The 57671-nt window shown below is 70.5% G+C and carries 47 protein-coding genes (1 of these 47 running past the window's edge); 25 read left to right on the forward strand and 22 right to left on the reverse strand.

Annotated features, from left to right (window positions below):
- Both ACIF83_RS02375 and ACIF83_RS02380 read right to left on the reverse strand, forming a co-directional pair.
- Positions 1 to 144, reverse strand: a 144-nt coding sequence (locus ACIF83_RS02375; protein ID WP_399723149.1) for a tectonin domain-containing protein, incomplete at its 3' end; no start/stop codon positions are given.
- Positions 145 to 941: 797 nt separating this feature from the next.
- Positions 942 to 1703 carry an SDR family NAD(P)-dependent oxidoreductase gene (locus tag ACIF83_RS02380; protein ID WP_398137470.1) on the reverse strand — a complete coding sequence of 254 codons (762 nt, stop codon included), beginning with the start codon at positions 1701 to 1703 and terminating at the stop codon, positions 942 to 944.
- 136 nt (positions 1704 to 1839) lie between these two features.
- Here ACIF83_RS02380 and ACIF83_RS02385 point away from each other — a divergent pair, with 136 nt between their 5' ends.
- Together ACIF83_RS02385 and ACIF83_RS02390 are read left to right on the forward strand one after the other, a co-directional pair.
- Complete coding sequence (locus ACIF83_RS02385) at positions 1840 to 2448, forward strand: TetR/AcrR family transcriptional regulator (protein ID WP_399722881.1); 609 nt, start codon at positions 1840 to 1842, stop codon at positions 2446 to 2448.
- A gap of 699 nt (positions 2449 to 3147) precedes the next feature.
- Entirely contained in the window at positions 3148 to 4683 is a 1536-nt protein-coding gene (locus tag ACIF83_RS02390; RefSeq protein WP_399722883.1) for an MFS transporter, read from the forward strand.
- 54 nt (positions 4684 to 4737) lie between these two features.
- Here ACIF83_RS02390 and ACIF83_RS02395 read toward each other — a convergent pair whose 3' ends face one another.
- The 4 genes from ACIF83_RS02395 to ACIF83_RS02410 form a co-directional block, all read right to left on the reverse strand.
- Positions 4738 to 6276, reverse strand: a complete 1539-nt coding sequence (locus tag ACIF83_RS02395) for a DUF1254 domain-containing protein (protein ID WP_398137467.1) — start codon at positions 6274 to 6276, stop codon at positions 4738 to 4740.
- Positions 6277 to 7042: 766 nt separating this feature from the next.
- Complete coding sequence (locus ACIF83_RS02400) at positions 7043 to 7267, reverse strand: hypothetical protein (RefSeq protein ID WP_393466921.1); 225 nt, start codon at positions 7265 to 7267, stop codon at positions 7043 to 7045.
- Between the two features lie 265 nt (positions 7268 to 7532).
- On the reverse strand, positions 7533 to 7988 hold the full coding sequence (locus ACIF83_RS02405; protein WP_399722885.1) for an ArsI/CadI family heavy metal resistance metalloenzyme: 456 nt from the start codon (positions 7986 to 7988) through the stop codon (positions 7533 to 7535).
- A gap of 26 nt (positions 7989 to 8014) precedes the next feature.
- Positions 8015 to 9382, reverse strand: coding sequence for an FAD-dependent oxidoreductase (locus tag ACIF83_RS02410; RefSeq protein WP_399722887.1), 1368 nt, complete (start codon positions 9380 to 9382; stop codon positions 8015 to 8017).
- A gap of 179 nt (positions 9383 to 9561) precedes the next feature.
- On the opposite strand from ACIF83_RS02410, the gene ACIF83_RS02415 reads away from it, so the two are divergent.
- Complete coding sequence (locus ACIF83_RS02415) at positions 9562 to 9930, forward strand: ArsR/SmtB family transcription factor (RefSeq protein ID WP_393464970.1); 369 nt, start codon at positions 9562 to 9564, stop codon at positions 9928 to 9930.
- A 38-nt stretch (positions 9931 to 9968) separates the two neighbouring features.
- Positions 9969 to 10505 carry a DinB family protein gene (locus ACIF83_RS02420; RefSeq protein WP_399722890.1) on the forward strand — a complete coding sequence of 179 codons (537 nt, stop codon included), beginning with the start codon at positions 9969 to 9971 and terminating at the stop codon, positions 10503 to 10505.
- 37 nt (positions 10506 to 10542) lie between these two features.
- Here the strand turns inward: ACIF83_RS02420 and ACIF83_RS02425 are convergent, their stop codons facing one another.
- From ACIF83_RS02425 to ACIF83_RS02435, 3 genes are all read right to left on the reverse strand, one after another.
- A complete protein-coding gene (locus tag ACIF83_RS02425) occupies positions 10543 to 11046 on the reverse strand; it encodes an MFS transporter (protein ID WP_399723151.1) in 504 nt (167 codons plus the stop codon).
- A gap of 85 nt (positions 11047 to 11131) precedes the next feature.
- On the reverse strand, positions 11132 to 11932 hold the full coding sequence (locus tag ACIF83_RS02430) for an aquaporin (protein ID WP_399722892.1): 801 nt from the start codon (positions 11930 to 11932) through the stop codon (positions 11132 to 11134).
- Positions 11933 to 11991: 59 nt separating this feature from the next.
- Positions 11992 to 12306 carry an ArsR/SmtB family transcription factor gene (locus tag ACIF83_RS02435; protein ID WP_393464979.1) on the reverse strand — a complete coding sequence of 105 codons (315 nt, stop codon included), beginning with the start codon at positions 12304 to 12306 and terminating at the stop codon, positions 11992 to 11994.
- Between the two features lie 366 nt (positions 12307 to 12672).
- On the opposite strand from ACIF83_RS02435, the gene ACIF83_RS02440 reads away from it, so the two are divergent.
- The 4 genes from ACIF83_RS02440 (at position 12673) to ACIF83_RS02455 (ending at position 17289) form a co-directional block, all read left to right on the forward strand.
- Positions 12673 to 13092 carry an arsenate reductase ArsC gene (locus ACIF83_RS02440; RefSeq protein ID WP_393464982.1) on the forward strand — a complete coding sequence of 140 codons (420 nt, stop codon included), beginning with the start codon at positions 12673 to 12675 and terminating at the stop codon, positions 13090 to 13092.
- 218 nt (positions 13093 to 13310) lie between these two features.
- A complete protein-coding gene (locus ACIF83_RS02445) occupies positions 13311 to 15734 on the forward strand; it encodes a SpoIIE family protein phosphatase (protein WP_399722895.1) in 2424 nt (807 codons plus the stop codon).
- 340 nt (positions 15735 to 16074) lie between these two features.
- Positions 16075 to 17016, forward strand: a complete 942-nt coding sequence (locus tag ACIF83_RS02450; RefSeq protein WP_399722897.1) for a hypothetical protein — start codon at positions 16075 to 16077, stop codon at positions 17014 to 17016.
- 69 nt (positions 17017 to 17085) lie between these two features.
- Positions 17086 to 17289, forward strand: coding sequence for a hypothetical protein (locus tag ACIF83_RS02455; RefSeq protein ID WP_399722898.1), 204 nt, complete (start codon positions 17086 to 17088; stop codon positions 17287 to 17289).
- A gap of 64 nt (positions 17290 to 17353) precedes the next feature.
- Here the strand turns inward: ACIF83_RS02455 and ACIF83_RS02460 are convergent, their stop codons facing one another.
- On the reverse strand, positions 17354 to 18559 hold the full coding sequence (locus tag ACIF83_RS02460) for a cytochrome P450 (protein ID WP_393464993.1): 1206 nt from the start codon (positions 18557 to 18559) through the stop codon (positions 17354 to 17356).
- On the reverse strand, positions 18559 to 19557 hold the full coding sequence (locus ACIF83_RS02465; RefSeq protein ID WP_393464996.1) for a DUF1259 domain-containing protein: 999 nt from the start codon (positions 19555 to 19557) through the stop codon (positions 18559 to 18561). Before ACIF83_RS02465 ends, ACIF83_RS02460 begins: the two co-directional genes overlap by 1 nt.
- A 195-nt stretch (positions 19558 to 19752) precedes the next feature.
- On the opposite strand from ACIF83_RS02465, the gene ACIF83_RS02470 reads away from it, so the two are divergent.
- Both ACIF83_RS02470 and ACIF83_RS02475 read left to right on the forward strand, forming a co-directional pair.
- Positions 19753 to 20085 (forward strand): hypothetical protein, encoded by a 333-nt coding sequence (locus ACIF83_RS02470; RefSeq protein WP_399722901.1) that lies wholly within the window; start codon positions 19753 to 19755, stop codon positions 20083 to 20085.
- Positions 20086 to 20425: 340 nt separating this feature from the next.
- Positions 20426 to 23338: a SpoIIE family protein phosphatase gene (locus tag ACIF83_RS02475; RefSeq protein ID WP_399722903.1), complete on the forward strand. Its 2913-nt coding sequence runs from the start codon at positions 20426 to 20428 to the stop codon at positions 23336 to 23338.
- A gap of 30 nt (positions 23339 to 23368) precedes the next feature.
- On the opposite strand, the gene ACIF83_RS02480 is transcribed toward ACIF83_RS02475, so the two are convergent.
- Entirely contained in the window at positions 23369 to 23968 is a 600-nt protein-coding gene (locus ACIF83_RS02480) for a TetR/AcrR family transcriptional regulator (protein ID WP_393465006.1), read from the reverse strand.
- Positions 23969 to 24157: 189 nt separating this feature from the next.
- On the opposite strand from ACIF83_RS02480, the gene ACIF83_RS02485 reads away from it, so the two are divergent.
- Complete coding sequence (locus tag ACIF83_RS02485) at positions 24158 to 24712, forward strand: ATP-binding protein (protein WP_399722905.1); 555 nt, start codon at positions 24158 to 24160, stop codon at positions 24710 to 24712.
- Between the two features lie 107 nt (positions 24713 to 24819).
- Here ACIF83_RS02485 and ACIF83_RS02490 read toward each other — a convergent pair whose 3' ends face one another.
- From ACIF83_RS02490 to ACIF83_RS02505, 4 genes are all read right to left on the reverse strand, one after another.
- Positions 24820 to 26055 carry a PP2C family protein-serine/threonine phosphatase gene (locus ACIF83_RS02490; protein ID WP_399722907.1) on the reverse strand — a complete coding sequence of 412 codons (1236 nt, stop codon included), beginning with the start codon at positions 26053 to 26055 and terminating at the stop codon, positions 24820 to 24822.
- A 128-nt stretch (positions 26056 to 26183) separates the two neighbouring features.
- Positions 26184 to 27404: a cytochrome P450 gene (locus ACIF83_RS02495; RefSeq protein WP_399722909.1), complete on the reverse strand. Its 1221-nt coding sequence runs from the start codon at positions 27402 to 27404 to the stop codon at positions 26184 to 26186.
- A 13-nt stretch (positions 27405 to 27417) separates the two neighbouring features.
- On the reverse strand, positions 27418 to 28809 hold the full coding sequence (locus tag ACIF83_RS02500; protein ID WP_393465018.1) for an NAD(P)/FAD-dependent oxidoreductase: 1392 nt from the start codon (positions 28807 to 28809) through the stop codon (positions 27418 to 27420).
- Positions 28806 to 29033 (reverse strand): ferredoxin, encoded by a 228-nt coding sequence (locus ACIF83_RS02505; RefSeq protein WP_393465021.1) that lies wholly within the window; start codon positions 29031 to 29033, stop codon positions 28806 to 28808. The genes ACIF83_RS02500 and ACIF83_RS02505 overlap by 4 nt, the downstream gene beginning before the upstream one ends.
- Before the next feature lie 339 nt (positions 29034 to 29372).
- Here ACIF83_RS02505 and ACIF83_RS02510 point away from each other — a divergent pair, with 339 nt between their 5' ends.
- On the forward strand, positions 29373 to 30050 hold the full coding sequence (locus ACIF83_RS02510; RefSeq protein WP_393465024.1) for a GAP family protein: 678 nt from the start codon (positions 29373 to 29375) through the stop codon (positions 30048 to 30050).
- 16 nt (positions 30051 to 30066) lie between these two features.
- Here the strand turns inward: ACIF83_RS02510 and ACIF83_RS02515 are convergent, their stop codons facing one another.
- From ACIF83_RS02515 to ACIF83_RS02525, 3 genes are all read right to left on the reverse strand, one after another.
- Positions 30067 to 30762: a DUF899 domain-containing protein gene (locus ACIF83_RS02515; protein WP_398137455.1), complete on the reverse strand. Its 696-nt coding sequence runs from the start codon at positions 30760 to 30762 to the stop codon at positions 30067 to 30069.
- 143 nt (positions 30763 to 30905) lie between these two features.
- On the reverse strand, positions 30906 to 31340 hold the full coding sequence (locus tag ACIF83_RS02520; RefSeq protein ID WP_393465030.1) for a hypothetical protein: 435 nt from the start codon (positions 31338 to 31340) through the stop codon (positions 30906 to 30908).
- 181 nt (positions 31341 to 31521) lie between these two features.
- Positions 31522 to 32064, reverse strand: coding sequence for a hypothetical protein (locus tag ACIF83_RS02525; protein ID WP_399722913.1), 543 nt, complete (start codon positions 32062 to 32064; stop codon positions 31522 to 31524).
- A 413-nt stretch (positions 32065 to 32477) separates the two neighbouring features.
- Between ACIF83_RS02525 and ACIF83_RS02530 the strand changes: the two genes are divergently transcribed.
- The 4 genes from ACIF83_RS02530 to ACIF83_RS02545 all read left to right on the forward strand — a co-directional run bounded on the left by ACIF83_RS02530 (position 32478) and on the right by ACIF83_RS02545 (position 40698).
- Positions 32478 to 35027: a SpoIIE family protein phosphatase gene (locus tag ACIF83_RS02530; protein ID WP_399722915.1), complete on the forward strand. Its 2550-nt coding sequence runs from the start codon at positions 32478 to 32480 to the stop codon at positions 35025 to 35027.
- Positions 35028 to 35187: 160 nt separating this feature from the next.
- Positions 35188 to 36189: a polyphosphate kinase 2 family protein gene (locus tag ACIF83_RS02535; RefSeq protein WP_393465039.1), complete on the forward strand. Its 1002-nt coding sequence runs from the start codon at positions 35188 to 35190 to the stop codon at positions 36187 to 36189.
- A gap of 41 nt (positions 36190 to 36230) precedes the next feature.
- Positions 36231 to 38948 carry a cation-translocating P-type ATPase gene (locus tag ACIF83_RS02540; protein ID WP_393465041.1) on the forward strand — a complete coding sequence of 906 codons (2718 nt, stop codon included), beginning with the start codon at positions 36231 to 36233 and terminating at the stop codon, positions 38946 to 38948.
- A gap of 10 nt (positions 38949 to 38958) precedes the next feature.
- Entirely contained in the window at positions 38959 to 40698 is a 1740-nt protein-coding gene (locus tag ACIF83_RS02545; RefSeq protein WP_399722918.1) for a SulP family inorganic anion transporter, read from the forward strand.
- Between the two features lie 2 nt (positions 40699 to 40700).
- On the opposite strand, the gene ACIF83_RS02550 is transcribed toward ACIF83_RS02545, so the two are convergent.
- Positions 40701 to 42008: a diacylglycerol/lipid kinase family protein gene (locus tag ACIF83_RS02550; RefSeq protein WP_399722920.1), complete on the reverse strand. Its 1308-nt coding sequence runs from the start codon at positions 42006 to 42008 to the stop codon at positions 40701 to 40703.
- Between the two features lie 639 nt (positions 42009 to 42647).
- Here ACIF83_RS02550 and ACIF83_RS02555 point away from each other — a divergent pair.
- Complete coding sequence (locus ACIF83_RS02555) at positions 42648 to 43367, forward strand: hypothetical protein (protein WP_393465050.1); 720 nt, start codon at positions 42648 to 42650, stop codon at positions 43365 to 43367.
- Positions 43368 to 43666: 299 nt separating this feature from the next.
- On the forward strand, positions 43667 to 45709 hold the full coding sequence (locus ACIF83_RS02560) for a restriction endonuclease (protein WP_399722922.1): 2043 nt from the start codon (positions 43667 to 43669) through the stop codon (positions 45707 to 45709).
- An 80-nt stretch (positions 45710 to 45789) separates the two neighbouring features.
- Here ACIF83_RS02560 and ACIF83_RS02565 read toward each other — a convergent pair whose 3' ends face one another.
- The gene (locus ACIF83_RS02565) at positions 45790 to 46143 is read right to left on the reverse strand and encodes a DUF805 domain-containing protein (RefSeq protein ID WP_399722924.1); all 354 of its coding nucleotides are present in this window, start codon (positions 46141 to 46143) and stop codon (positions 45790 to 45792) included.
- A 119-nt stretch (positions 46144 to 46262) separates the two neighbouring features.
- Complete coding sequence (locus tag ACIF83_RS02570; RefSeq protein ID WP_399722926.1) at positions 46263 to 47477, reverse strand: alpha/beta hydrolase family protein; 1215 nt, start codon at positions 47475 to 47477, stop codon at positions 46263 to 46265.
- A 171-nt stretch (positions 47478 to 47648) separates the two neighbouring features.
- Between ACIF83_RS02570 and ACIF83_RS02575 the strand changes: the two genes are divergently transcribed.
- The 7 genes from ACIF83_RS02575 to ACIF83_RS02605 all read left to right on the forward strand — a co-directional run.
- A complete protein-coding gene (locus ACIF83_RS02575; protein ID WP_399722928.1) occupies positions 47649 to 48740 on the forward strand; it encodes a hypothetical protein in 1092 nt (363 codons plus the stop codon).
- A 46-nt stretch (positions 48741 to 48786) separates the two neighbouring features.
- Positions 48787 to 49608, forward strand: a complete 822-nt coding sequence (locus ACIF83_RS02580; RefSeq protein ID WP_393465065.1) for a TIGR03936 family radical SAM-associated protein — start codon at positions 48787 to 48789, stop codon at positions 49606 to 49608.
- A 262-nt stretch (positions 49609 to 49870) separates the two neighbouring features.
- Positions 49871 to 54094 (forward strand): Rne/Rng family ribonuclease, encoded by a 4224-nt coding sequence (locus tag ACIF83_RS02585; RefSeq protein WP_399722930.1) that lies wholly within the window; start codon positions 49871 to 49873, stop codon positions 54092 to 54094.
- Positions 54095 to 54334: 240 nt separating this feature from the next.
- Complete coding sequence (rplU, locus tag ACIF83_RS02590) at positions 54335 to 54655, forward strand: 50S ribosomal protein L21 (RefSeq protein WP_009188585.1); 321 nt, start codon at positions 54335 to 54337, stop codon at positions 54653 to 54655.
- Positions 54656 to 54669: 14 nt separating this feature from the next.
- Positions 54670 to 54924, forward strand: a complete 255-nt coding sequence (rpmA, locus tag ACIF83_RS02595; RefSeq protein WP_094221167.1) for a 50S ribosomal protein L27 — start codon at positions 54670 to 54672, stop codon at positions 54922 to 54924.
- A 110-nt stretch (positions 54925 to 55034) separates the two neighbouring features.
- Positions 55035 to 56483 (forward strand): GTPase ObgE, encoded by a 1449-nt coding sequence (gene obgE, locus ACIF83_RS02600; RefSeq protein ID WP_393465072.1) that lies wholly within the window; start codon positions 55035 to 55037, stop codon positions 56481 to 56483.
- Positions 56484 to 56806: 323 nt separating this feature from the next.
- Positions 56807 to 57671, forward strand: partial view of an alkaline phosphatase D family protein gene (locus ACIF83_RS02605; protein ID WP_399722933.1) — the 5' portion only. 689 nt of this gene lie beyond the right edge of the window; the window shows 865 of its 1554 coding nt (coding positions 1-865); its start codon is at positions 56807 to 56809; its stop codon lies beyond the right edge, outside the window.

Genomic DNA, 57671 nt, shown 5'->3' on the forward strand with positions numbered 1-57671 from the left:
TGCTCCGGGGATCTGTACCCAGGGGCTGGCGTCGTTGTTCGTGTAGCGGTAGATGTTCCCGGCGGCGTTGACCCCCCAGACGTTGGTCCTGGACCCCGCCGTGATGCGCACCAGTGCGCCGCTGATCTGCTTCCAGTCGGCCATGCTTCCGACTCCTTTCCGCTGGGAAGGCGTGCACGGGAACGCTCCCCAAGCAGGACGACTCGTTCGCTTACGAGCGAGGAGGGCGACCGGACTATTTGTCCGAAAAGAGTCAAGTTTGTGTAAGGGGTTGCCTATTCAAGCCGGACTGGTGGCGCCCGGTAGATCGTCAATGCGACGCAAACCGCAGTCACTCACGCGAGCTATTCATGAATGGTGTGTTGACGCGAGTGCGGCCCGGTTGCGGGGTGGCAGGCTTCAGGCGGGGCCTCCACCCAACGTGCGCGAGAACAGCGAGCACGGCAACGACCTCTCCACTCGGTGCCGCTGTGAGTGGCTGCATGTCCGCAGATGGACACCCACATCCAGATCGGCCCGACCGGCAAGAAGCTGCTGCCTCTGACGGTCAAGAACGCTGGGCCGGCGCCTGCTGCCAGTGGTCACGCGCACTGAGGTGGGCGAGGCGCTCGATCGGGTGGTTGAGGCGTTGGCGGGGTGAGCGAGGAGGAAGTGACAGCTGCCCTGGCTACGGTCGCCGCTTCCCGTCCTCGCCCGTCGGCGTCGCCGGTGTCTTCCCGGACAGCGTTGCCTGGCCCTGAAGGCGCAGGTTCGAATCCTGCCGAGTGCGCAGCACGTCAGAGGCCCTGTGGATCACTCCGCAGGGCCTCTGGTCTTTGTCTTGACGGCGCAGTTTGACGGCAGCGGCCCACGAGCCGGGGAGCGTACAGCCGTCGCTCGCACTGCGGCTGCCCTGACCGATCAAAGGTGGTGCAGCGTTGAGTCGGCCACGGGCTTGGTGTTCAGGCCTGCTCGGTGGGGCGTACGAGCAGCTCGGCGACGGCCACGTGCCGGGGGCGGGTGACGATGTAGCCGACGGTGTCGGCGATGTCCTGGCTCTGCAGCCGCTCGATGTCGCCCAGGGCAGCGACGATGTGCTGCTGGATGACGGCCGGGTTGTGCGTGCGCAGTTCGGTGTCGACGCTGCCCGGCTCGATGACGGACACGCGGACGTGCTGGCGCGCCAGTTCCTGGCGCAGTGCCTCGCTGAAGGCGCCGACGCCGAACTTGGTGGCGCTGTACACGGCGGACATGGCGTAGGCGTTGCGGCCGGCGAGCGACCCGATGTTGACGATGTCGGCGACCTGACGCGGCTCCTCGGCGGCGGCCTTGACCAGGTGGGGGACGGCCGCGTGGGCGGTGTACATCAGGCCCATGAGGTTGATGTCGATCATGCGCCGCCAGTCGTCCAGGTCCGCGGCGGGGGCGGGCCCGAGCAGCATGAGGCCGGCGTTGTTGACCAGGGTGTCCAAGCGGCCCAGGCCCTCGACGGTCCGCTCGACCGCTTCCGCGGCGGCTTGTGCGGTGGTGATGTCGGCAGGCACGACCAGGGCCTTTCCACCGACGCTGGAGATTTCCGCGGCGAGGTCGGTGAGCCGGTCCTCGCGCCGGCCGACCAGGGACACGGAGGCGCCCTCGCGGGCAAGCTCCAGCGCGGTGGCGTGGCCGATACCGCTGGAGGCTCCGGTGACCAGGGCGACGGTTCCTTCAAGACGACGATTCATGGGTTCAAGCCTTTCGATGAACGGCAACGCTGGTGCGAGCCGTGCGAGCCGTGCGGGACAGAGGGACGACCCCTATGGGTGGGGGCCGTACGGGGGTAGAGGCCGCTCAAGGCAGAGCCGAGGGCACAATGGGGAAGTGAGCAGCACTGGGCAGAAGACCACCGACAGCACGCGCCGAGAGATCAAGACCGAGAGAGAACTACCGCCTCGCGAACGTCTGGTCCGGGCCGCGTCGCGGCTGTTCTATTACGAGGGCGTCCGCGCGATCGGCGTGGAACGGCTGATTGCCGAGGCCGGGGTGACGAAGGCGACCTTCTACCGGCACTTCGCCTCCAAGGACGACTTGGTCGTGGCCTACCTGCTGACCAAGGACGCCTACTACAAGGGGGTCGCCGAACCGCTGGCCGCCGGGCACCCGCCCGCGGAAGCGATCGACCTGATCTTCGAGGCCATCGCCGAGCACGCCCGCGAGCGCGGCTTTCGCGGATCGCCGTTCATGAACGCGGCCGCCGAGTACCCGGATGCCGACCATCCTGTCCGTGACCTGGTGACGTCCCATAGGGACTGGATCCGCACCCTCTTCCAGGATCTGCTCACCCGGCTCGGCCACGCCGATGCGGAGTCGGCTGCCGGTGCGCTGCTGATGCTGTACGACGGTGCGATGGCTGCCGGCTACCTGGACGACTCGACGGCCGCCCACAAGACCCTGCTGAACGCGGTCCGGCTCATCCGATCGGACGGCTGATCCCAGCAGGGCCGCGCGAGACAGTGGCCCTCTGCGGGGCCCCGGCCAGGCCGGGGCGCGGGTTGCTTTCATAGAACTTTTTGATCTCTCTTCGACGTGCACCGGGGCCCACCAGCAGTTCTCTGCATGGAGGCAGTCCCGTCCGGATGGCCGAGAGTCCATTCCACGAGAGGTAGGAAGACCGGTCGTTCTCCCTTCGACGGTAGACCTCTCGGGGTTCGCGCGCCACTGGTCGGCCTCATTTGTGGCATCCCTCACCGGTCCGCAGCCGGCTCGCGCTGGTGCGCAGAGGGCCATGGCCCTCTCCATGACGGCGCGGCTCACAGGCATGCCGCGACGCTCATGGACACCCACATCCAGATCGGCCCGACCGGCAAGAAACTGCTGCCTCTGACGGTCAGGAACGCTGGGCCGGCGCCTGCTGCCAGTGGTCACGCGCGCTGAGGTGAGCGGGGCGCCTCGGCCGTGGGTCGAGGCGCCGGCGGGGGAGTTCGCCGCCACGTTCTGACCGAGGACGGCGCTCGACGTGCGCGAATTCCCCGGTCTTGCCGGTGCCTCGGCGCGGCGCGCCCAGCGCGCGACTGACGCGTAGTCCGAACGCCGGGCTTCGGTGCGCGTCGGCCCGGCGAAGCCCGACGGTGCGCACTGGCAGGACTAGCGTTGACCGGCATGCGACGTGGGAGCACGGGAGGCGCTGGGGTGTCATCCGCTGAGTCACGTACCAGAGCGACGACCCTGCCGATCATCCTCGCCCTCGCCCTCGCCTTCACCGTCACCGTCGTCGACCCGCTGGTGCTCAGCCTGAATCTGCCGCAGGTGAGCCGGGCCCTCCGTGTACCGCCGCAGGCCGTCGGGCTGCTGGGCGGAGCAGCGACGTTGGTGATGGCCTCCTCCGTGCTCGCCGCGGGCAGGCTCGGGGACTCCGTCGGGCTCAAGCGGCTGCTGATGCAGGGACTGGCCGTCGTCACGGTCGCCGACCTGCTCTCCGTGTTCTCGCCCGGCTATGGCTTCCTGCTTGCGATGCGCTTTCTGGCCGGGCTGGGGATGACCGCGCTGCTGGCAGTTCCGCTGGCCCTGCTGAAGGTGTCCGTGGCGCCGGAGAGGCGGCCGGTCGCCATCGGCGGCCTGATGGCCGTCGACGTGATCCTGTGCGGGGTGATCCCCGCGTTCACGGGCTGGGCGGTGGCGGTCGTCGGCTGGCGGTTCCTGTTTCTGATCGCCCCACTGCTGTGCCTGGTGTCGCTGTGCTTGACGGCCCGGTACGTCCCGGAGTCACCCGTCCAGCAGGGCCGTCGCCTCGACGTGGTCGGTGTCACCCTGATCGGGGCGACTCTGCTGGCCCTCGTCGTCGGCCTCGCCGCGGCGCAGAACGGCATCCTCCGGCCCGAGACCTGGGTGCCGCTGGTGATCAGCACGGCCGTCGCCGTGCTGTACGTGCTTCATGCACGCCGCACCCAGGAACCGGCCTTGGACCTGGCACTGTTCCGCAGCGCACCGTTCAGCGTGGCCTTGGCGGCGACCCTCACACTGAACTTCCTGATCGCGGGGCTCGGCATCGTCCTGGGGCAGTTCGGCAGCGTTGTACTGTCGCTCTCACCCGAGTCCATCGGCCTGCTGTACCTGCCCGGCACCCTGCTGATCGCCGGTGCCGTGATCCTGGCCGGGAGCCTGATCGGGAAGTACACCCCGCGGCCGGTGATGGTCACCGGCCTGCTGGTGATGGCGGCAAGCGGACTGCTGATGGCGGGCACCGCCGGCCCCACGATGGCGGTGTGGCTGCTCGTGCCGACCACATGGATGTGCAACCTCGGGTCGGTGGTCACTTCTGCGTCGGTGTCCGAGACGGTCCTCTCGCAGGCACCGCCCGGGCGTTCCGGCACGATGGCCTCCGTCCAGATGGCCTTCGCGATGACCGGCTCCGCTTTCGGGCCCACCGTCTACGTTCTGCTTCTCAACTTCTTCTTCCGGCGGCAGTGGCTGGTGGACGCGAAGTCACGCGGGCTGTCGGTGGCCCGTGCCGGGCAGGCCGTGGATGCCGTGCGCAGCGGACTGGCGCAGAGTCCGGGCAGCACCGTGTACGACTCCAACCTGCTCCGTCAGGCTTCAGGACTGGACCTCGGGCTGGACTTCGCCGACGGACTACGGCTCACCATGCTGATCGTCAGCATCCTGCCGCTCATCGTGGCGGTGCTGGCCATTCTGCTGATGCCCCGGCGTAAAGAGCCCAGGGCCTAGGGTGTGGGCCGAGCCCGTTGCCGACCGCGCGGTGACGGCTCGGCGGTGCCGCCGTCAGCCGACGCGGTTGATCGGCGGGCACTCCCATCGGGCGTCGATGACTTCGGGGCGTGGCAGGTACATGCGCAAGCCGATGAACCAGATGCCCTGTCCTGGTGTGGGAAGCCAGTTGGGCTCACGGGCGGGGCCTGGGGACTCCGGCTGTAGGTGGATGGTCAAGCTTCCGTCTCCGTCGGTGAGCAGTCCTGGGGTGCGGTCACCGATGGAGTAGCGGCCGATCGGGTTGGGGACCAAGTTCCTGTCCTCGCCGTAGGTCGTCAGCGACCAGAAAGCGTCGACAGGGGGCAGATTCCCTGATTCGAAGCGCAGTTCGTAGCGGCCCGTGGACAGCTTGCTGCCGTCCGCGTCGTGGAAGGCGGCCAGGTAGACCGCTTCCTCGGGATCGTTGACGGCGACGCCGACGAAGGACTGCTCCGCGGCTCGCCTCAGGAAGTCGTCCCCGAACCGTCCCATCTGCGGAGGCGGGTAGCGCCAGCCGTTGATGACTTGAGCCCATTCACCACTGAGCAGTTGCTGTTCGAGCATCCGAACGCCGGTAGTGGCGGCCCGGATCAGGCTCTGCTTGACGGGTTCGGGCTGGGCTTCGACGTCGAGCCCGGGCCCGATACCGAACTCGGCGAACTGCTTGAGCAGAACCTCGTGGTGCCGGGGTGGCGGATTCTCGGCGAGCATCGCGTTCAGCGTCTTCCACGGCCCGAGAGGATCAGCTGCCGCGTCGATCGGTTCCAGCACGTCGCGGCGTTCCGGGACGTGCGCTCCTTCTTTGCCGAACAGATGGAGCGGGGTCAACCGGTACCCGCGTTGAAGTGCATGAACGTTCGCAAGGTCGTGCTCGCCTTCGACGAGGGTCCGGCCAACGACCACGACCCAGGGACCGGGGGCAGTCGCCGTGCGGCGCACCCCTTCGGGGAGGTCTCCTGTCCATCCCGGCCCGACGAGGGCGAAATCACCGGCGTGCGATCCGGTCGCGCGCTGTCCCACATAGTCGTAGTTGTCGGAGGTGACGCCGACCAGTTCGAAGGTGAAGTAGCGGTCGCCCATGTCCGGGTGCGAGAGGATGATGGGTTCCTCGCTCAGGTCGACCCAGGCGAACGAGTACAGGGTGTCGTTGTTGGGGGCCAGGCCTTCCCGGTCGGAGGCGTCGAATAGCTTGCGGGCGTGCCAGAAGTGGTTCACGGCGGCATACGGCGTCGCGTCGGTGTCGGGTTTCTGGGTCACCCACCGGTGGCGGAGCCCGGCGTTGTAGATGTACGGGAATCCGTAGACGAAGGCCTGTTCCCCGAGCGTGTAGGCGTATTCCCGGCGCCAGTCGCTGACGTGGCCCGTCAGTACCGGCTTTACCGACTCCCACATCAGCGGCAGCGCCTGCGATGCCTCGCGGGCGCGTCCGAGCGTTGTTCGCGGGTGGCGCACGGCGTCCGCAGTAGCCCTGCTCGTTGCCGTCGCCGCCTGGCCGATACTCGACGCCACTCCTGTGAGTTGGTCGCGCAGTCGCTGAATGGGTGGGCGGTTGATCGTGGCTTCGGAGGTCATTTCCGCGCTCATCTCCCGTCGTTGAGCACCACGGCATCTCACCATCTCCGGCCGCACAGTCGGCTTGGTCGGTGACGTGGTCCAGGCCCATGCCTGCGGGTCGGCGTCGGCATCGTTCGCCGTGCTTCGTCGGGTATCGGGCAGGGTGCTTCGCAACTCCGGCCCCACAACCGAGTAGATCACCGCAGCCAGGGCCCGGCAACCGCGTTCTCACCGCGGGCAGGATCAGGGGCACTGCGCGGAGCCGGTCGGCGCGCGGCGAGCATGCGTAGATCAAGCTTCTACCGGACCGGTGACGCCGAGTCGTCCGTGAGTACGGACAACCGCACGGACAACAACGTCTGCGCGGCGTGTCGGGTGAGCGTGTGAGCGGGGTGCTCGGCCGGGTGGTCAAGGCGCCGGCGGGGGTGAGCGAGGAGACGGTGAGGAATTACGGAGAGCGGCGTGGCCGAGTGGGCCGGCCGAGAGCCGGTCTCAGCCTCGTCGCCGGGGCAGGACGCAGAGCGCATGGCCCTCGTCGGGGTCGCCGACAGGGCTTACCTCAGGGACCGGTGCGAAGGCTGGCCGGCCACAGCCTACGAGGGCGAACGCCACGGGAACGATGGCCAGGGCCGGCCGGTAGGAACGCAACGCACGCCACCCCACACTTTCCGCAGCACACGCGCGCGGCCCATTGGCCGGTGCAAGCGGGATCGTAGGCGAGAGTGGGGTACCTCGATCATCAAAAGCGTGTTGTCCCTGGGCTCTGCCTCGACTGCGGAGGGCGTCAGTCGCTCGTCTCCGGGCCCCAGCACTCAGGTCCTGCTCCGATCCAGTCGATCCACGGCGACTCCGCCACCTCTGCCGGGTCGATCTCCAGCCCGGCTCGGCGGAGGAACTCGGCAACGTCGGCCACGTTGTGGGCCAGGCCAAGGATCTCGCCCTCTACGCGCACGCGTCGGCCGCCTGTAGCTGACGGTGGATGGACGATTACGCGGGTCGGGCCGGGCATGTCTTCAGGCTGCGCCTTGGCAAGGTCGGCGGGGAACGACTGCATGCCCAAATTCAAGCATGTGTTCGATTTTCTGGACCAGGCGAGCGAGGGCGAGGCAGTTGCTGCGTCGGCGCCGGCTGGCGTTTCCCCTCGGACGCAGCCTCGCCCCCGCGGTGCACGCGGAGGACGTTCTGCGCCCCTTCCCTGATGGGGGGAGGGGCGCAGTGGAGTCGGATGGCTACTGAGTGCCCGTGACCCTCCCTGGTGTGGGGGCATCGGCCGATCAGCAGCCGCCCGCGACGGCTGGTTCCCCCGGGTCGGCCTCGGCCGGGCCGATGCAGCAGGCGCTTCCCTGCTGCTTGGCCAGGGAGTCGGCGTCTGCCCTGACGACGTACACCTCCCAGGGTTCCTGGCCGGGGCCGTGGACCCAGACCTTGTCCTGGAGGGCGTAACAGCAGGTGGTGTCGTTTTCGACGTCGGTGGCCAGGCCGGCCTCGCCGAGGCGGGTGGTGGCGGCGTGGACGGCCTCGGTCGTCTCGACCTCGACGCCGAGGTGGTCCATGCGGGTTGCCTCGCCTGCGGTGCCCTCGATCAGGACGAGCTTGAGCGGAGGTTCGGCGATGGCGAAGTTGGCGTAGCCGTCGCGGACTTTGGCGGGCTCGGTGCCGAACAGCTTGGTGTAGAAGGCGATGGACGCGTCGAGGTCGGGGACGCGGAGGGCGAGTTGTACGCGGGACATGGCGAACCTCCTTGTGGGTGTGGGAATCAGCAGCCACCGGACGATGCGAGGGCGCCGACCCCGATCTGCAGGGTGGACGGCGCTGCGCAGCACCCGCCTCCCTCGCCGTCCTGGTCGGCTTCGGAGTCGTCGAACAGGCCGGCGCCGCCGCATACGCCGGTCTCGGGGAGGGTCAGTTCGACGCGCTCGGCGGCTTCGCGGTCTCCCGCAATGGCGGCGGTGATGGAGCGGACCTGCTCGTAGCCGGTCATCGCCAGGAACGTGGGGGCGCGGCCGTAGGACTTCATGCCGACCAGGTAGACGTCCTGCTCGGGGTGGGAGAGCTCGTTCACGCCGTGCGGGTAGACGGTGCCGCAGGAGTGGACGTTCGGGTCGATGAGCGGGGCGAGGGCTGTTGGAGCCTGAAGGCGTTCGTCGAGGTCGAGGCGGACCTCGGAGAGGAAGGAGAGGTCGGGGCGGAAGCCGGTGAGGACGATGATTTCGTCGACCGGGTCGAGGCGACGGCCGTCCTCGGCGACCAGGATCAGGCGGCCGCCGGTGTCGCGCTCGACAGCCTCGGTGCGGAAGCCGGTGGCCGCGCCGGCGTGGCCCGACTCGACTGCGGCCTTGGCGCGCAGGCCCAGTGCGCCGCGGGCGGGAAGCTGGTCGGCCTCGCCGCCGCCGTAGGTGTTCGTGCTGATGCCGCGGCGCAGGATCCATATGGTGTGCGTGGCTTCCTCCTCCTTGGCCAGATCGGCAAGGTGGGCGAGGGCGGTGAAGGCGGAGGCGCCCGAGCCGACGACGGCGGTGCGCTTGCCTGCGTACCGGGCGCGGACGGCCGGGTCGCTGAGGTCGGGGACGCGGTAGGAGATGCGGTCGGCGGCCGCCTTCTCGCCGAGGGCGGGCAGGCCGTCGGCGCCCATCGGGCTGGGGACGGACCAGGTGCCGGAGGCGTCGATGACGGCGCGGGCGGTGATGCGCTCCTCGTGGCCGTCGGCGAGCTGGATGTGGACGGTGAAGGGCTGTTCGTCGCGGCCGGAGTCGACGATGCGGTCACGGCCGGCGCGAGCGACGCCGGTGACCGTGGCGCCGTAGCGGACCTTGTCGCCGAGGGTGTCGGCGAGCGGCTGCAGGTACTTCTCGGCCCAGTCGCCGCCCGTGGGGCAGGTGGCGCCGTCGGGGCGCGCCCAGCCGGTCGGTGCGAGCAGCTTCTCGGCGGCGGGGTCGGTGACCTCGGCCCAGGGGGAGAACAGCCGCACGTGCGCCCAGTCGCGGACCGCGGAGCCGGCGGAGGGCCCTGCTTCCAGGACCAGCGGTTCGAGGCCGCGCTCGACGAGGTGGGCGGCTGCGGCGAGGCCGATGGGGCCGGCTCCGATGACCACGACGGGCAGCTGGTCGGTGGTGGGCGCGTTCACGAGGCTCCCCTTTGATTCGACGTTTGTCGATGGCTTGTTGGGGTCAGCATTGCACTTGAATAGGTAAGCGTCAATATAGACATTCGTCGAATCTGACATCTGGCGATGGGTGCGATGCGACGCCTGGGGGGCGAGCTCAACCCTCGCCAGCCTGGTTCGACATATGTCAACATAGACGTATGTCGAATACGAAGGTGCTGACGCTGCTGGAGCCGGAGGGCTCCGATGCCGTGGCGCCGTGCTGTCCGCCCCTCACCGAGCGCCCGCTGACTGCTGACGAAGCGGAGAAGACCGCTCGGATGTTCAAGGCGCTGGGCGATCCGGTGCGGTTGCGGCTGTTCTCGCTGGTCGCCTCGCACGAGGATGGCGAGGCGTGCGTGTGCGACATTTCCGACGTCGGCGTCTCGCAGCCGACCGTGTCCCACCACCTGAAGAAGCTGAAGGAGGCCGGGCTGCTGACTTCCGAACGACGTGGCACCTGGGTGTACTACCGGGTGGAGCCGTCGGTGGTCGCCGCGATGGGCCAGATGCTCGGCACCCTGGGCTGAGTCGACCACACAAACCGAACGGCGAGTAGGTGGGTTCGATGGATGGGGCGTCGGTGGACCGTCAGGTGATCCACGAGGAGATGGAGCGCGCCCGTACGACGTTCCACCGGCTCCTCGACGGTGCCGCCGAGGCCGACCTGCGCAAGCCGACCGACGGCACCCGGTGGACCAACGAGCAGCTGTTGTTCCACATGTTCTTCGGCTACATCCTGATCCGGCCGCTGCTGCTCTTGCTGCGGGTCTTCGGACGTCTGCCGCGCGGTGCCAGCCGGGCCTTCGCCCGGCTCCTCAATGCCGGGACCCGGCCCTTCGACGTCGTCAACTACCTGGGCCCGCTCGGCGGCGCGAAGGTCTTCGGACGCCGCCGCATGGCGACGGGGTTCGACCGCGTGATCGCCGACCTGCACCGACGCCTGGACGGCGAGCGGGACGCCGATCTCTCGCTGAGCATGCACTACCCGACCCGCTGGGACCCGTTCTTCGACGACGTCATGACCGTCGCGGATCTGTACCGGTACCCGACCCGGCACTTCGATTTCCACCGTCGACAGCTCACGTTGACCGAGGGTCGCTGAGCTGCGCGCAGTGTGCCCCGCTCAGGTCGGTCCGTCTTCACCGGCGGGCAGTGAGCGCCAAGCCGGACAGGGCCAGCAGCATCCACACCCTGAGGTAGGCGAAGGCGGCCGAAGGCGAGAAGGCAGTCCACAGGATGCCGGCGACGGCGGAGGCGGCGAGGTTGCCCAGGGACTGCACCGTGGCCAGCAAGCCGAAGGCCGAGCCGCACAAGTCTTTCGGGGCGAGTACGGCGACGGCGGAGTGCTGAGCTGTCTCGACGGCGCCGATGCCGACGCCGGCCAGGACGAACGGGATTGCCAGGACGGCGACGGCCGTGCTGCTGACGGCGAACAGCCCGTAGGAGGCGGCAAAGGCGGCGACCCCGGCCGTCAGGACGAGCAGCGGGCCGCGTGCGCCCAACCGGTCGGCCGGACGCCCCGCCGGAATGGAGGCAACCGTCGCCGCAATGTTGTAGGCGGTGTAGAGGCCGAGTGCGAGCGTGGTCGCCGTCTTCGTGCCGTGGCCGGGTGTGAGCGGTTCGGTCGCCCGCAGGATCAGCAGGGTCGCGGCGACATTGCCGACCTCGCACCCCCGACCAGGCCACCAGGGCGAGGGCGAGCAGAGGACCGAAGCTGCGAGGCCCGTCTCATCCGGTCGGCTGCTCTTCGGCCGTTCGGCCGGGCATGAAGATGAGGGCCACCAGGGCCAGCCCGACCACGGCGCCGACGAACTGCATGCCGATGAAGGCCGCGACCGATCCGGGCGCGATGCCGGCGAAGGTGTCGGTGAAGGCCCGGCCGATCGTCACCGCCGGGTTGGCGAAGGACGTGGACGAGGTGAACCAGTAGGCGGCGCCGATGTAGGAGGCGACCGCGACGGGGGCGAAGCGGAGCCGGTCGGTGCGGGCCAGGCCGAAGATCAGCAGGATCAGGCCTGCGGTGGCGACGACCTCGCCGAGGAGCAGGTGTCCGGCGGAGCGGTCGTGGGTGGACCACTTCACCAGGGGTTCGCCGAACATCGCATCGGCCAGGACAGCGCCCGCGATCGCCCCGGCGATCTGTGCAGGGACGTAGACAGCCGCCTCGCGCAGGGTGACGCCGACGCCGGCGCGGCGGGCTGTCCACCACTCGGCCAGGGTGACAGCGGGGTTGAAGTGCGCGCCGGAGACCGGGCCGAGCAGCGCGATCAGCACGCCGAGACCGAAGACGGTGGCTGTCGAGTTGGCCAGCAGCTGCAGGCCGACGTCCTTGGTCAGCTCGGTGGCCTGGACGCCGGAGCCGACCACGATGGCGACGAGCGTTGCCGTGCCGACCAGTTCGGCGGCGGCCTTGGCCACCAGTGGAGGGGCCTGCGGTGGCGTGGCGCCCGGGGCGGATCGCGGCTCGGTGTCCGCCGCTATGGCGGATTCCTCGGCTCTGTCGTGTTCGGTGGCCTCGGCGGCGCTCAACAGGACTCCTTGGTGCATGCGAAAGCGACGGGACCCGGCGATGGACGGCCGCCGGAAGATCAGGGACAGGACCGCTTGACGTTGTTCTCGGCGGTGGCGCGCGCGGTCGCCGCGAGGTCGGCGAACTGACCGGCAAGCGAGGCGATGACGTCGGGCTTGAGCCGGTAGTAGGTGAACCGGCCGCAGGGCTCCGTCTCCACGACCCCGGCCTCGCGCAGCACCTTCAGGTGGTTGGAGAGGTTGGTCTGTCTGGCCCCCGTCTCCTCGATCAGGTGCGTGGTGCAGAGCGTCTCCCCGGCCAGCAAGGTGACGATCTGGAGGCGGAGCGGGTCGGCCAGAACCCGCAACAGATCAGTGTCGACTGACGTCAGCATGGACTGATACTCTCATATCATTCCCGGCTGATACCAGCCTGGGCTGATCCTTGGGACCCGCATCCCGGCACGAGTTGGGCCCCGAGCCCCGAAGGGGGTTCCCATGACCGCATCCCCGCCCCCTGTCCTGCCCGATGAGCGCCTCGCGACCGGTACCGCCCGGCTCTCGGTAACGGCTGGCGCCATCGCGTTCGCCAAGCTGACGACGAGGTCGTACAGGCCGTCGACATCGTCATCACGACGGGCTGTGGGGATGCCTGTCCCGTGCTGCCGGGCCGCCGGTTCCTGGACCGGCCCGTCAACGACCCCGAGGGCGTGAACCCGACCCCCGTACCAACTGTTGGTCCATTTACGAAGGAAGTGCCGATGTCCTCCAGCCCGCTCGCCTCCGTGCTGTTCGTCTGTGTCCACAACGCCGGGCGTTCGCAGATGGCCGCCGGCTTCCTCTCCCACCTCGCGGGCGACCGCATCGAGGTCCGCTCCGCCGGCTCCATCCCGGGTGACCAGGTCAACCCCGCCGCGGTCGAGGCCATGAAGGAAGTCGGCGTCGACATCTCCGAGGCCAAGCCGAAGATCCTGACCACCGAGGCCGTCCAGGCGTCCGACTACGTCATCACCATGGGCTGCGGCGACGCCTGCCCGATCTTCCCCGGCAAGAAGTACCTCGACTGGGCGCTGGAAGACCCGGCGGGCAAGGGTGTCGAGGCTGTTCGGCCCATCCGCGACGAGATCAGGACCCGTATCGAGGCCCTGATCGCCGAGATCGACGCCCAGCAGGACGCGTGACCTGCACGAGGGATCACGGGATACGGGAAGGCATCGGCTCCGGCCCCCGTCCCTGACCGGGAGGGGCTCGTTGCTGCTGCCTCTGGTGCAGAGTGCCCGAGCTGTACCGACCTGCGGGCGAGAGCTGGGAACGGTAGAAGTGGGGGTAGAGGAAACTCGCGGTGCCCCACAGCCGGGGTGGCGTCTTTGCAGCTCCGGCTTTCCGTGCTGGATGGGCGATGATCGAAATGCACCGTGCCACAACCGGTGATGGCCCCGGCGTGCTCTGCGACCCGGCGACCTCAGCCACGGCCGTCGTGGACGGACGGGGGATCGTCACGGGGTGGAGTACAGGTGCCGAGCGGCTGCTCGGCTACTCCTACCGCGACGTCGTGGGGCGCCCTGCGGCCCGTCTGCTCGGCTCGGATCCGAATGCCGAAGACGGTCTCTCTGCGGTTCTCGACGGCCGGAGCAACACCGCCCTGCTCCACCATCGAGACGGCCGACGCGTCGAGGTGCGCCTGCGTGTCTTTCCATCGGTCGACGGCGAAGGCAATGCGCAACAGCTGGTGGTCGCAACTGCGACGGACCGCACAGAACTGCGTGGGACGACGACAACGGAGGAAGCCTTCGCGCAGTGTCATCTGCCTCTGATGGTTTTCGACTCCGAGCTGCGAGCCCTGAGAGCGAGTGCCGGCGCCATGCGCGAGCTGGCTCTCTCGGAAGATCAGCTGCGTGGTCGGCGGGTCACCGAGATCATGCCGCCGCATATCTGCCACACGGTCGAGGAAGGCATGCGCAGTGCGTTCGAGTCGGGTAAGCCCGAGCAGTTCCACGTACGTGGTCGAGCGCGGCCCACGGCACGGGAGAGGGTCTGGTCCATCACCGTGTCCCCGCTCAAGTCTCCGGCCGGACAGGTACGACGCGTGCAACTGACCGCGCTCGACGTCACCGAGCAACACTTGGCCCGCGAGCGGCTCGCCCTGCTCAACGATGTCAGCACGCAGGTGGGCAGCACCCTCGACGTGATGCGAACAGCGCAGGAGATGGCCGATGTCGCTGTGGACCGGCTTGCCGACTTCGTCACTGTCGACCTGCTCGACTCGCTGTTCCGGGGTGTCGAGCCGGGCCCTTGCGGCACCGACGCCGTTGCCCTCCGTCGCGCCGCGCAACAGTCCGTGCTCCCTGGCGTGCCCGAGGCGTTGATCCGGCCGGGAGATGTGGATTACTACCCTCAGTCCACGCCGCCCGTGCGTTGTCTGGTCACCGGCCGACCCTCGCTTCATCACACCTTGGACGAAGCGATCAAGGACTGGCAGGAGGCTGATCCCCAGCGGTCATGGGTGGTCCGGACGTTCGGAGTCCACTCGATCATGGTGATCCCTCTGCGTGCCCGTGGCATCACGCTTGGTGTGGCCATTTTCGTGCGCCACCGGCGTCAGGAGCCCTTTCAGGATGACGACCTGCTCCTCGCAGAGGAAATCGGTGCACGCGCCGCCGTGGCCGTGGACAACGCACGCCGTTACACCCTCGAACGCACCACCGCCCTGGCCTTGCAGCGCAGCCTGCTTCCACGCCGGTTCGCCGCGCAGGACGCGGTCGAGGCGGCCTATCGCTATCTTCCGGCTCGGACCCGGGCGGGGCTGGGGGGCGACTGGTTCGACGTGATCCCCCTGTCGGGCGCACGGGTCGCACTGGTGGTGGGGGATGTCGTGGGCCACGGTCTGCGTGCCTCCGCCACCATGGGCCGGCTGCGGACTGCGGTGCGCACCCTGGCAGATGTCGACCTTCCCACCGACGAACTCCTGACCCACCTCGACGACCTCGTCACGCACCTGGCGGCAGAGGAGGACCCCGCCGCGGACGCCGGGGGCGAGACCGACCTCGACATCTCCACCGCTCTCATCGCCACGTGCCTGTACGTTGTTTACGACCCGATCGAACGGCGCTGCACAGCTGCCAGCGCGGGGCACCCGCCTCCGGCCATCGTCACGCCCGACGGCACGGCGAACTTCATCGACGTGCCCCCAGGGCCTCCACTGGGCGTGGGAGGGCTGCCCTTCGAAACGGCCGAGTGGCAAGTTCCCGAAGGCAGCCTTCTTGTGCTCTACACCGATGGTCTCGTCGAGGGGACCCACCGTGACCTCGACGGAGGCCTCTCGCTACTGCGCCGGCGTCTGGAGCAGCCCGCGCACTCGCCGGAGGCCGTCTGCGAGGACCTGATCCAATCCTTGCTCCCCGCGCAGCCGCGGGACGATGTCGCGCTCCTGGTCGCCCGTACTCACGTCCTGGACGCCAGTCAGGTCGCCACGTGGGATGTGCCGTCCGACCCTGCTGCGGTGGCCGGAGCTCGTGCGGAGGTTCAGGCTCGGCTCACGGCGTGGCGGCTTTCCGATGTTGCGTTCACCGCGGAACTGGTGATCAGCGAATTGGTCACCAACGCCATCCGCTACGGGCAGCCGCCCGTCCAGTTGCGTCTGATTCGCGACGCCGCGCTCATCTGTGAGGTCTCCGACAGCAACAGCACCGCCCCGCACCTGCGGCGTGCCCGCACATTTGACGAAGGCGGCCGCGGCCTACTGCTTGTCGCACAGTTCGCCGACCGCTGGGGGACACGCCACCATGCTCAGGGAAAGACGATCTGGGCCGAGATCGCATGCTGAAACGTCGGGCTGGGCGGGGCCGGTTAGCCGGTTCGGGATCCGGCCCGACGGCCCAGGAGGTGGTGCAGGCGCTGGCGGCCTGTGCCCCGCTCCGAGTGTTCAGCACGCCTGATGTCGGAGAAGGGGTACGTCGTGGCCGGGGCGGTCGCCCAGCGGTCGTCTCTGGGCCATGCCGGTCATTGTCTCCGGCTGTTCGGGGGGCTTGTCGGCTCACCTCCGGTCCTCGGTCCGCCCCGAGGGGGAGGTTTCTGCGAGCGTAAGCGCTTGGGCCGCCCGGCAGGAGAACGACAGCGAGCTTGGGCCGCCGGGTGTTTCCCTGCACATGGACGGGAGATGACAGATGCTCGCGCGAGCAACTCGGGCGGTGTGGCACCGGGGGATGCCTGCGATGGTGGCGGCGATGGCGGGGGCGGCCGGCCTGACCGGGGCGGCACCGGCCACGGCTGCCCAGAACACCACGGTGAACTGCAGCGGCGACCCCAGCGCCCTGCAGCCCGCAATCAACGCCGCTTCGCCGGGGAGCACACTGCAGGTGAGGGGGACCTGCGTCGGCAACTTCACCATCGACAAGAACCTGACCCTGACGGGCATCCAGCGCGCGGTCCTCGACGGCAACCAGACCGGTTCCGTGGTGACGGTCACCAGCGGCGCCAAGGCGCGACTGGTGGCCTTCACCATCACCAACGGCCGCAACTTCAACGGCAGCGGCGTCCTCGACATCAACGGCAGCACCTCGACGCTGGACCGCTCCACGGTGACCGACAACACCTCCGTCTTCACCGGTGGCGGCATCTTCAACGACAGCACCAGCACGCTGACGCTGACCAACTCCACCGTGCAGCGCAACGCCGCGACAAGCACAGGCGGCATCGACAACCGCGGCACGGTGAGGCTGACCCGTAGCACAGTGCGTGACAACACCTCCAACACAGACAGCGGCGGCATCTACAACGGCGGCTCGCTGACGCTGGACCACTCCACGGTGAGCGGCAACACCGCCACCTCTCCCGGCGGTGGGGGCATCTTCAACGACGGCACGCTGACGGTGACCCGCACCACGGTGAGAGGCAACACCGCAGAGTTCGGTGGCGGCATCTACAACCGCAACGCGGCGACGCTGACCCTGTCCTCGGTGGTGGGCAACACCGCGAACGGCGGCGCCGGCAGCGGCGGCGGCATCTTCAACAGCGGTAGCACAGTGACGCTGGACCGCACCGCGGTGCGCAACAACACCCCGGACAACTGTTCCCCCGAGAACACCATCCCCGGCTGCACCAACTGACGAGCGGTCACTTGTGCACGGTGGTGGTCACGTGCACCGACGTGAGCGAGGACGAGGTGACTACCGCGCTTGCCGCGGTCGGCGCTCCTCGCCCTCGCCCACGGCGCCGGCAGCAGCGGGGCCGGCACCTGCGGCCCGATCCTGGAAGGCCTCGCAGCGCGCCGCACCATCGTCGGCATCGACCACCCCGGCAGCGGCGACACCCCCGCTCCACGCCCCCCGCTGCAACTGGTGGCTCTGAGACCCGCTCCAGACCTGTGCGCGACCGTGTGACCCGCGAGCCCCCTTTCCCGGCTGGGAAGGGGGGGCTCGTCGGTGTTCCGCGACGCAGGCCTTCCTACCAGGCCACCGGCAGCTCCAGCGGAAACCGCCTGATCGTCTCGGTGTCCCACCGCAGCTCCTCCGGCGGCACTGCGAGCCGCAGGCCGGGGAACCTCTCCACAAGTCGGCCAATGGCCACTTCGAGCTCCGCCATGGCCAACGGCATGGCGATGCACCGGTGTCCGCCCCAGCCGAAGGTCATGTGCGGAGCGATGGGGCGGTCGAGGTCGATGGCGTGGGGGGCCGGGTAGCGCTCCGGGTCTCGGTTGGCCGTCAGGTACGACACGTGCACGAAGTCGCCTGCCTTGATCCGCGCACCGTCCAGTTCCACGTCCTCGAGAGCCACGCGTGGGATTCCGACCCCCTTGCGGAACGGGATGCAGCGGAGCATCTCGTGCAGGACGTCGGTCACGGTCTCGGGTCGGCGCCTGAGGTGCTGCATCAGCTCGGGACGTGTCAGGAGCAGGTAGGTGATGTCGCTGATCTGGCAGGTCGCCGTGTCCTGGCCGCTGAGCGCCAGCGTCAGTGCCATGACCGCCAGTTCCTTGTCGTCGAGCTGTTCCTCGCCCTCCCGCGCCGCGGCCATCGCGCTGATGATGTCGGGGCCGGGTGAGTTCCGGCGCTGTTCGACGAGTTTGGAGAAGTAGGCCGTCAGATCGGCCTTGGCTGTCGCTGCGGCCTCCTTGGTGCCCGCGCCGACGACGAGCAGTTGGTGCACGGACTCCTCGATCCGGGGCCATTCCTCCCGTTCGATACCGAGGAGGTCCAGGATGGCGTGCTGGGGGAGCGGGTTGGACAGGTGCTGGACCACGTCCGCCGGCGGTCCCTGTTTCTCCATGTCGTCCAGCAGGCGGTCGGTGAGCCGGATGATCCGCTGCCGCATGCCGTCGACCTGCTGCTGCGTGAAGGCCTGAGAGGCCAGGTGACGGACGCGGCTGCTCTGCGGCGGGTCCATCACGTTGATCGATTCCGGCGAGACGATGGGCTCCGGCGTCATCCGGGGGTAGTCGTGACCGATGATGCCTGCCCTGCTGAACCGTGGGTCGGTGGTCACCTGCTTGACGGAGTCGAAGCCGGTGATCAGCCAGGCATCCGCATCGCCGTAGGGAAGCCGGATGCGCGCGGGGGAGCGGCGCTGCATCAGGTCCGCGAGCGCGGGGTCGAAGTCGAGTGCTTCGCTGAAGTCGAACGGGCAGGTGATTGTCTCGTGGTCCGCGGCCATCAGCCGGCTCCTCCAGACATGGGTACGACGTTGGTGACGTCCACGGCCCGGCGAATGGCCTGGGCGAGCCTGACGGCATCGCCGACAGCCCAGTAGTGGACGAAGAACAGGCGTGGTTCGTCGGTGAGGTTGTGGTGGTGCAGTTCGACGAGTTCGACCCCACCGCGTCGCAGGGCCGTGAGGGCGGGCTGGACCTCGCCGGCGATCATGACCAGGTCACCGCTGAGGGCGGCCCTACCGCCGCCGAGCGGCTGGAAGTTGACGGAGGTGGTCGAGCCCAGTCCCGGCGGCAGGGCCAGATGGCCGTCGGCTACGGTCTCGCGGCGGACATAGGTGGACTTGTAGATCTTGCCGTCGGTGGAGCCCTTGACGCCCATCGCGGCGTCGATGGCCTTGGTGTCCAGGTCGACGGGCGGCGAGGGGGTGGCGGGTGCGGCGGGTGGAGTACCGGTGCAGTCGAATGCGGCGCGCAGACCTCGAGCGACGGCGACCGGATCGTGACCGTGGGCGTGCAGATGGACCCACCAGACATCCGGTTCGTGGGCGAGCAGGTGCTTGTGGATGGCGGTCTGCATGATCCCGTGCTGCTGCAGGACGTCACAGAAGTGCTGCAGTTCGCGTTCGGTGACCACGGCGTCACCCATCAAGAGCGTGCTCCGGTCTGCGTATCGGACGAAGGACACGTGTGTACCGAGGGCGAGCGCAGGGTCGATCAGAACGCCGTGCGAGTGGACCTTGAGGTCCCGACGCGGCAAGCCCGTGTGGTACATGAATCGCTTCATGTCACCGGGTCGGCCGAGAGACTCGCCCACGGCCGCCCAGTCCGTCAGCTTGGTCATCACTGGTTCGACCAGGGCGCGGCCCGCCGGTCCGGCGGACAGGGCGTGGGCCCGGGCCGGCACACCGGCAGCTATGGGCGCCAGGGCGGCCGCCGCCAGCACACGACGCCGGGACGCGGAGAGTCGGGAGCGGGTGTCTTGCTGTCTCTCGTCAGTCATGTCATGGGCCTCCACGCAGGATGCAAGCACGGGAGACCGCGTCGACCGCTGACCGGCACAGCTACCCCGGCCAGGTGGGCTAATCACGAACTGCGACCACGTACGTCGTCAGCCGCCGGGTGGAGCACCTCGACTTGCCGCTCTCTGTGCGAGCAGGACGCTTGGGGTAGGTACACGCTTGCTGAAGGGACCCCGATGAGCGCCAATGGTGGAACTGGGGCGGATGCATCCGGTGACAGACGATGGGCGTACGGGTTCCGGGTGGTCCTTGTGGGCCTGGTGGTGGTCCTCGTCGGGTTCCTCGTGGCGCTCTCGAAGGTCGACAGGACGAGCATTTCAGCGGTGTACGCCGGGCTGACAGGAGTCACCGGCACACTCGTCGGCGCGTACTTCGGTCTCCAGGCCGGTCAGTCGGGGCGGGACAGGTCGGACGACGAACGTCAGAAGGCGAACACCCTCGCCGTCCAGCTCGCAGCAGCTGCCCACCCTGACGTGGCAACGCCCATCGTTGGGAAGCCGCCCCAGTAAGGCTCGGGCGCCGTCCTCGACGGACGGCGCCTCATGAACGTGCCGCCGAGCAGCACCACGACCATGCCGAGGACGCGAAGACGGTTCCCCAGAGCATATGAAATCGCCTAGGTTGTTCCAATTAGGATGCAATGGACGGATGTAGATCGCTCCAGGTCCACATCCGATCGCTTGCAGCCCAGCGGGTGAGCGGAGGCGACAGTCGACAGTGGTGAACACCAGAGGTGGCGAAGCGCACAGCACCGACCCGTCCATGCCGCACGTCCCCCATTCGCAGCACCGACCGCAGGGCCTGCGGACCATACCGACCGCACGGCCCTCGGAAACACACCGCATACGGATGCGGCTGCTCGACGCCGTGGACGAGGACCGGCGCGATGTCGAGGTGCTGCTGACCGCGCTCCAGCAGGCGGTGGCCGAGGTGCACGGCCTGGGCGGCATGGTGCACCTCCCGGGCGGCGGCATGAGCGGCATCCTCTACCTGGTCGCCGACAGTGGCCTGCCGGAGTCGATGACCCGGCCCTGGCTGATCATCCCGGTACGCGGCACGGCCCCGCCCAGCAGGGCCGCCCGCAACGACACCATCACCTTTCAGCCCGATCTGGCCCCGCCCGACCCGGTGCCCGGCCGGGACCCCGCCGCCCTGTGGCCCTCGCGGCTCCCGGTCGGCATCGGTCACCTGGCCGTCCCCGTTCCGGGCGGCGGCGGGCGACGCGGCGCGCTCTCCGTCCTCTTCGCCCCGGGCGACGAGCCCGGTGCGGCGGAGTGCGCGTTCCTGGACGAGGTGGCGGCCTGGATGTCCGGGAGGCTCGCGTCGTCCGGGATCCTCAATCCGTCCCCCACCCTGCTGCGCGCCCTGGAGAACGAGCCAGGACCGCGGGAGGCCGCCCCTCCGTGGGACGTGGAAGGGATGCCCTCCGTCACGTACACCTGGGACCTGCGCACCGGCGAGCTGACCTCCGACCGGCCCGTCGAGGAGGTGCTGGCCGGCATCGATCCCGCGGTGATGAGCGGTGGCATCGAGGCGTGGGCGGCGCTGATCCACCCGGACGACCTGCCGGCGGCGGTAGCCGGTTTCGATACGGGCATCCAGCTCCGCGGCGGCTTCCAGAACGAGTACCGGGTCCGGCGGCAGGACGGCACGTACGTCTGGATCGAGGCCCGTGCCCGGACGGTCACGGACGACGACGGGGCGCCGGTGAAGGTGATCGGCACCCTCCGGGACAGCAGCGAAACGCATGCCGCCGCCGAGTCGGTGGGGCGGGCGCTGCAACACATGAGCGACGGCTTCGTCGCCCTGGACGCGGACTGGCGCATCGGATTTCTCAATCAGGCCGCCGAGCGGTTCCTCGGCGCCGCGGGAGACGTGGCCGGAGCCCTGCTCTGGAACATCCCCGCGGTGCGTGCCGTGCCGGGGCTGGAGCAACAGTGCCGGGTGACGGCGGCCGAGGGCCGGCCGACCGGATTCGACGTACCGGGGCCGGACGGGACATCCTGGTACCACCTGCGGCTGGTGCCGGTACCGGAAGGTCTCACGCTCTACATCACCGACACCACCGAGCGGCATCTGCGCGAGGCCGAGCGGGCCGCCGCGGAGCGGGCGTCCGCGGAGCGGGCGGCCCTGGTGCAGCGGATCACGCGGGAGCTGGCCGAGGCTGTCACGGCCCAGGACGTGATGGCGGCGGTGGCCGACGGCGTGATGACACCCCTAGGGGCCACCGGACTCATCATGCTCGGCGCGGTCGACGACCGGCTCACCGTGGTCGGCTCCCGGGGGTATGCGGAGCGCTTCACCCGACTGCTGGACGGGCACTGGACGGTCCGGGACGCCATGAACACCGTGAACCCGGTGGGAGACGCCCTGCACAGCCGCACCCCCCTCTGCATCTCCTCCCCGGAGGAGTTCCTGAGGCGTTACCCGGGGACCGGGACCCTGATCCGGGAGGACGACAAGCAGGCGTGGGCCTTTCTGCCGCTGGCGGTGTCCGGGCGCGAGATCGGCGCGGCGGTGATCTCCTTCGGCCGACCGCGGGTGCTGGACGACGACGAACGAACGCTGCTGACCGCGCTCAGCGGACTGATCGCGCAGGCCCTGGAGCGAGCCGGGCTCTACGACGAGGCGACGACCCGGGCCCGCACCCTCCAGCGCAGCCTGCTGCCGCAGGCACTGCCCGAGCTGCCCGCGGTGACGACGGCGGCGCGCTACCAGCCGGCCAAGCAGGGAGCCGACGTCGGCGGCGACTGGTACGACGTCATCCCGCTCTCCGCGGCCCGCGTGGCGCTCGTGATCGGCGACGTCATGGGCCACGGCATGGCCGAGGCCGCCACCATGGGCGCGCTCCGCACCGCCGTCCGCACCCTCTCGGAGCTGGAGCTGCCGCCCGACGAAATCCTCGGCCACCTCAACGACATCGTCGGCGAGCTGGGCACCGATGCCTTCGCGACCTGTCTGTACGGCATCTACGACCCGGTGACCCGGCATCTGTCGTACGCCAGCGCCGGTCAGCCGCCCCCGGCGGTGGCCCACCCCGACGGCACCGTCACCTTCCTGTCCATGACCCCGGACCCGCCACTGGGGGTGGCCGCGCCGCCCTTCGAAATCCTCGAAACCGTGCTGCCCGCCGACAGCCTGCTCGCCCTCTACAGCGACGGCCTGGTCGAGAGCAAGGACAGGGATGTCACCACCGGCATGAACCACCTGGCCGAGCTCCTCTTCCGGTCCGTGAACGCCATGCCGGCCTCACCGGCGGACGCGTCCGACCTGGATGCCCTCTGCGCGAGCCTCACCTCCGCTCTCCTCCCCGCCCACGGCGCGCTGACCGACGACGCCGCCCTGCTGCTGGCCCGCACCCACCCGTTGGACGCGGAGAACGTCGCCGAGTGGCCGTTGCCGGAGGACCCGGTGGCGGCGGGCCGGGCCCGTGAGCTGGTCCGCGCCCAGCTCACCGACTGGGACCTGACCGACGAGGACCTGATCATGACCACCGAACTCCTGGTCAGCGAGCTGGTCGGGAACGTCGTCCGGCACGCCTGCGGCCCCATCCGACTGCGCATGCTCCGCAGCCGCGCACTGATCTGCGAGGTCTCCGACGCCAGCCTGACCACGCCGCACATCCGCCACACCTCCGCCACCGACGAGGGCGGCCGGGGCCTGCAGCTCATCTCCGCGCTCTGCCAGCGCTGGGGCACCCGCCACACCCGCACCGGCAAGTCCATCTGGACCGAACAGCCCCTCCCTGCCGCCCCGGTCTGATCCACCCGCCGGCCCGCTTTCCCGGTTCCCTCACGTCGTGGTGTGCCATCCGGGTTCCAGAGCGTCGAGGAGGGCGTGGAAGGCCTGGCCGGCCCGGTCCCAGTGGTCGTCCGCCAGCGGGGCGACCAGGAGGCCGAAGGCGGCGTCGGTCAGGAGGGTGGCCTGTGTCCGGGCCCGGTCCTGGGCCATGCCGAAGTCCCGCAGGACGGAGGTGAGCAGGTCCGTCCATTCGGTGACGATGTCGCGCATGACGGGCCCGTAGCGGTCCGGGTGAAGCACGCTGACGCTCAGGATCTCGAAGTAGAGAGGGAGCATGGCGCGCATGTCGGGGTCGCTGAATTGCCGCCACACCTCCTCCATGAAGCGGCGCAGGCCCGCGGGGTCCGTGGGCGAGCCGATGGTCTCCAGCAGGTCGCGGGTGCGCAGGAGGGGGCGGCGCTCGTAGATCTCGAGGGCCTCGACGATCATCCGTTCCTTGGTGCCGAAGTGGTAGATGAGCATGCGGTCGCTGGTGCCCACGGCCTTGGCCAGCGGGCGCAGGGAGAGATCGGCGAGGCCGTTGCGCATCACGTACGCGCGGACCCGGTCGAGAAGGTCGCGTCGCTTGGCTGGATCGGGCGGGCGAGGCATGGGGCTCCCGGATGTGTGAGGGCCGGAGTTGAAGCTGTCCGGTATGGGAGTTTTTAGTCAGGTCTTTACTGTAGCGGTGATTACGTCTATATTTTAGGTGTAGCGATTGCTACGTGTAAGAGCCCGGCGTATGCCCGGCACGTTCATCGGCGGATCGTCCGACCGCCCGCTTGGAAGGGACTGATTCCCATGGCCACCTGGGCCATCGGCTACCCCATCGCCTTTCGCCGGGGAGGGCGGTCCGCTCGTGCCGCCGCACCCTCGTGGCTCGCCAGGCAGTGGGCGCTGTGGTCCCGCACGCTCGCGCCGCTGCAACCGCTGGACGCGCCGCGCGGTCGCGCCACCGCCTGGGACGCCTCCTGGCCTCTGCAGCGGGAACTGACCTCCGTGCGCCGGGCCCGCCGGTTGGTGACGGCGCAACTGAGCGACTGGGCTCTGGGCGACCTGGCCGACACCGCCGAGCTACTGGTGAGCGAACTGGTCACCAACGCCCTGCGTCATACGCGCGGCCCGCTCAGGCTCAACCTCCGGCTGCGCCACTCCCGGCTGTTGTGCGAGGTCGAGGACACCGAGTCCACCTGCCCCGCGCTCAACGTCGTCGACTCGGACGCGGAGGGTGGCCGGGGCATCGAGCTCCTCGACCTGCTCGCCGATGCCTGGGGCAGCATGCGGACCCCCACCGGCAAGACCATGTGGTTCGAGCTGCAAGCCACGAACGGTCTGCGCGGGACGCAAGCACCGTGATGAAGGTGGCTCGAGGAAGCCGCCCGATGCGGAACGCCCTGGCCGACCCGCCCGAGCAGTACGGGCCGTGGAAGGCGTCCACACCTGACTGCGCGGCCTGAGCGCCTTCAGCCGCGCCGTCCGACGCCGGCCGCGTGGGGGGCGGGTTCGTCGTCGGGGGCGGGGTGCCATTCGACCAGGACGATGGTGGCGTCGTCGCGGAGCCGGCCCTGGTGGTGGTCGAGGATGGTGTGGATCAGGCGCCTGAGTGCTTCAGGGGCGGGTTCGCCGGCTGACAACGAGCGGGTGACGAAGTCGGCCAGGCGTTGCTCACCGAACAGTTCCCCGGTCTGGGACCGGGCCTCGGTGACGCCGTCGGTGTGGATCAGGATGCGGTCACCGGGTTCCAGCTGGGCACGGTGGACGGTGAGTGTGTCGCGATTGCCGGGTCCGAGGCCCAGCGGTAGCTGACTGGGGGCCTCCAGGGCCTGGGGGATGACGTGGTGTCCGCGTATCAGCAGCGGCGGGGGGTGACCGCAGTTGACCCAGCTCAGCCGCCCGCTGTCGAGGTCGAGTTCGGCGAAGACGCCGGTGAGTATGCGGTCGGGCAGCCAGTGATCGAGTTCGGCGTCGACCTGCTCGGCGATGTCGGTGAGTGTGCCGTCGGCCAGGCGGGTGGCGCGGCAGGTGGCCAGCGCGACCGCGGAACACAGCCCGGAGGCGAGGTCGTGGCCCATGGCGTCGACGACGGTCAGGTACAGCCGGGAGTCGTGCAGGCCGTGGTCGAACGCGTCGCCGCCGACCTCGTACGCGGGCTCCATCACCGCGGTGGAGGTGACCTGGTGGGTACCCAGAGTGCGCGGGGGCAGGAACGACCAGACCATCTCGGCAGCGGTCGTCATCGGCCGCTGTCGCGTGGTCAGGGCGTACAGATCGCTGAACCCGCTCTTGCCGACCACGATGACCGCGGCGACCGAGGCCAGGATCTCCGCATGGTGGAGCAGCCGAGCGGTCAGCCGGCCCGCGGTCACCTGAAGCACGCCGATCCGCTCCACGCCGTCGACCAGCGGCAGCCACAGGGTCGGCACCCCGTGCCGTGACAGCCGCACCGATTCCTTTCTGTACGCCCATCCGGCCACGGTGCCCTCGATGGGGATCGGCTCCACGGTCCCGCCGCCCGACGTGCCGGGACTGCGGGGCAGCGGCACCAGCAGCCTTTGCTGGACATCGGCCAGATACAGGAGCGCCGCGTCCATGCCCAGGGCTTGGGCCGCGGCGTCCACGAGCCCGGCGACCTCCAGCGGCGTCGCCCGGTGCGACCGCGCCACCAGGTCGGCGAGCACCTCACCGAGCAGGTCCGCCATGACCGCCGTCCGCCCACGAGCCCCGCATGCTCATGGCCTCACCGTCGGATCATGCGGTCGCACCCCGCTTCGAGTGGTCGCGCGCACCGAGGTGAGCGAGGCACTCGATCGGGTGGGCGGCTGTCACGTCAACCGTCACCCTGATCGATCTGCAGATGGATCGGACCGCGAAGAACGGGGCTGCGCCGGTACGGCGGTGGGTCGGTGACCAGGCTGGGCCGGTCGAGGCGGCGTACCAGTTCGGTCAGCGCGATCTGGGTTTCCCGTCGGGCCAGCGGGCCGCCGAAGCACAGGTGGATGCCGCTGCCGAAGCCGAGGTGCCGGTTGTCCCGCCGGTCGGGGTCGAAGCGGTCGGGATCGTGGAAGCGGTTCGGGTCGCGGCTGCCCGAGGCCAGCATGAGCAGGATCCGCGAGCCCTTGGGGATGACCGCCTCCGCGACGGTGATGTCGCTGAAGGCCGCCCGCCACGGAATGATGTGCACGGGAGGCTCGTAGCGCAGCAGTTCTTCGACCAGCGGGACGACCACGCCCGGTTCGTCGCGCAGTCGCTGCAGCACCTGCGGGTGGCGCAGCAGGGTCAGCATGCCGTTGGTGATGAGGTTGACCGTGGTCTCGTGGCCGGCGATCAGCAGCAGGTTGGCAGTGGCGACGATCTCGTCGTCGGTCATCCGCCCGTCCGGCCCGTCATCGTTGGCCAGCCGTGACAGCAGGTCGTCACCCGGCCGGCCGTGGCGTTGCTCCACCAGCCCGCCGAGGTACTCGCGCAAGTCCTGGCTGGCCTGCTGGCCGTTCGTCAGTTTCTCCTTCGGGTCGGTCTTGGGGTTGTAGTCGATCGACTCGATGATGTCGTTCACCCACAGGTGGAACCTCGGTTCGTCCTCGCGTGGCACGCCGAGCAGGTGGCAGATCACGGTGACGGGGAATGGGTAGGCGAAGTCGTCGACGATGTCGATCCGCTCTTTGCCGGCGAAGTCGTCGATGAGGCTGCCGACGGTGGCGGTCAGGTCGGGTTCCATGCCGGCCACCAGCCCCGGGGTGTGCGGGGGGCCGAAGTGGCGCATCGCCATGCGCCGCAGGCGGTCGTGTTCGGGCGGGTCGAGGTTGATGAACGCCGGTGTGCCGGGTCTCTCGAACGCCTCCATCGGATGCGACAGATTGCGGACGTCGGAGCTCAGGTGCGGGTTGTGCAGGATGTCCGCGAGCTCGCGGTAGGTGCTGATGACGTAGCTGCCGTCCTCCTGCAGAGCCACCGGCGTCTCGCGCAGCTCCGCGTAGAGCGGGTACGGGTCGGCCCGGGAGGAGTAGTCGAGGATCCGGAGCAGCGTGTCGGGCGTCTCGGTCGTGGTCATCTCGCTCTCCCTCCTACCGGTGCTGCTGCACGGACGTCACGCGCCGCTCGCTCGGGTCGTGGCCGGTGACGACCACGGTGGCGCCCTGGGCGAGCAGCTCGGGGCCGGGGAAGTCGACGGGCACGGGTTTCGTGTCGGCCGGCTGGTCGGGCGTGGGGCAGGGCGGCGGGAAGGGCGCGGCCGTCTCGATCAGCTGTCGGTAGTGGTCCAGCCACTTCGCGTTGTTGAAGCTCACGGCCGCGGTGACGCGGCCCCGGTAGCCGTACGCGGCGACGAAGCGGCGGTCGGACACCGATCCCTGGGCGACGACCACCTCGTCGGCGAAGGTCGGCACGCCGACGGACTTGATGTTGGCGCCGAACTGGATCGACCAGAACACGGGGATGGACAGGTGGGGCCAGCGGTCCGCCTGCCCACTGACCATGTTGTGCGCCGCGACCTCGGCCTGCTCCACGGCGTTGGCCCAGTGCTCCAGCGAGATGAGCCGGTACTCGTAGATCGGGTTCGGGCAGCGTGCCACGTCTCCGGCGACGAAGACGTCGTCGGTGATCAGGCCGTTGAGGTCGAGGGCGCGGCAGCCCGTGTCGCAGGCGATTCCCCAGACACCTGCCGCCAGTCCCGAGTCCCGCAGCCACTCGGTGTTGCGGATGCCCCCGAGCGCCACCACCGCCACGTCGGCGTCGATCGTGCTGCCGTCGTCGAAGTGGGCACGGCGGAACCGCCCCTGGGCGTCGCCCTCCAGCCGGGTGACCTTGACTCCGCAGCGCAGGTCGACACCGTGAGCGCGCTGCATGTCGGCCGCGATCTCACCGATCATGGCACCGAGCGCCCCGACCAGCGGGGCAGGCGCGAGTTCGGCGACGGTCACCGGGATGTCGCGCTCGCGGCAGATGGAGGCGATCTCGGAGCCGGTGAATCCCGCACCGATGACCAGTACGCGGGAGGGCCCGGCGGCGAGGGCTCGCTGCAGACCCTCGGCGTGCTCGCGCGTGCGTACGACGAACACTCCGTCCAGGGCCGCCTCGCTCGCGACGAACCACGGCCGGGCCCGTACCCCGGTGGAGATCAGCACCCGGTCGAAGGGAATCTCGCGTCCGTCGGCGAGACGCACGTGGTCGGTTGCCAGGTCCAGCCCGCTGGCGGGCACGCCCAGCAGCCACTCCGCATTGATGTCACGGCGTCGCGGCAGTTTGGTGCCGTCGGCCGGCACCCACCCGGTCAGTACCTGCTTGGACAGGGGAGGCCGGTCGTAGGGCTCGCCCAGCTCGTCACCGATCATGGTCAACGATCCGGTGAAACCCTCGTCGCGCAGAGCCTCCGCGGCCCGCAGTCCCGCCAGTGACGCCCCGACGACCACGATGCGGCCATCGCGCTTGAACGCGCGCAGGTTGTCGGCGCTCGTCATGACTTCGACGCCTCCACCGGTACGTCCCGGCCCTCCAGCTGGTCGACCAGAATCGCTTGGACCGGGCAGGCCGCCGCGGCGCGCAGCACCTGGTCGCGCCGGGAGTCGTCGGGGTTCGGGTCGTACATCAGTGCTTCCTCGCCGTGCATCCGGAACGCGTCCGGAGCGAGGAACGCGCACTGCGCGTACCCCTCACATCGGGAAAGGTCCACGACAATTCTCATCCCGGCCTCCACAGGGACTGCAGGCTGCGGACCCTGAAGCCGGTGCCACTCCGGCACGCGAAGCGCGAGACAGGCGCGAGAGAAGGAATTCGGCAGTCGCCCACCCCTGGAAAGGGCGAGGGGCACCACGCTCGTCGGGTCTCAACAGAAACAACTGAACGTCGCGCATAGGCGACCGGCGTCAGTAAAACCGCCCAGAGAACCTGACCTTGTCGTCAAAAGCCTATCCCGCATGCACATCACCTGCACCCGGGGAACCAGAGCATCCGTGAGCGCCATTCACTCGCATGCCGCGCGCCCATGCGGCACGGACCGTGCGCTGTCGTCGATTCTTTACGCATGGGTCAAGTGCTGGGTGATGTTCTGGGGTTGGCGGCCGGCGTCGCCGTCAGTCCGCTTCCGATCATCGCCCTCATCATTGTGCTGGCAACGCCCCAGGGACGTGTCAACGGACTGGTGTTCACCACCGGCTGGGTGGTGGGTCTGTCGGCCTTGGGCGCGGTGATTCTGGTCATCGGCGGCCAGGGGAGTGCCACCACCCACGGACAGCCGGCCGACTGGGTGGGGGCTCTCAAGCTCGCGTTGGGCGTGGCGCTGGCTCTTTTCGCGGTGAAGCTGTGGCGTCATCGCCCTGCCGATGCCACGCAGGCGCAGTTTCCGAAATGGATGGCGGCGATCGACCGCTTCACGCCGCTGAAGATCTTCCTTCTCGCCCTCCTGCTGTCGGCAGGCAACCTGAAGAACGCCCCGCTGACCATTGCCGCGGCAGCGTCCATCAGCTCGTCGGGGCTGCCGGTCGCAGAGCAGATCGCCACGCTCGCGATCTTCGTCTTCATCGCTTCCATCGGGCTGCTGACTCCGCTGGGGGTCTTCCTGGTCATGGGTGAACGGGCGAAGAACTTGCTGGGCAACTGGAAGGAATGGGCGGCGCGGCACAACACGGCCGTCATGGCGGTTCTGTTCTTCGTGTTCGGGCTGAAGCTGCTGGGGGACGGCATCGCCGTTCTGGTTTCCTGACCTTGTCGGCGTCGGCTCAGCCGTCGCCGGAGCCCGGGCCATGGAGTGCGGCGATGTCCTGGGACGTCGCCCACCGGCTGTAGGTGGGCGACTGGGGCCAGCCTTCAGGCGAGTCCTGCCATTCCTCCTGCCGCCCGTACGGCAGGACATCGATCAGCGCGAAGGTGTGACTGAGCTGCTCGGTGCCCCGACCGTTCGTGTGCCAGGTGCGGTAGACGGTCTCGCCGTCGCGCAGGAACACGTTGACCGCGAATCCTCCGTCGGGCGGTGCGCCGACGTCGGCCCCGAACGAGCTGTCGGCAGTCGAGTACCACGCCATCCGGTTGCCGACCCGCTGCTTGTAGGCGAGTGCCTCTTCGATCGGGCCCTGGGTGACGACGACGAATCGCGCGTCGTAGTTGTCCAGGAACTCCAGGCGGGTGTACTGGGAGGTGTACCCCGTGCAGCCCGAGCACTGCCATTCCTTGCCGGCGAACCACATGTGGTTGTAGACGATCAGTTGCCTCTTGCCTTCGAAGATGTCCGCCAGCCGCACGGGGCCGTCCTCGCCCTCGAGGATGTATTCGGGCATCTCGACCATCGGCAGGCGACGACGCTCGGCGGCGATGGCGTCGAGCTCCCGCGTCGCGGCCTTTTCCCGGGCGCGCAGTGCCTCGAGCCGGTGCTCCCAGGCTGCGGCGTCGACGACGGGCGGTAGTGCGTGGGTGGTCATGGTCCCCTCACAGAGTTCGTGCGCAGCTTTCGCTTGTGCAGAGGCAGACCCCACCGAGCCGCGGAACTCATCGGTCGCCGGCCGACTTCTCGATTACCTTGTCGAGGGCTCCATGGCTGGTCCCGTTGTGCGAACAGCCCCGGCTATGCGTCTCTCTGCAGGATGTACGTGCTGCGCGAGTCCGGGTCGCCGAAGAAGAAGTAGAGCTCGAGTGCCTTCTCGTCGTTGCGCCGCAACTCGAATGTCCAGGTGTAGGTCTTGGGGGGCTGGGGGCGGTCCGTCGTCGGGGCGGGCGGGTCGTCCGGCTCCGGTGCTCGTGTCGCCACCGCCGTGCGTGCGGTGAGAGTCAGTAGGACGTGCTGGCCGTCGTTCCACCCGGTCCGCTGGTCGGTCAGCTTCCAGGTTCCGGCGCCTGTCAGGCGCCACCTGTCGTCGAAGTCCCATTCCTGTCCGTCCAGGAGACGGATGTCGGCCTTGCCGTCGGGCCGGAAGGCGATGTTCGTCCGGTCGTAGCCGGTCCATGACCCCGCTACTTCTGCCCGCTTCACGTCATGCAGCGCCGGAACGTCGTCATACATGTGGGGACTGCATCCCGTGAGTGCGAGCAGGCAGGCGGCGAACATTGCGCGCCGCCCTCGGGTGAGGCCGGATGAGTGGCGCAGCACCAGTCCCCCAAAGAAACAGCAGCATCAAAGACGGCCGTGATTCGACGGCTTGCCGGTCGCGGCCCCGTCATGCTGGCACCGTTTCTGAACATGTTCAACTCTGGTGCGTGGGTGTCTCCTCCTCTGCCGGCGTACCGCGGCCGATGGTCATCGACCAGCGCACGGATGAGGGAGCCTCGACGGAGACGATGCCGCTGCGATCCACGCCGCTGACAGCCAGCTGGTTGTAGGTGGTGCCGACCTGGTCGGCGAGGCACTCCAGCGGGAAGGAGGCGCGCACGGGCCGCACGGCGACCTTGATCTTGCCTGCGCCTTGGCAGCGGACCGCGACGATCAGCGCGTCCCCCTTCCTCCCCTTGCCGAAGGCGAGGCTCGCGTTGCCGGTGGTCGCCTTCCGGCGGCCGGCGAGTGTCTCGTCGTCGTCCAGTTCCGGGGGCGTTTGGACGGACGGCTGTGCACTGCTGCCCGGAGTGGCCGTCACCTCTGCCGAACTCGGCTCGGACGAACGTGTGGGCCACGCGGGCTTCTTGGCCTCCGTGTGGTCCGAGGTGCAGCCGGTGAGCGGAGCGAGCAGCGCGGCACACACGATGCTCAGTCCTGCGAGGGTTCGCGAGGCCGTCGTCTTGGGCATGTGCATGACATTTCTTCCTTGGTCCAGGGTGACGCGCCGGGATCGATTGGTCACTTGCGGCTGATCATGTCAGCGGCGAGGGGCGGCTTGTCGGCCTCCGTGGATCTTCTGAGCAAGATGTGAGCTTCGCATGGCACGTCGAGCACGGAGTCCGGGTTGCCCGACCGGCCCCGCAGGATGCACCTCCGTCAGGCCTGGTGTGCCTGCGCGCGCCGGTGGCACAGTTGGTCCTCCTGGGCGAGTCGGCGCAGCGCGTGGAGGAATCAGGACCCGGCGGTGACGCCCCCCGCGCTGTTGCGAAGGGCACTGGCCCGGCGTTGGAATCAAGTGTGAGGCACTTTGGCGGCGTCGAGCCCGTCGGCCGCCCTGCGCCCGGGACGGGAGCCGGCCGGAAAGGGCTCAGGAGCAACGCCCTGGGCATGTTCTCCTCGGTGGCCATGGGCCTGGCCTCCACCGGCCCGGCGTACAGCATCGCCGCCACGCTGGGCATCATCGTGGCCGGGGTCGGACTGCAGGCCCCGATCGTCACCATGCTGGCCTTCGTCCCGATGCTGCTGGTCGCGTCCGCCTTCCGGGAGCTCAACGCGAGCAACGCCGACTGCGGGACCACCTTCACCTGGGCCACCCGCGCCTTCGGGCCGCGCACCGGCTGGATGGGCGGCTGGGGCATCATCGTCGCCGACATCATCGTCATGGTGAACCTCGCCGAGATCGCCGGTGTCTACGGCTTCCGGCTGGTGGGCCTGGACGCGCTGGGGGAGAGCCGGCTGTGGACCACGGTGGCCGGCATCGTCTGGATCGCCGTGCTGACCGCGATCTGCTACGTGGGCATCGAGGTCTCGGCGGCCGTCCAGCGCTGGCTGCTGTGCCTGGAAGTGCTGATGCTGATCCTGTTCGCCGTCGCCGCGCTGGTCAGGGTCTACACCGATCCTCCCGCGACGGCGATCCACATCTCCGCCTCCTGGTTCAACCCCTTCGAGGTGTCCTCGGCACGGGCCCTGACCTCGGGCGTCCTCGCGGGCGTCTTCATCTACTGGGGATGGGACACCGCCTTCTCGGTCAACGAGGAGACCGTCGACAGCACGCGCGTCCCCGGGCGCGCCGCGGTCCTGTCCATCGTGCTGCTCCTGGTCGTGTACGGGTTGGTGTCCACGTCGTCGCAGGCGTTCGCGGGAGTCGGCACCTCGGGCATCGGGCTCGGCAACCCGGACAACTCGGACGACGTGTTCTCCGGACTGGGCGATGCCGTCTTCGGGAGCCGTGAAACGGGGCTGGCCCTGTCGAGACTGCTGACCCTGATGGTGCTGACCTCGGCGCTGGCCTCCGCCCAGACCACCATCCTGCCCCTGGCCAGGACCGTCTTCTCCATGGCGGTCCACAAGGCCGTCCCCGCCCGGTTCGCCCGCATCCACCGCAGGTTTCTCACCCCGACCTGGGGGACCATCGGCATGGGAGCGGTCTCGATCGCCCTGCTGGTCCTGCTGACGTCGTTCAGCCGGAACATCGTGGCCGACTCGATCGACTCGGTCGGGCTCGCGATCGCGTTCCAGTACGGACTGACCGGCTTCGCCTGCCTCTGGTACTACCGCAAGGTCCTCACCCGCAGCGTCCGGGACATGGTCTTCAAGGGAGTGTTCCCGGCGCTCGGCGGGCTGATCATGCTCCTGCTGTTCCTGTACGCCACCTTCGGCGTCTACGCGAACCCGCGGTACGGCTCGACCAGCGTCGACCTGCCACTGATCGGACCGACCGGCGGGGTCACCGTCCTGGGCCTCGGCGCCCTGCTGATCGGTGTCCTGCTGATGCCGGTGGTCACCCGTGGTCACACGGTGGCCCTCAAACTCCAGCGGAGCCTGCTGCCGCGCCACCTGCCGGCGCACACCGCCGTCGACTCGGCGAGCCGCTACCAGCCCGCCGACAGCGGGTCCGGGGTGGGCGGCGACTGGTACGACGTCATCCCCCTGTCGGGCAGCCGGGTCGGCCTGGTCGTCGGGGACGTGCTCGGTCACGGCATGCGCGCCGCGGCGACCATGGGGCAGCTGCGCACGGGGGTACGCGTCCTGGCCCGCCTGGACCTGAGCCCGGACGAGCTGCTGTCCCGCCTGGGCGACCTCGCCGAGCAGACCGCGGGCGAGCGCGGGACCGGACACGGTCCCGGCCACCTGAGGCCGCGGGCCGCCGCGGTGCTGGGCGTGGCCTGCCTGTACGCGGTGTACGACCCCGCTTCGGGAAAGTGCCGCCTGGCGCGGGCCGGGGACTCGGTGCTGGCGGCCGTCGTACCGCACCCGGGTGTCGTCGAGTGTCCGGAACTGCCGTCCGGGCCGCCGCTGGGAGTCAGTGGCCCGCCCTACCAGAGCACGGAACTGGAGTTCCCGCAGGGCAGTGTCGTCGCCCTCTTCACGGGCGGCCTCCTCCAGGCGGCCGACGACCGGGCCGCCGGGCTCGCGCAGCTGTCCCAGGTGCTCGCCGGCGACTGCAGGTCCCTGCAAGGGCTGTGCGACAGGGTGGTGGACACCCTGCTGCCCGGGGCGGTGGACGTGGACGCGACGCTGCTCACGGTCCGCACCCGCATGCTCGACCGGAACCAGTTCGCCCAGTGGGCACTGGTCTCGGACCCGGCGGAGGTGGCCACCATCCGCGCCGCCGTCGCGAAGCAGCTGGGCGACTGGGGGCTGGACGATCTGGTGTTCACCACCGAGCTGATCGTCAGCGAACTGGTCACCAACGCCATCCGCTACGCCGGCGGCGGTCCGATCCAGGTACGCCTGATCCGCGACCGGAACCTGATCTGCGAGGTCTCCGACACCGGCCACACCACGCCCAATCTGAAGCACGCGGAGAACGACGACGAGGGAGGCCGGGGCCTGTTCATCATCGCCCAGATGACCCACCACTGGGGCACGCGCTACACCCCGACCGGCAAGACGATCTGGACCGAGCAGGACCTGCAGCCGACGGACGGCCGGTAGCGCCTCCCGCGCACCCCGCCCTCGCTCGTCGGCTGCCTCGCCGGAGCAACCACCCGCGGAGGGTGAGGCCGCCCCCGCAGATCGGTTCGATCCTGTCGGGAAGGCGACCCGGCGCGAGGCCGGGCCGGCGGGTCGGGCCAGGGTGGAAGGCGGGCGGACGATGGCCGACGACATGGCCGAACGCATAGCGGAGTTCATCAGGCCTCTGCGGGTCGAGCCCGGCAGGAAGGTGCATCTGGCGGACGACTTCGATCCCGGTTACAAGGCGGGCATCCACAGGAAGAAGGAGGGCGTGGAGCTGCTCCGCACCGGTGTCGAGCTGCTCGCCGACTACCAGCGGCGGCTGGCGGCCCAGGACACCTATGGAGTGCTGGTGTGCCTGCAGGCGCTGGACGCCGGCGGCAAGGACGGGACGATCCGTCACGTGATGAGTGGAGTCAATCCGCAGGGTGTGCGGGTGTCCAGCTTCAAGGTGCCCTCGGCCGAGGAGCTCGATCACGACTATCTGTGGCGCTATGCCTGCCGGCTGCCGGGGCGCGGCGAGATCGGCATCTTCAACCGGTCCCACTACGAGGAGGTCCTGGTCGTACGGGTGCACCCGGAGAACCTCGACCGGCAGCGGCTGCCGGACTCGGTGCGCGGCCCGGACGTGTGGGACCGGCGGTACCGGGAGATCAACGACTGGGAGCGCTACCTGACCGACAACGGGTTCCGGATCGTGAAGCTGTTCCTGAACCTGTCGAAGGAGGAGCAGCGCATCCGCTTCCTCAAGCGCATCGACGTTCCCGAGCGCAACTGGAAGTTCTCGCCCGCCGACGTCCGGGAGCGGGCCCGGTGGGACGACTACCAGCGCGCGTTCTCGCAGATGCTGTCCGCCACGAGCACGGAATGGGCGCCCTGGTACGTCGTGCCGGCCGACCGCAAGTGGTTCGCACGCATCTGCGCGGCCGCGGTGCTGGCGCACACGCTGATCGAGATCGATCCCCGGTACCCGCAGGTCAGTGAGGAGACCCGGCGTGGCCTGGCCGAGGTCAGGCGGGAACTGGAGCGCGAGGCACCCAAGGGTGCCGCGCCCGACCCGTACGCCGTATCGGTTCCCAAAGGCGAATCCGGCAACGGGAAGCCCGGCAGGAAGGGCAAGCACTCCGGCGGGAACGGCTGACGGGAACGGCTGACGGGAACGGCTGAGAGGAAGCGCGCGCCATGACCGCACAGACGGATGCCCCGCACGAGGGGGCGACGGACGACCGGGCCTGGTACGCGCGCTCCGCGGAGGAGGTCGCCGCCGGGTTCGAGGTGGATCCGGCCGTGGGGCTGTCCTCGGCGAGGGCCGCGGAGCTGCTGCGGGCGAACGGTCCGAACGCGCTGCCGGAGGAGAAACCCCTGCCGGGCTGGCGCCGCTATCTGGCCCAGTACCGCAGCTACATGCAACTGGTCCTGGTCGCCGCCGCCGTGGTGTCGTTCCTGATCGCGGAGTGGAACACGGGCATCCTGCTGGTCGCGCTGACGGTCCTCAACGCGGTCGTCGGCATGCGGCAGGAGGGCAAGGCGGAGAGCGCCATGAACGCGCTCAAGTCGATGCTCAAGGCGACCGCCCGGGTGCGCCGGGACGGGACGGAGTCCGAGATCCCGGCCGAGGAGGTGGCCGTCGGCGATGTCGTCCTCCTCACCGCCGGGGACGAGGTCCCCGCCGACGGCCGGATCATCGCGGCCAGCGCCCTGCAGATCGACGAGTCGGCGCTGACGGGCGAGAGCGTGCCCGCCGCCAAGGACGCGACGACCCTGGCCGGAGGCGACCTGGGCCCCGGGGACCGGACGAACATGGCGTTCATGAACACGCCGGTCACGCACGGCAGCGCGACGGTGATCGTCACGGCCACGGGCGCCGGCACCGAACTCGGCCGCATCTCCGGGATGCTGTCGGCGACGCCCCGCGAGGCCTCCCCGCTGGACCAGGAGCTCAACCGGCTCACCCTGTGGATCACGGGGGCGGCCGGACTGACGATGATCGTGATGTTCGTCCTGGGACGCAGCCGCGGCGAGGCGTGGGACGTGCTGTTCGTGAGCGCCGTCTCGCTGGCCATCGCCGCCATTCCGGAGGCGCTGCCCACGGTGACCCAGACGATCCTGTCGATCGGCGGGGTCGATCTGGCCCGGCGTCAGGCGATCGTGAAGGACCTGCCGTCGGTGGAGTCGCTGGGGTTCACCTCGGCGATCAACTCCGACAAGACCGGCACGCTCACCATGAACCAGATGACCGTCGTGGAGGTCGTCGATCCCGGCGACCGCTACACCGTCTCCGGCACCGGTTACAGCCTGGAGGGCAAGGTCCAGCACGCCGTCGGCAGCACGCCCGGCATCGAGGACGCGATCCTGCCCTACGTGGTCGCCAGCGACGCCGGGCTCGTGGACGGCAAGGTCGTCGGCGACCCCACCGAGGGCGCCCTGCTGGTGCTCGGCCACAAGGCCGGGCTGGACATCGACGCCACCCGGGAGCGGCTGCCCCGGCTGGCCACGCTGCCGTTCGACCCGTCGTACAAGCTGATGGCCACCTTCCACTCGGCCACGGACGCGGCCGGCCGCCCGGTCGTGCGGTGCTTCGTGAAGGGGGCGGCACCCGCGGTCATGGCCCGGGCCGCCACCGCGCTGCGCGACGGTACGACCGTCCCCTGGGACGCGGAGCTGCGCGAGCGGGCCCAGACACACGTCGAGCGCATGGGCGGCGAGGGGCTGCGGGTGATGGCCGCCGCGCGCCGGGACCTCGACCCGGCCGCCTTCGATCCGGACGGGGACCTGCTCGCCCACGTCACCGACCTGCAGATGACGAGCCTGGTCGGCATGGTCGACCCGCCCCGTGCGGAGTCGCGGGCCGCCGTGGCCGACGCGCAGTCGGCGCACATCCGGGTGCGGATGGTGACCGGCGACGACGTCGTCACGGGCGCCGCCATCGCCCGGCAGCTGGGCATCGAGGGCGAGGCGCTCCTCGGCGCCGAGTTCGCCGCGCTTCCGGAGAGCGAGCGGCTCGCCCGGATCGACGACATCGGGGTGGTCGGCCGCGTCGCCCCCGAACACAAGGTGCTGCTCGCCGACACGCTCAAGAGGAAGGGCGACGTGGTGGCCATGACCGGGGACGGTGTCAACGACGCCCCGGCCATCAAGGCGGCCGACATCGGCATCGCCATGGGCTCCGGCACGGAGGTCGCCAAGAACGCCGGGCGGATGGTGCTGGCCGACGACAACTTCGCGACGATCGTCTTCGCCGTCGAGCAGGGCCGCAAGATCTACGACAACCTCACGAAGTACATCCGCTTCGTCCTCGTGCTCCTCGTGGTGTTCGTCCTGACCTTCCTCGGCGCGACCCTGTTCGACATCGCGGCGGGCGAACCCTTCAGCCCGGCCCAGGTGCTGTGGATACACTTCTTCGTCAACGCGGCCTTCGGCTTCGCGCTCGGCTTCGACCGGCAGAGCCCCGGACTCATGGAGCGCAGACCGCGTCCGCGCGGTGAACCCGTGCTGACCAGGGGCGTGATGATCACGGTCGGGCTGTCCGGGCTGGTGATCACGGTCTTCCTGCTCGCCCTGATCAAGCTCGGCGAGTCGCACTACGGCAGCACCGTCGTCGGCCAGTCCATCGCGTTCACGTCCTTCGCGCTCTGCCTGATCGTGGCCGCGCTCGAATGCCGCAGCGAGACGGAGACCGTCCTGACGACCGCCAGCTTCGACAGCAAGCAGATGAACTGGGCGATGCTCGTGGAGTTCGTCCTCGCGGTGCTGGTCACGCAGATGGACGGCTTCCGGCGGCTGCTGGGCACGACACAGATCAACGTGCGGCAGTTCGGCTGGGCGCTCGTGCCCGCACTGGTGCTGCTCGGGCTGTGGGAGCTCGGCAAGCTCGTCGCCAGGCGGGCCACAAGGACGTGAAAGGCCGTACATGGCGAACCGGCACGCCACCGCATGGGCACGGTCCGGGCTGCGAGCCGTTCCCGGGGTCCGCGCCGTGTCGTCGTACCGACGCGAGTGGCTGGCCAAGGACCTGGTCGCCGGAGTCGTCCTGACGACACTGCTGGTGCCGCAGGGCATGGCGTACGCCGAACTCGCGGGCCTGCCGCCGATCACCGGCCTGTACACGTCGATCCTGTGCCTGCTGGGCTACGCGCTCTGCGGACCGTCCAGGATCCTGGTGCTGGGCCCGGACTCCTCGCTCGGGCCGATGATCGCCGCCACCGTGCTCCCGCTGGCCGGGGCGGGCGCAGACCCCGACCGGGCCGTCGCCCTGGCCTCGATGCTCGCCCTGATGGTCGCGCTCGTGATGATCCTGGCCTCGGTGGCGAGGCTCGGCTTCGTGGCCGACCTGATCTCCAAGCCCACGATGATCGGCTACATGAACGGCCTGGCCCTGACCATCCTGATCGGACAGCTGCCCAAGCTGCTCGGCTTCAAGGTCGAGGCGGACACCCTGATCGGCGAGTGCGTCGGCCTCGTCGAGAAGCTGACCGCCGGGGCGGTCGTACCGGCCGCGGCCGCGGTGGGGGTCGGCGGGGTCGTGCTGCTGCTGGTGCTGCAGCGCCGGCTGCCGAAGGTACCCGCGGTGCTGGTGATGGTGGTGCTGGCGATCGGCGCGGCCGCCGTGTTCGGGCTGGGCGAGCACGGGGTCGGCCTGGTCGGGGTGCTGCCCAAGGGCTTCCCGCCGTTCACCCTGCCCGACGTCCGGCTCGACGACCTCGGGCCGCTGTCCGCGGGCGCCCTGGGCATCGCCGTGGTCTCCCTGGCCGACACCATCTCCAACGCGTCGGCCTTCGCGGCCCGCACCGGGCAGGAGGTCCGGGGCAACCAGGAGATGGCCGGGATCGGGGCGGCCAACCTGGCCGCGGGCTTCTTCCAGGGGTTCCCGGTGAGCACGAGCGGCTCGCGCACGGCCGTGGCCGAACGGGCGGGCGCGCGGACCCAGCTGACCGGGGTCGTCGGCGCGGCCCTGATCGTCCTCATGCTCGTGCTCGTCCCGGGGCTGTTCCGGAACCTGCCCCAGCCCGCGCTGGCCGCCGTGGTCATCGTCGCGTCCCTGTCCCTCGCCGACCTGCCGGGGACCGTACGGCTGTGGCGGCAGCGCCGCGCCGAGTTCCTGCTGTCGCTCGCGGCCTTCGTCGGCGTCGCGTTCCTCGGGGTGCTGCCCGGGATCGCGATCGCGGTCGCCCTGTCCGTCCTGAACGTCTTCCGCCGCGCCTGGTGGCCGTACGACGCCGTGCTGGGCCGGGTGCCCGGACTGGAGGGCTTCCACGACATCCGCTCCTACCCCGGCGCGCAGCGGCTGCCCGGCCTGGTGATCTACCGGTTCGACGCGCCGCTCTTCTTCGCCAACGCCAGGGCCTTCCGCGACCAGGTCCGCCGGCTCGCCCACGGGGACCCGCCGCCGAGCTGGATCGTGGTCGCGGCCGAGCCGATGACCGACGTGGACACCACCGCCGCCGACGTCCTGGAGGACCTCGACCAGGCCCTCAACGCCGAGCACGTCCATCTGGTGTTCGCCGAGCTCAAGGACCCGGTGCGGCGGAAGATCGAACGCTACGGGCTCACCCGCACCATCGACCCGGACCACTTCTTCCCCACGGTCGAGGCCGCCGTCGCCGCCTACCGCCTGCGCACCGGCGCGCAGTGGACCACCGGCGCCGGGTGACGTCACCTGCCCAGCGCGAGCCGCGCCACCCGTGGCCAGTCGGCGGCCGGCCGGGCGACCGGTGAACCGGGGCGGCGGCGCGGCACACGGACCCGCAGGGCTCCGGCGTCGATCCGGCACACGACGGGTACGGGCAGCACGACGTGCTCCCCGTCGATACCGGCCGGGACGGTGGGCGCGTCCGCCTCGACGACGACCTCCCGCGCGGTCAGCCGGCTCAGCCCCGGCGAGCGCGGGCCGCGCAGCAGCCGGGCAGCCTGCGCGGTGCTGCCGACGCGCACGCACAGCACACCGAGCTGTCCGGAGTTCAGACAGACCCTGCGCCCCGGGCGGGAGGCGTCGACGGCACGCCGGTAGGGGTTGTTGCTGACGAGCAGCGCCTGCAGGCCCGAGGCCCGCGACCGTCCGGCCCGCATCCGCAGGCTGGGGGCCTTGTCACCGGTGAGCAGATCGGGCAGCTCCCGCAGGGCCGTGCGGACCTTCTGGTCCCGGTAGGCGGGATTGGCCACCACGACCGCGTACGTGCCGAAGGAGACGTTGTTGACGAACACCCGGTCGGCGGCGAACCCGAGGTCGACGCGGAACTCGTCGGCGTCGGTCAGTGCCGCCAGGGCGGCCGCAGGATCCTCCCGGTCCAGGCCGAGGTCCAGGGCGAAGTGGTTGCGGGTGCCGGCCGGGATCACGACGAAGGGCAGACCGTGCCGGGCCGCGACCTCGGCGACCAGGGCCTGTGTGCCGTCCCCGCCGGCCACCCCCAGCAGGTCGGCGCCGTCCGCCACCGCGCGCCGGGCCAGCTCCGCCACGTCCTGGTGCCGTGTCGGGTCCAGCAGGACGACCTCGGCGCCCGCTGCCCGTGCCCGCTCCGCCAGGTGGCAGCGGGCCACCTTGCCGCCGCCGGAGTTCGGGTTCATCAGGACCCACGGGTGGCGCGGCGGTTCGACGGGGCCCCGGTCACGGTGGCGCGCGGCGGCACTCGCGGGCGTCAGGGCGATCCGCGCGGCCACCACCGCCAGCACCCACAGGCCCAGCGAGAGGCAGGCCGCCCACAGCAGGTCGTGCGCGGCGTACAGCGCGAGGACCGTCAGGGGCGCGGCCACCGACAGCAGCGTCCCCACGGCCCGGACGACTCCGGTGTGCGCGAGGGCCCACCACACCCCGGCGACGGTGAGGGCCAGCCCCGCGACCCCGACCAGCACCCACAGCACGCTCTTCAGCCCGGCGACGACCAGCGGAACCGTCACGCTGCCCAGCAGGGCGAGCAGCGCCGCACGGGCCCAGTGGGCGGGAGCCGGGCCGGAAGCCGATCTCACTGTGCGCGTGGCACACCTCGGGAGCAGTCGCAGGAGTTGTCATCGCGTCCAGCTTGGGCCCGGCGGGCACCGGACGGCTTCACCCCACGCGGGTGAACGCGATCGCCAGGTCACGGGCCGCAGGGTCACGCCTGGCGCCTGCGGAGCCCTCGAGGAAGCGCAGTCGAGCGACCGACCCGGGACCTCGTTGCCGTCGGCCGCGACCACCCGGCTCCACCAGCCGCCGTCGACCCACCGCGCTCACCACCGGCCCGCACCGCCACATCCTGATCGCCCTGCACAGCCTGCCCGCCCAGGTGGAGGGGGCCGTACGGCTCGACCGGCCCGCCGAGGCCCGCCCGGCGCACGAGCGGTTCGCCCACTGGGCGGCCGGCACCCGGACGGCGTGGGCCCGCGCCGTGGAACCGTGTTGCCGCGCCCTCTCAAGAGGGCCGCACCCTCGCCAGGGGAATGCCCGCAGAACTTCGATCCCGGCTGAGTCACAGCCCGCCGCTGTTTCCTCCAGGAAGCGCTGGCTAGTCCGATTTATTGATCTATCAGCGCGTTTCCTCAATTTTGGATGGATACTCCGGCTGCTCAGGCCAAGCTCGCACTCGGACTCGGGGAACACCCGAAACTCTAGGAACAAGGAGCACCCACATGAGTCCTGAGCACAGGACGGCCTCGCTACTGGGGGCAGCGCCTCAAGGCCGGTTCGGCAAGGTCCGCAGGCTCGCCGCGATCGCGACGGCGGTGACGGCCGCGGTGGCGACCCCGGCGGTCGCGGTGGCCGCCGGCATGACCTCTCAGACGCACGCGACGTACACCTACGCGGGCGACCCCCACGACCAGTGCGACCACCAGAAGCCGGGCAGCCGCGCAGGTGGTGGCGACGACTGCGAGACCAAGCATCCCAAGCCCACTGTTACGGTGACAAAGACGGCCACTGCTACTGCGACCGTGACCGCGACTACAACCGTGACTGCGACGGCGACTGCGACGGCGTGCGGCACCGGCGTCGATTCGACGAATCCGAATGGCAACGAGCAATTTCTCGCCGCGCTCGTCGGTGGGGTGCCGTTCGCCGGCAGGCGTCCCAGCATCGCCCCGTCCCCGGACAACCCGAACATCGTGTCAGGCCCGAGCAACGCTGCCGGCTGGACCGACCTCAGCACGATCACCGGCTTCCCCAAGGAAACGGTCTGCGGCGTCTCGGTCGACGGCCACGGCGGCGACGCGTTCTACAAGATCATCACTCAGGGCGGCGACGTCTACACCCTGCACTGCGCGGCCACCCAGAGTGTCACCCTCGTGTGTCCCGCCCCGGCGTCGGGGAACGACCCGCAGTCCCAGTGGGTCGCGGTGACCCCCCAGCCCTGACCGACGCCGGCCGCACCGCGCAGGCCTCCCGGAAGGGGTGGAGCGAAGCGGCCCCTGACCGGCCGAGCAGGGCAGGGGCCGTCAAGCGCCTGCCCTGCAGGTGTCAGCAGTGGATTGGGAATCTCCCGGTCTTCCGGTCGGCGAAGCGTGATGGTGTCACGTGGCGGCCGGCGGAGGCATTTTGCACGTCGCATGTGCGGGGCGGCACATGCCGGATAAAGTCGTCCGGTTGCGACCGGTTGCGGGGGTGACCGGAGTTCGGTCGGCTTGGCCGACGTCCTGGGGAGGGCATACAGCGGATGAGTCGTCGCTCTGCTGGTTTGGTGGGGGTCTGGGCCGAAGTACAGCGGCAGCAGCAGCGCCAGAGAGAGGCCGAGGCCCGGCAGCGCAGAGAGCAGGAGCGGCAGGCGCGGGCCTACCAACGGCAACTCGCGCAGAATCACCGTGAGTACCGGCAGGCCGAGGCGGGGCGGCGCACGGCCGAGCTGGACGCCCAGGTGGCTGCCCTGCAGGGGCTGTTGGCCGCCGGGTGCCGCGCCCCGGCCTTCCGGGCGGGGGCGCTGCTGCGCACCGAGGAGGTCCAGGCGTTCGACCCGGGGCCCCTCGGCCGGCCGGTGCGCATGCCGGATCCGGCGCAGTACCAGCCGCAGGGTGGCTGGACCACGAACCGGCGCGCGCAGGCGCAGGCCGAGGCCCGGGCCCGGTTCGAGCGCGACTGGCATGCAGCCCAGGCCGCCGAGGCGCAGCGGCAGCAGCAACTCGCCGCCTGCCGGCACGAGTACGAGCAGCGGAGCGACGTCCAGCTGTCGGAGGTGCGACGGTACAACGCCGGTGTGGCGGAGCTGACCGAGGGCGTCGGGCGCGGTGATCCCGAGGCGGTGGTCGAGTACTTCTCGGCCGTCCTGTACGCCTCCACGACCTGGCCCGAGGGGTTCCCACGGCAGGTCTCCGCCGCGTACGACCCTGCGGCCCGGCAGCTGGTGCTGGACTGGGAGCTGCCCGGCCACGGCGTCGTTCCCGAGGCGAAGTCCGTGCGCTACATGCCCACGCTGGACCAGGACAAGGAGACCCCGCGTCCCGTCGGACAGCGCCGTGCGCTGTACCGGGAAGTACTGGCGCAGTGCCTGCTGCTCGTGGTCCACCAACTGTTCGCGGCGGACGAGTTCGGGGCGCTGGAGTCCGTCGCGCTGAACGGGGTCGTGGACGACCACGATCCGGCCACGGGACGGCAGGCGCTCATCTGCCTGGCCACGGTCATGGCCCCGCGAGGCACCTTCACCGGTCTCCACCTGGCGCAGGTGGATCCGGTCAGCTGCCTCACCGAGGCGCTGCGGGGGCAGCTCTCGGCCCGGCCGGACCAGCTCGCCGCGGTCCGGCCGAGCCGCCGGCCCCAGGACGTCCGGGACCGTCCGGCCGCCGGTGGGGGCGGTGAGGAACCGGATCTGTACGACATGGACCCGATCGCCTTCGAAGTCCTGGTCGCCGACCTGTTCCGGGCCATGGGCATGGAGGCGGTGACCACGGAACGCTCGAACGACGGCGGGGTGGACGTCGACGCGGTGGATCCGACGCCGATCCGCGGCGGCAAGATCGTCGTACAGGTGAAGCGCTACCGCAACACGGTGCCGCCCACGGCGGTGCGCGATCTGTACGGGACGGTGCAGGACGTCGGAGCGAACAAGGGCGTGCTGGTCACGACGTCGGGCTTCGGACCCGGCTCGCGCACCTTCGCCCAGGGCAAGCCCCTTGAGCTGATCTCCGGCACCGAACTCGTCGACCTGCTCCACCGGCACGGGCTGCGCGGCCGCCTGGGGGAGCGGGGCCGGCCCGCTCCGAGGCCTGAGCCGGCGGCCCGTGAGGACTACAGCGTGCTGGGGATGTCCTGGTCCGGTGACGTGGCGCTGGACGTCTGTGCGCTGGTCTGCGCGGGCACCCGGGTGCTGAGCGACGATCACTTCGTGTTCTTCAACAACCCGGCCACCCCCGACGGTTCGGTGCGCGTGGTGGCGGCCGCTGCGCCCGACCGGGCCGCCCTGAGGGTGGCGTTCGACGCGCTGCCGGATCGCGCGGACCGTCTGGTGCTGGTGGCCGCGGTCGATCCGGAGGCCGACCCGCACGCGGACCTGTCCGGGTTCACCGGCGCCGGTATCCGGTTGCTGGACTCCTCGATGACGGAGCTGGGCCGGCTCGACGTCTCGGACGGACGGCCCCAAGAAACCGCCCTGGTGCTCGGCTCCTTCCGGCGCCGGACCGGCGGCGACTGGGACTTCGTCCTCGGCGGCCGGGGATACACGGGCGGTCTGGCACAGCTCGTGCGCGATCACGGCATCGACGTCGAGTAGGCCGAGCAGGACGTGAGCGGCCCGCCGCAACGGAAAAGGCCCGCCGGAGAACCCCGGCGGGCCTTTTCACCGACGTCAGCTCAGTGGGCCGGCGCGTACTTCGGGTTGGGGCCGTACTGGTTCTGCTCCGCCTTGCCCTCGGTGGCGAGGAAGACGATCAGGATGATCGTGCCCACCAGCGGGATGAGGGAGATGAAGATCCACCAGCCGGAGCGGCCCGTGTCGTGCAGGCGGCGGATCGTGACACCGAGGCCGGGGAGCAGGACGGCGAGGGTGTAGATGAGGCTGATGACGTTCGAGCCGATGGCGCGGTCGACGACCGTCAGCACGATGCTGATGATCAGGTTGAACAGGAAGAACATCCAGTATTCCTGCCGCCGCGCGCGGCCGCTGAACACCGCGTACTTCTTGAGTACGTCCACATACCAGTGCATTGTCTCGTCCCCCCTGGGATTCGCGTGATTGCTCCCCCATCGAATCAGTCAGGGTGACCGGAAACCATGTTTTTGGCGTGCGCGAGTCAATGTGTTACCCGGCTGCTGCCGTTCGGTGATCAGGCCCGGGCGGCAGCGGCGAGACGGGCGTCCAGCCAGTCGAAGACGCGCTGTTCGAACAGAGCGCGGCCCAACGGCTCGCAGTGCAGGTGCGCCCCCTCCGCCTCGGTGAAGCGGACCAGGTGCTTCGGGCCGGGCAGGGCGTCGTGCAACTCCCTTGAAGCGCCTGGCCAGAAGTGCTCGCCGTCCGGGTCGGTGATCAGCAGCGGGGTGGTGATCCGGTCGACGAACGGCGTGACGTCGTACCGCGAGACCTCGGTGATGAGGTCGAACGGTGAGTCGATGCCGTACGGCTTGGCCCGCCAGCGCCAAGTCGCCGCGAGTGCCCCGTCCTGGGCGAGGGCGTCCTCGACGACGCGGTCGAAGGCGGCACGGTCACCGGACTCCCACAGGTAGCGCAGATCGCGGCCGAGGTTGTGCCACCAGCTGTCCACCACGCGGGTCACCCCCGGGTCGGCGACCGCGGCCGCGATCCGGTGTTCGAAGGCGAGCGCGCGCGGGACCCAGTAGCCGGCCTGGCTGATGCCGGCCAGGACGATCCGGTCGGGGTCGACGTCGGGACGGGAAAGGAGGAAGTCCACCACCGGGGTGATGACGTGCTCCCAGTCGGGTCGGAAGGGCACACTCCGTTCGAAGAACATCGACTGCTGGCCCGGGCCGTCGAAGAGCAGGACGCGGTATCCGCGGGCCACGGCCGGCGCGCCGAGCAGCGTCCAGGCGGCGCTGAGCGGGCCGTCGCTGCCGTTGTTGGCGATCAGCGTGGGGAGGGGGCCGGAGGCGCCGGGCGGGCTGACGAGGTACCCGGGTAGGGGCGTGTTCTCGTACGGGACGGCGACCGGCTCGGCAGGTGGATCCAGGGCGCGCAGGAAGCGGTCCAGGCAGGCGCGGTGCTCCGGGAACACCTCGGCCAGCCGTTTCTCGGGCTCGGCGACCGCGTCGACGCCCACGAGGGCGGTGCCGAAGTAGCCGGCGGCGCGCAGCTGGGCGTCCCGGGCGCTCACCGTCCGCCCCGCGGCAGCGCTGCGGCCGGCCTGTTCCCGGACTCCGCGGGCCAGTTCGACCCAGGCGGTGAACCAGGCCTCGCCGTCACCGTCCGCCACGGCGGAAGCCGTCGCCAGCACCTCGCCCACGTCGGCGCCCTGCCGCCAGGCCGCGCCCAGGGCGAGCAGGATCTCGTAGTTGAATTGGTCGTTCTCGCTGAAGCGGTAGGTCATGGCTGCTCCCGGCACCGTTCATTCGTTCCGGGAGGCGTCCCGAACCGAGTGCGAGGTTGACCCTTGTGTGCCCGGACCGGGCGTGCGGCACGTCGGAACTCGCCGGTTTATCCGTGGATCGGACCAACAGACGACTGCATCCGTAGGGGCTGCTCAGGCGTCTATCCCGGTATGGATCTCCAGAAGCCCCCGCCCGAGCCGCAGTACCCCGAGGGATGCCTCGCTGTCGCGATCCGCATTCCCGTGCGCATCGTCGTGCTCGTGCTGGTGCTGCCCGTGCGCATGGCGTGGGACGCGCTGGTCGTCTGCGGCCGGTTCCTCACCGACACCGTGCTGCGGCCGGTGGGGCGCGCGCTGTTGTGGATCGGCCGGGCGGTCTTCGTGTGGCCGTGGGTGGCGCTGTGGCGCTACGTCCTCGTGCCCGTCGGGAAGACGCTCGGACGGCTCGGGCACGTCCTCGTCGTCGTACCGCTGCGGTGGCTGTACACCTACGTGCTGACCCCGGTCGGGCGCGCCGTCGCCTGGGTCGCGCGGGGGATCGGGGCCGGCCTGGAGTGGCTCTACGCGCGCGTGCTCGCGCCGGTCGGCCGTGGTGTCCTCTGGTTGCTGAAGGGCGTGGGCTTCCTGCTCGCCGCCGCCGGGGCGGGCGTGTTCGCCGCCGTGGCCTGGCTGGTGCGGTACCTGCTCGTCGTCCCCGCGCGGTGGCTGTACGAGTGGGTGCTCGCCCCGGTCGGGCGAGCGGTGGCGTGGGTCGCCGGCGCCGTGATCACCGCGATCGGTACGGTCCTGTACTGGACCACCCGCATCCTGGTCGTCCTGCCCGCCCTCGCCCTGTGGCGCTGGGTCCTCGCTCCGGTCGGGCGGTTCCTCGCGGTCGTCGCGCGCGAGGTGGGCGAGGCCCTCGGGCACGCCTGGCGGGTCGCGGGGCGGATCTCGCGCGCGGTCGGCAGGGCGCTCGCGACCCTCTTCCGGTGGATCTTCGTGGAGCCGGTGCGCTGGGTGTACCGCACGGTCCTGACCCCCGTCGGGCACGTCGTACGGGACTTCGTGCTGCGGCCCGTCGCCGAGGCCGCGCGCGTGGTGGGGCGGACCGCGCGGCAGACGCTGACCGCCGCCCGCGACACCGTGCGGCAGGCCCGCGCGGACCTGAGGCGGATGCTCTTCGGCGAGCCCCGGCAGCCGGTCGCGGTCGACCGGCGGGAACCCACGGGACCCGGGACACGTACTCTTGGTAGCAGTACGACCGCTCTCACGAAGGACTAGGACACTGGGCAAGCGACAGCCCGAAGGCCCGCCGCCCGCACCCGCGGTGCAGCGCATCCGACTGCGCTACACCAAGCGCGGCCGCCTCCGGTTCACCAGCCACCGTGACTTCCAGCGCGCCTTCGAGCGTGCGCTGCGCCGCGCCGAGGTGCCCATGGCGTACTCGGCGGGGTTCACGCCGCACCCGAAGGTGTCCTACGCCAATGCCGCACCCACCGGCACGGGCAGTGAGGCGGAGTACCTGGAGATCGCGCTGACCGAGTCGCGCGACCCCGAGACCCTGCGCGACCTGCTCGACGAGTCGCTGCCCACCGGGCTCGACATCGTCGACGCGGTCGAGGCGCGGACCTCGGGTCTCGCCGACCGGCTCACGGCCTCCGTCTGGGAGTTGCGGCTGGACGGAGTCGACCCGGTCGACGCACAGCGCGCGGTCGAGGCCTTCACCAAGGCCGACACCGTCGAGGTGCAGCGCATGACCAAGAACGGCGTCCGTACCTTCGACGCCCGCCCTGCGGTCGTGCACCTGGAAACGCACAGCTCGCAGCCCGCTGCGAGCATCGGCTCCGCTGGAGCGGCCGACGCCGCGCACCTTGCTGGGCCCAGCGACCAGCCCTGTGCGATACTGCGGCTGGTTGTTCGGCACGTGACGCCTGCCGTACGACCCGACGACGTCCTGTCCGGTCTCCGCGCCGTGGCCGACCTGGCGCCGCCGGTCCCCGCAGCGGTGACCAGGCTGGCGCAGGGGCTGCTCGATGAAGAGACCGGCACGGTGACCGACCCGCTCGCGCCCGACCGCGAGGCAGCCGAGGCCCTGACGGCCCAACCGGTTGCCGCCGCGACGGCGCCGACGCCGGAAGGTTCCGCGTAAGGACGGACGTCGTAGCGCCGCCCTCGTACTCGGGAGCCACCTGGGTCGGGCAGCGCACCGACCAGAAGACTTTCGCCAGGCCGTACCGACAAGGCGTACGGAACCGGCGAGACAGGACACAGAGTGCTCCCGTGCGGCGCCCGCGCCCCGGACGGCGGCCACCGCGCATCGCGCGGGCCGCGGACGTCAACGGCGGACGGTCCTTGGAGACCGACACCGGACCAGGCGCGGCGCCCGGGAGCCTGACGGGAGAAACGCCCGCATGCTCGAACCGACCGAGCCCCACGAGGGCTCCGAACCGAACACTCCGAGCGACACCCTGCCGCCGCGCAGGCGTCGCCGTGCCGCCTCTCGCCCGGCGGGTCCGCCCGCCGCGGCCGAGGCACCCACCGAGGTCGCCGCGCCGGCCATACCGGCAGCGGAGGCCGACGAGATCGCCGAGGAGCAGGCCGAGGCCGTCGAGGCGCCCGCCGCCGTCGAGGAGCCCGCGCCCGCCGCTCGTACCCGCCGCCGCGCCACGCGGCGTTCGTCCGCGCCCGCCGGGGCGCCCGCGGCTGCCGAGACCGTCGAGACGGCCGTTCCGGCTGCTACGGCTGTTACGACCGCTGCCGCCGAGACCGCTGAGCCGGCTGAGGCCGTCGAGACCGCCGAGGCAGTCGAGACCGCCGAAGAGGCCGCGCCCGCCCCCCGTACCCGCCGCCGTGCCACCCGCCGCGCCTCCGCGCCGGCCGGAGTTACAGCCGCGGCCGAGGCCGAGGAGAAGACCGAGGTGAAGGCCGAGGAGAAGACGGCGGCCGAGACCGCGCCCGCCGTCGAGGCGGAGGCCGCGCCCGCCGCCCGTCCGCGTCGTCGTGCCACCCGCCGCGCCTCGGCCCCCGCCGGTGCGCCGCAGGCCACCGAGGCGCCCGAGGCCGCGCCCGCCGCCGAGGCGCCGGTCGCCGAAGCCGCCCCCGCCGTGGAAGTTCCCGCGGCTGAGGCCGCGCCCGCCGTCGAGGTCGAGGCGGAGGCCGTGCCGGCCGCTCGTACGCGTCGTCGTGCCACCCGCCGGGCGTCCGCGCCTGCCGGCGCCCCGGCTGCCGCCGAGGCCACCGAGACCGTCGTGCCGGCCGCTGCCGCCGAGGCCGTGGAAGAGCCCGTGGCTGCCGAGACCGTCGAGGCCCCTGCGGCCGCCGAGGTCGCTGAAGAGGCCGCGCCGCGCCGTACCCGCCGCCGCGCCACCCGCCAGGTCTCGGCGCCCGTCGGTGCTCCTGTGACCGAGGAGGCCCCTGTGGCCGCCGAGCAGGCCGCCGCCGAGGCCACCGAGATCGCCGAGCCCGTCGCCGTCCAGGCCACCGCCGAGACCCCCGCCGAGGGTGCGCCGCGCCGTCGCCGCCGGGTCGTGCGGCAGGCCGCGAGCGGGTTCTCCGCGCCCGGGCAGTCCCCGGCCGCCGAGGCCGAGGCAGAGGCACCGCGTCGCCCGGCCCGGCCCGCCGTGGCCGTGTTCCAGGCGCCGGTGTTCGCCGAGCCGAAGTTCCAGACCCCCGAGCGGGCCGCTGCCGAGGCCGCTGCCGAGGCCGCCGGGCCGGAGGAGACCGCGGAAACCACGGAGACCGCGGAGACCGGGGCGTACGCGGAGGAGCGCGCCGAGGCCGGCTCGCGCCGTCGCCGTCGCCGTCGGGGCGCCGCCTTCGCCGAGGAGACCCAGGCCGTCGAGACCGCTGCCGAGGACGAGGAGCCGGAGGAGGCCGAGGAAGCCGCCGCCGAGGACCTCGCCGAGGGCGACGAGACCGAAGAGGGCGAGGGTGCCGAGGAGGCCGGCTCGCGCCGTCGCCGTCGTCGGGGCGGCCGTCGCCGTCGCCGCGGTGACGCCGTCGAGGGCGAGGCCGGTGAGGGCGCGGACGCCGAGGCCGACGAACTGGCCGCCGAGCAGGCCGCCCAGGACGCCGAGGACACCGCCGAGCAGGAGGAAGAGGACGCCGAGGAGGCCCACGACGAGGCCGGCTCCTCCAGCAGCCGTCGCCGTCGCCGTCGCCGCCGTCGCGCCGGTGACACGTCCGCCGACACCGAGCCCGGCGAGGGCGACCCGGAGCGCACGGTCGTCAAGGTCCGCGAGCCCCGCAAGCCCGCCGAACCGTCCGACGAGGTGCAGTCCATCAAGGGCTCGACCCGTCTGGAGGCGAAGAAGCAGCGCCGCCGCGAAGGCCGTGAGCAGGGCCGCCGGCGCGTTCCGATCATCACCGAGGCCGAGTTCCTGGCCCGCCGCGAGGCCGTCGAGCGCGTGATGGTCGTGCGCCAGCACGGCGAGCGCACGCAGATCGGCGTCCTCGAGGACGGTGTGCTGGTCGAGCACTACGTCAACAAGGAGCAGTCGACCTCGTACGTCGGCAACGTCTACCTGGGCAAGGTCCAGAACGTGCTGCCGTCGATGGAGGCCGCCTTCATCGACATCGGCAAGGGCCGCAACGCCGTCCTGTACGCCGGTGAGGTCAACTTCGAGGCGCTGGGCATGGCCAACGGCCCGCGGCGCATCGAGTCCGCCCTGAAGTCCGGCCAGTCGGTCCTCGTCCAGGTGACGAAGGACCCGATCGGTCACAAGGGCGCCCGTCTGACCAGCCAGGTCTCCCTGCCGGGCCGTTACCTCGTGTACGTCCCCGAGGGCTCGATGACCGGCATCAGCCGCAAGCTGCCCGACACCGAGCGCGCGCGTCTGAAGACCATCCTCAAGAAGATCGTCCCCGAGGACGCGGGCGTCATCGTGCGCACCGCCGCCGAGGGCGCGAGCGAGGAGGAGCTGCGCCGGGACGTCGAGCGGCTGCAGGCGCAGTGGGAGGACATCCAGAAGAAGGCGAAGAGCGGCAACGCTCCGACGCTGCTGTACGGCGAGCCGGACATGACCGTCCGGGTCGTGCGCGACATCTTCAACGAGGACTTCTCCAAGGTCGTCGTCAGCGGTGACGAGGCCTGGGAGACGATCCACGGGTACGTCTCCCACGTGGCCCCGGACCTGGCCGAGCGGCTGTCGAAGTGGACCTCCGAGGTCGACGCCTTCGCCACCTACCGGATCGACGAGCAGCTCGCCAAGGCGCTGGACCGCAAGGTCTGGCTGCCCAGCGGCGGTTCGCTGGTGATCGACCGGACCGAGGCGATGGTCGTCGTCGACGTCAACACCGGCAAGTTCACCGGCCAGGGCGGCAACCTCGAGGAGACGGTCACCAGGAACAACCTGGAGGCGGCCGAGGAGATCGTGCGCCAGCTGCGGCTGCGCGACCTCGGCGGCATCATCGTCATCGACTTCATCGACATGGTCCTGGAGTCGAACCGGGACCTGGTGCTGCGCCGCCTGCTGGAGTGCCTGGGCCGCGACCGTACGAAGCACCAGGTCGCCGAGGTGACCTCGCTGGGCCTGGTCCAGATGACCCGCAAGCGGGTCGGCCAGGGCCTCTTGGAGTCCTTCTCCGAGACCTGCGTCCACTGCAACGGCCGTGGCGTCATCGTCCACATGGAGCAGCCGACCGCGGTCGGCGGCGGTGGCGGCGGCAAGCGCAAGAAGCGCGGGCGCGGCGGTGACGGGCAGCTGCCCGAGCACGAGGTCGCCGCGGTGGCCGTGGAGACGGGGGAGGCCGTCGAGCCGGCGCCGGAGACCGTCGTCGAGGTCGCCGCGGAGCTGGCCGAGCCGGTCGCCCTGCCCGCCCCCGACTTCGCGCCGGACGAGGAGCTGTACAGCAGCGTCGCCGAGGCGGAGGCGGCGGCCGGCCGTGGCCGTTCGCGTCGCCGCGTCAGCCGTCGGGCCTCGGCTCCGGCCGGTGCGCCGAAGGCCGAACGCCGGAAGGCCGCGAAGGCCACCGAGGCCGCGGAGACCGCCGAGGTCGTCACGCCGGCCGAGGAGGCCGCGCTTCCCGCGCAGCCGGAGCCGGTGGTCGAGGCGCAGGCCGAGCCGGTCGCCGTGGCGGCCCCGGAGCCCGCTGTCGAGGAAGCCGCGCCCAAGGGCCGTACGCGTCGTCGGGCGACCCGTAAGGTGTCGGCGCCGGCCGGTTCCCCGGCGGGCGCGGAGGCGGCCGTGGTGACGGTCGCCGAGACCGCGCCCGAGGCGCCGGTGGAGCAGCCCGAGGCCGAGGTGCCGGCTCCGGTCGAGGAGGCGCCCGCCGAGAGTGCCGCCCCGGCCCGCCCGCGGCGCCGTGCCGTGCGCAAGGCCACCGCGCCGGCCGCGTCCGAGGAGACGGCCGTCGTGGTCGTCCCGGCCGCCGCGTCGGAGGGGGCTGCCGCCGAGGCGCCCGCTGCCGAGGCGGCGGAGGAGGCGGTCGAGGAGGCCGTGCCGGCCAAGAAGACCGCCCGCAAGGCGGCCAAGAAGGCCACGGCGAAGAAGGCCGCCACCAAGAAGACCGTGGCCAAGAAGACGGCCGCCAAGAAGACGACGGCCAAGAAGGCGGCCAAGACCGCCAAGACGGCCGCCGCCAAGTCGACGGCGAAGAAGACCACCACGGTCTCCGCGGCCACCGACGAGGGCTGAACCCGTTGAGCGGTGTGCGGCCGGTACGTGTGACCGGCCGCATACCGCGGGGGCCCGGCCCGGTTTGACCCCTTCGGCCGTGGCCCCGTAACCTTGACCGTCGGCGTGTCCACTGAGTACGCCACATCCCCGTAAACCTCTTCCTCCCGGGCACACGGTTGGCCGGGAGAGGTTGCCCGTGTCATCACTGGGCGGCTGGCCTGCGGGGGTGCCGTTTCTTCGAGCGAAAGAGAGATCCGCGTGTACGCCATCGTGCGCAGCGGTGGTCGCCAGCACAAGGTTGCTGTCGGCGACATCGTTGAGGTTGACAAGATTTCCACTGCCAAGGTTGGCGACACGGTCGAGCTCTCGACCCTGCTCGTTGTCGACGGCGACGCTGTGACCAGCGACCCGTGGGTGCTGGCCGGCATCAAGGTCCAGGCCGAGGTCGTGGACCACCACAAGGGCCAGAAGATCGACATTCTGCGCTACAAGAACAAGACCGGCTACCGCCGTCGGCAGGGCCACCGCCAGCAGTACACGGCGATCAAGGTCACGTCGATCCCCACGGCTGCGAAGTAAGGGACTGAGGAGACATGGCACACAAGAAGGGCGCATCGTCCACCCGGAACGGTCGCGACTCCAACGCCCAGCGGCTCGGCGTGAAGCGCTTCGGCGGTCAGGTCGTGAACGCTGGTGAGATCCTGGTCCGTCAGCGTGGCACCCACTTCCACCCGGGCGCCGGTGTCGGCCGTGGCGGCGACGACACGCTGTTCGCGCTGCAGGCCGGTGCGGTGGAGTTCGGTACCCACCGTGGCCGCAAGGTCGTGAACATCGTTCCGGTCGGCTGACCCGAACGTTCACTTCGCGAGGCGGACCTCACTTCCCGGTCGGGAAGGCGGGTCCGCCTTTCGCGTGTTACGCAGTAGAGATTCCCGTACGCATCTGGAGGCACTGAACCATGACCACCTTCGTGGACCGCGTCGAACTGCATGTCGCCGCGGGTAACGGAGGCCACGGCTGTGCCTCCGTCCACCGCGAGAAGTTCAAGCCGCTCGGCGGCCCGGACGGCGGCAACGGCGGCCGTGGCGGTGACGTCATCCTGACCGTGGACCAGTCGGTCACCACGCTCCTGGACTACCACCACTCCCCGCACCGCAAGGCCACCAACGGCAAGCCCGGCGAGGGCGGCAACCGCTCCGGCAAGGACGGCGAGGACCTGGTCCTGCCGGTGCCGGACGGCACGGTCGTCCTGGACAAGGCGGGCAACGTGCTCGCCGACCTGGTCGGTCACGGCACCTCGTACATCGCGGCGCAGGGCGGCCGGGGCGGCCTCGGCAACGCGGCGCTGGCGAGCGCCCGGCGCAAGGCGCCCGGCTTCGCGCTGCTGGGTGTGCCCGGTGACCTGCAGGACATCGTCCTGGAGCTGAAGACGGTCGCCGACGTGGCCCTGGTGGGCTACCCGAGCGCGGGCAAGTCCTCGCTGATCTCCGTGCTCAGCGCGGCCAAGCCGAAGATCGCGGACTACCCGTTCACCACCCTCGTCCCGAACCTGGGCGTGGTGACCGCCGGCGCGACCGTCTACACCATCGCCGACGTGCCCGGTCTGATCCCGGGAGCCAGCCAGGGCAAGGGCCTCGGCCTGGAGTTCCTGCGGCACGTGGAGCGGTGCAGTGTGCTCGTGCACGTGCTGGACACCGCGACCCTGGAGTCCGACCGCGACCCGGTCTCCGACCTCGACATCATCGAGGAGGAGCTGCGGCAGTACGGCGGCCTCGACAACCGTCCCCGCATCGTCGTCCTGAACAAGATCGACGTGCCGGACGGCAAGGACCTCGCCGAGATGGTCCGTCCCGACCTGGAGGCGCGCGGCTACCGCGTCTTCGAGGTGTCCGCGGTGGCGCACATCGGGCTGCGGGAGTTGTCGTTCGCCCTCGGTGACCTGGTCGGCAGGTCGCGCGCCGCGAAGCCGAAGGAGGAGGCGACGCGGATCGTCATCCGACCCAAGGCCGTGGACGACGCGGGCTTCACGGTCGTCCGCGAGGAGGTCGGCGGGGAGCCGCTGTTCCGGGTGCGCGGCGAGAAGCCGGAGCGCTGGGTCCGCCAGACCGACTTCAACAACGACGAGGCCGTCGGCTACCTCGCCGACCGGCTCAACCGCCTCGGTGTCGAGGAGCGGTTGATGAAGGCGGGCGCCCGGGCCGGCGACGGCGTCGCCATCGGTCCCGAGGAGAACGCGGTCGTCTTCGACTGGGAGCCGACGGTCATGGCGGGCGCGGAGATGCTCGGCCGGCGTGGCGAGGACCACCGCTTCGAGGAGCCGCGACCCGCGGCGCAGCGCCGCCGCGACAAGCAGGCCGAGCGGGACGAGACGCAGCGCGAGTTCGACGAGTTCGACCCGTTCGAGTAGTCGGCCGCACCACCCGAGCCGAGAAGGTGAGCGCCGGGCACCGCGCCTGTGGTGTCCCGGTGCCGGGCACACCTGCGGCGAATGGCCGGATCAGCTCGGGATTCGCCCGCTAACTCCCGTTACCGTAGGCATCTCCTGACATTCAGTGAGACCCGTTGCGGCAAGGTCACGTTCCATCCGTGGTTCCTGTGTCGCGGCGGGTCTTCTGTTGTCTGCCTATTTGTCATGCACGCGAATGCTCTCGTTCAGCGGGCGGGACGTCCGACCGTGGGAGCTTCCGAAGGTCCGAGCCCAAGAGGCCTCTGTGGCAAGGGAGTCAGCGAATGACCGGAGCATTACCGTCCGACCGACGCCGCTTTCTGACCGCCGGTGCCGCCGTCCTCGGCGCCGCGGCCTCCGCCCAGCTCTGGCTGCCGGCCACTGTGGCCCGGGCAGCCGAAACCCCGCTGCCCGACGGGGTGTTCACCCTCGGCGTGGCCTCCGGCGACCCGCTGCCCGACGGCATCGTGCTGTGGACCCGGCTCGCCCCCGACCCCCTCCACGGCGGCGGCATGCCCGACGCGGTCGTCCCCGTGGAGTGGGAGATCGCCGAGGACGAGCGGTTCGCCAAGAGCGCCCGCAGAGGCACCGCCGAGGCCCGGCCCGAGTACGGGCACAGCGTTCACGTGGATGTACGGGGGCTGCGCCCGGACCGCCCGTACTGGTACCGCTTCCGTGTCGACGGGCAGGTCTCGCCCACCGGCCGCACCCGCACCGCCCCCCACCCGCACCGCAGGGGCGGCTCGCTGCGCGTCGCGCTCGCCTCCTGCCAGAACTGGCAGCACGGCTACTTCACCCCGTACGCCGACATGCTCGCCCAGGACCCCGACGTCGTGCTCTTCGTCGGCGACTACATCTACGAGTCCAAGCCCTCCGCCACCGCCGTACGCCGGCACGAGGGCAGCGACGAGCCGTACACCCTGGTCCAGTACCGCAACCGCTACGCCCAGTACCGCACCGACCCCGACCTCGCCGCGATGCACGCGAACGCGCCCTGGGTGGTCACCTTCGACGACCACGAGGTCGACAACGACTTCGCCGGCGAGATCCCGCAGGATCCCGACAAGCAGTCGCACGACGCGTTCGTGGCCCGGCTGACCGCGGCCTACCAGGCGTACTACGAGCACATGCCGGTCCGTGCCACCGCGA

Source organism: Streptomyces sp. NPDC085866 (assembly GCF_044541035.1).
Lineage (GTDB): Bacteria > Actinomycetota > Actinomycetes > Streptomycetales > Streptomycetaceae > Streptomyces.

Bases quoted from the DNA above. Each gene is read 5' to 3' on its own strand.
- ACIF83_RS02560 (WP_399722922.1), top strand. From the start codon at position 43,667: ATGAGTCGTCGCTCTGCTGGTTTGGTGGGGGTCTGGGCCGAAGTACAG.
- ACIF83_RS02485 (WP_399722905.1), top strand. From the start codon at position 24,158: ATGGCCACCTGGGCCATCGGCTACCCCATCGCCTTTCGCCGGGGAGGG.
- ACIF83_RS02400 (WP_393466921.1), bottom strand. From the start codon at position 7,267: ATGCCCGGCCCGACCCGCGTAATCGTCCATCCACCGTCAGCTACAGGC.
- ACIF83_RS02415 (WP_393464970.1), top strand. From the start codon at position 9,562: ATGTCGAATACGAAGGTGCTGACGCTGCTGGAGCCGGAGGGCTCCGAT.
- ACIF83_RS02460 (WP_393464993.1), bottom strand. From the start codon at position 18,559: ATGGCCGCGGACCACGAGACAATCACCTGCCCGTTCGACTTCAGCGAA.
- ACIF83_RS02440 (WP_393464982.1), top strand. From the start codon at position 12,673: ATGTCCTCCAGCCCGCTCGCCTCCGTGCTGTTCGTCTGTGTCCACAAC.
- rpmA (WP_094221167.1), top strand. From the start codon at position 54,670: ATGGCACACAAGAAGGGCGCATCGTCCACCCGGAACGGTCGCGACTCC.
- ACIF83_RS02435 (WP_393464979.1), bottom strand. From the start codon at position 12,306: ATGCTGACGTCAGTCGACACTGATCTGTTGCGGGTTCTGGCCGACCCG.
- ACIF83_RS02535 (WP_393465039.1), top strand. From the start codon at position 35,188: ATGGCCGACGACATGGCCGAACGCATAGCGGAGTTCATCAGGCCTCTG.
- ACIF83_RS02420 (WP_399722890.1), top strand. From the start codon at position 9,969: ATGGATGGGGCGTCGGTGGACCGTCAGGTGATCCACGAGGAGATGGAG.
- ACIF83_RS02545 (WP_399722918.1), top strand. From the start codon at position 38,959: ATGGCGAACCGGCACGCCACCGCATGGGCACGGTCCGGGCTGCGAGCC.
- ACIF83_RS02500 (WP_393465018.1), bottom strand. From the start codon at position 28,809: ATGACGAGCGCCGACAACCTGCGCGCGTTCAAGCGCGATGGCCGCATC.
- ACIF83_RS02525 (WP_399722913.1), bottom strand. From the start codon at position 32,064: ATGCACATGCCCAAGACGACGGCCTCGCGAACCCTCGCAGGACTGAGC.
- ACIF83_RS02520 (WP_393465030.1), bottom strand. From the start codon at position 31,340: ATGTATGACGACGTTCCGGCGCTGCATGACGTGAAGCGGGCAGAAGTA.
- ACIF83_RS02405 (WP_399722885.1), bottom strand. From the start codon at position 7,988: ATGTCCCGCGTACAACTCGCCCTCCGCGTCCCCGACCTCGACGCGTCC.
- ACIF83_RS02480 (WP_393465006.1), bottom strand. From the start codon at position 23,968: ATGCCTCGCCCGCCCGATCCAGCCAAGCGACGCGACCTTCTCGACCGG.
- ACIF83_RS02555 (WP_393465050.1), top strand. From the start codon at position 42,648: ATGAGTCCTGAGCACAGGACGGCCTCGCTACTGGGGGCAGCGCCTCAA.
- obgE (WP_393465072.1), top strand. From the start codon at position 55,035: ATGACCACCTTCGTGGACCGCGTCGAACTGCATGTCGCCGCGGGTAAC.
- ACIF83_RS02575 (WP_399722928.1), top strand. From the start codon at position 47,649: ATGGATCTCCAGAAGCCCCCGCCCGAGCCGCAGTACCCCGAGGGATGC.
- ACIF83_RS02475 (WP_399722903.1), top strand. From the start codon at position 20,426: ATGCGGCTGCTCGACGCCGTGGACGAGGACCGGCGCGATGTCGAGGTG.
- ACIF83_RS02515 (WP_398137455.1), bottom strand. From the start codon at position 30,762: ATGACCACCCACGCACTACCGCCCGTCGTCGACGCCGCAGCCTGGGAG.
- ACIF83_RS02510 (WP_393465024.1), top strand. From the start codon at position 29,373: ATGGGTCAAGTGCTGGGTGATGTTCTGGGGTTGGCGGCCGGCGTCGCC.
- ACIF83_RS02540 (WP_393465041.1), top strand. From the start codon at position 36,231: ATGACCGCACAGACGGATGCCCCGCACGAGGGGGCGACGGACGACCGG.
- ACIF83_RS02505 (WP_393465021.1), bottom strand. From the start codon at position 29,033: ATGAGAATTGTCGTGGACCTTTCCCGATGTGAGGGGTACGCGCAGTGC.
- ACIF83_RS02570 (WP_399722926.1), bottom strand. From the start codon at position 47,477: ATGACCTACCGCTTCAGCGAGAACGACCAATTCAACTACGAGATCCTG.
- ACIF83_RS02380 (WP_398137470.1), bottom strand. From the start codon at position 1,703: ATGAATCGTCGTCTTGAAGGAACCGTCGCCCTGGTCACCGGAGCCTCC.
- ACIF83_RS02565 (WP_399722924.1), bottom strand. From the start codon at position 46,143: ATGCACTGGTATGTGGACGTACTCAAGAAGTACGCGGTGTTCAGCGGC.
- ACIF83_RS02490 (WP_399722907.1), bottom strand. From the start codon at position 26,055: ATGGCGGACCTGCTCGGTGAGGTGCTCGCCGACCTGGTGGCGCGGTCG.
- ACIF83_RS02445 (WP_399722895.1), top strand. From the start codon at position 13,311: ATGATCGAAATGCACCGTGCCACAACCGGTGATGGCCCCGGCGTGCTC.
- ACIF83_RS02470 (WP_399722901.1), top strand. From the start codon at position 19,753: ATGAGCGCCAATGGTGGAACTGGGGCGGATGCATCCGGTGACAGACGA.
- ACIF83_RS02465 (WP_393464996.1), bottom strand. From the start codon at position 19,557: ATGACTGACGAGAGACAGCAAGACACCCGCTCCCGACTCTCCGCGTCC.
- ACIF83_RS02585 (WP_399722930.1), top strand. From the start codon at position 49,871: ATGCTCGAACCGACCGAGCCCCACGAGGGCTCCGAACCGAACACTCCG.
- ACIF83_RS02530 (WP_399722915.1), top strand. From the start codon at position 32,478: ATGTTCTCCTCGGTGGCCATGGGCCTGGCCTCCACCGGCCCGGCGTAC.
- ACIF83_RS02450 (WP_399722897.1), top strand. From the start codon at position 16,075: ATGCTCGCGCGAGCAACTCGGGCGGTGTGGCACCGGGGGATGCCTGCG.
- ACIF83_RS02395 (WP_398137467.1), bottom strand. From the start codon at position 6,276: ATGACCTCCGAAGCCACGATCAACCGCCCACCCATTCAGCGACTGCGC.
- ACIF83_RS02495 (WP_399722909.1), bottom strand. From the start codon at position 27,404: ATGACCACGACCGAGACGCCCGACACGCTGCTCCGGATCCTCGACTAC.